We start from the raw sequence: 57671 nt of genomic DNA on the forward strand, positions 1-57671 counted from the left end.
GAGATTTGCCGCCGACTTCCTTCAGATTCCACCTCACGGAGGACACCCTTGTCTTAAGCTAATGACTACTACTGCCTTCGCCATTCGGGACTTGCACCCTATAGATAACGCCCATGCTGGGCGACACCAAAAAAGGCATACCGCCGTAAGCGATACGCCTTAACGGATGGTGAGATCATCCGTTCTCGCAAGCAGGGTTTACAACGGCTGATCCGCCGTCATAAACTCCGTAAGCGATAAAAAAGGCGCACGATTACGTTGCCGTAACCATGCGCCGTCTTACTACAAATCTAGGAGAATCTTCCATTCTCTAGAGTCGCAATAATTCATTCGCGAGAGGGTTACGTCCATGTCGATTAAATGCTCCGCCTACTGGCGGTAATGCAATATGATGATATCCGTTACGCATGTTCGTAACCCTCCTTTCCGTTTCCCAAAGTTATATTTGCAACTTTAACATCGTCCCCTAATAACTGTCAACGGGGAATGTGAAATATTTAGCAATTTTTTATTTCTTTATTTGCTCCAGCGGCTCGTGAAACCCATAGAACGTTTTTTCCCTTTTGACCGGTGCCGTCCATTTCACTGCATTAGAGATGACTCGCTGAATCTCTTTGTTGTGATAGGTAGGATAATTCTCATGCCCCGGACGGAAATAGAAAATCCGCCCCTGCCCGCGCCTGTAGGTGCAGCCGCTCCGGAACACCTCTCCCCCCTCAAACCAGCTGATGAAGATTAATTCGTCGGGTACGGGAATATCGAAGTGCTCACCGTACATTTCCTCTTCCGGCAAGTCGATATAAGGCCCGATTCCCTCTACAATCGGATGCGAAGGATCGGCAACCCACAGTCTCTCCTTCTCGTCCGCTTCTCTCCATAAGAGGTCGCAGGACGTGCCCATCAGCTTCTGGAATAGTTTGGAGTGATGTCCTGAATGCAGAACGATAAGGCCCATTCCTTCGTGTATTCGCTTATATATACGATCGACAATCGCATCGTTAAATTCTTTATGAGCGGCATGCCCCCAATAAATCAGCACATCGGTATCGTTCAACACTTCTTGCGTTAATCCATGCTCGGGCTCATTGAAGGTTGCTGTATGAATCGCAAAGCCCTCCTGCCGTATGCCGTCTGCAATAGCTCCATGAATTCCGTCCGGATAAACTTTGGCTACATCCTCCCTGCTCTTCTCCCGCAGGTACTCGTTCCATATCGTTACTTTAATCATAAGTTATCTCCCCCCATTCTTCTTGTTACTCCATCCTCAGCAGAGTCTATAATCATTTGCATGACCTGCTGATTCCGATAACCATCCATAAATGTCGGGAGCAAGGAGGAACCGCGATGATCCAAGTAATTAACAAAATCCTGGAGTAACGGTGTCATGGCCTCGCCGTCCAGGTGAATCGTTTTTTCAATCAGCGCCATATTGTCGCCTTCTCTTACCGTTAAATAAACTTCATTCGGCGTTTCCACCGAAATTCTGGCCGTTCCCCGATCGCCGTACAGCGTAATGTTGAATTGATTACGGGTACCGATTGCATTCTTATGCGTGTAGAACGTTCCCATAACGCCTCCTTCAAGCACACATTGGAATCCTGCAAAATCATCCACATCCACCTCTACAGGTTGACTGGTCTTAGGATCTATCCGCTGGTCGACGAAGGTGCTCATCATCCCGGTCACTTGCTTGAACTCCCCTACGAAAAAACGGGCAGCATCGACCATGTGAGAACCGATATCCGCCAGTACGCCTGATCCTGCCATTGCTTTGCTAAACCGCCAGGTGTACTCTTTCTCAAATAGGGGAGCATTCTCTTCTTGTAAATAGTGAGCATGGATATGTCGAATCTGCCCAAGAACGCCCTGCTCTACGAGCTGCTTTACGTATTGAAAGCAAGGCCTGTAGCGATAGGAGAAACCGATCATGCAGGGAATCGGTTTGTGCTGATATAGATCCAATAATTGCTGCGCTTCCTCCATCGTTCGAGTGAAGGGTTTCTCAGACATGATCGGTTTACCAGATTCAATGGCAGCCATTAAGATGTCATAATGATATCGATTGGAAACGCCGGAGACAACGAAATCAACTTCGGAGTCAGCTAGAATATCTTTATAGCGGGTATATCTTTTGGCTGCGGACAAATTTAACCGATTGCCCACTTGTTCGACAGCTTGCGCATTCACATCACATATAGCCGTTACCTTTGCGTTCGCCATTTTCGACAAATTGTTCATATGATATTCACCGATATCGCCTAGGCCGATAATGCCCACATTCCATTCTCTTCCGCTCATGTAGCCCTCCTAGTATAATTATGAGTTTACAATCGTCGAACATGAGTCTCTTTCTATTATTCTGCTGTTTATGATCATATTTTCCGGATATTCACCGTCTATGACACCCAGCTTGTTCATAAGCAGTTTAACGGATTGAGCCCCGAGCTCCGAGGGCTGCAAATCCATGCCCGTCAATGAAGGCGTTGCCTGATTCATCATAGAGAGATCGCCGCAAATGACAAATAACGAGAGATCCTTCGGCACGCTCAAACCCAAATCCTTGATGGCATTCATCACACTAAATGCGGTGCGATCATCGTCTGCGATAATTGCCGTTACTTGTTCCCCTAACCCGCTTAGCACATGGACTGTCTCATCATACCCATAGTTCATGTATTTGCTTGAGGTTATGGCTGGTTTATAGTGAATCATATATTCTTTCAGGTCGATCTGATGATTCGACAATGCCTCGATGAAGGCCGCTTTTCTCTCGATAGCAACAGTCATTAGCTCATTGGCATTTAGAAACATAATGTTGCGATGACCCTTGTCTATCAGATAGCCGCATATATCATGGATAATTTGATTATTATCATTGTTGACGGTTGAAGCATCTTTGACATTCGCATTAAAGATTTTGCCGACCGTAACGAATGGGATTTGGTTCAGGTGCAGCAGATCGATCCGCTCATCCTCTTGTGTTGGACCAAGTACAATCGCTCCGTCAATCGGATAACTAGCCAATGAAGGAGTTTTCACCTCCTGTGCAGGAATCATGTCGAGTAACACCCTATACCCGTAACAGGAAGCTTCCAGAATAACCCCGTTGATGAACTGAGTATGGAAAACGTTGAAAAAGAAGTTGCCATGCGGGATCGTGAGCCCAATGGCCATTGTTTTTTTGGTCACCAGGCTTCTTGCGATATGATTCGGAACATAATTTAATTGTCTGGAAACAGTCAGGACTTTGTCTGTCACTTTCTTGCTGGTAGGTCTTTTTTGGCTGAAAACATTAGATACGGTTCCTTTCGATACACCCGCAAGGCGTGCAACATCGTCGATTTTGGCCATTTGGTTATGTTACACCCTCTCGATTTTTAAGAAGCTGATCGTTCAGCCGCTCCGCCAATTCCAACAGTTCGAGCGGTTCCCCAATCGTATAATCAGGTTGCTCGCTGCTGTCTGATGACGTCTTTGGATATCTGGAGGTCCAGTTCAAGTGCACGCTGGTTATGCCAAGCTGATTCGCTCCTTTAATATCGCGAGACAGGTTGTTGCCGACCATTATAATTCGGGAACAGTCCTGTTCGGTAAGATCCATCGCTCCAATCGCTGCCTTGAACATACGTCGGCTCGGCTTGTCGGCTTTAATTTGCTCAGAATAGATAAGCGTTTCAAAATAATCGTATAACCCATTAAGAGTTAATAAATTCTTAAAGGATTGCGCGGATCCATCGGCGACGATCGCCAATCTGTAACCCCGCTCGGCAAGAGTCTTGACCATCAGGTCAGCGCCGGAGATTACATTACCCTGAATAACCGTACCTTCTTCATCGCGTATTTCCGTTCCTTCATCGATGATCGTGTCTCCGCAGTCCAGGAAAATAATCAGCTTCTTGGATTCGCTATTATGCAATAATTCCCGGTTCATTCTTTGCACCCCTCAGGTTTAGTTGTTCCGCATAATGACATGCCGCATAATGATTTTCTTCTACTTGGCGCAGCTGAGGTGCCTCTTGCAAACATTTGTCGGTCTTGTATGAACACCTTGGGTGGAAATGGCATCCGCTTGGGGGATTGGCGGGATTAGGAACCTCACCATCCAATATAATTCTATCTTTCTTCTGATCCGGATCAGGCTGGGGCACCGCTGACATGAGCGCTTCCGTATAAGGGTGTTTAGGCTGACTAAACAAAGAATCCACGGCTGCCAATTCCACAATTCTGCCTAGATGCATGACCGCAACCCGATCAGAAATGTTCTGGACGATCGATAAGTCGTGCGAAATGAAAATATACGTAATTTGAAATTGCTCCTGCAGGTCCTTTAAGAGATTAATAATCTGGGCTTGAATGGAGACGTCCAAAGCCGATACCGCTTCATCGCACACGATCAGCCTCGGCTGGGTAATAAGCGCCCGCGCGATGGCGATCCGCTGTCTTTGCCCGCCGGAGAAAGCATGAGGGTAACGTTTAAGGTAACTGACATTTAAGCCCGTTTTTTCTGCGATTGCAGCTACCTTTTCTTCCACCTCCGATTTCTTCAGCTTGAAATTGGCGATTAGCGGCTCGGAAATGATGTCGTATACGCTCATTCGCGGACTAAGCGAAGAATAAGGATCCTGAAAGATCATTTGAATATCTTTTCTTAATCTCTTGGATTCTTTGCCCTTCAGCTTTAAGAAATCAACTCTCTCTCCGCCTTCGGTATGATAGATAACCTCGCCGGATGAGGCATTCATCCCTCTCACGATACACCGCCCCAGTGTCGTTTTGCCGCAGCCCGATTCTCCGACAATGCTTAAGGTTTCACCTTCAAGGAGCTCAAATGAAATATCGCTTAACACCTGTACGGAAGAAGGCTTTGCGAACAAAGCCTTCTGAGACTTTACTTTGAAATCCTTATTCAAATTAATGATATCCAGTATAGGTTTGGACATGGCTATGCTCCTTCATGCTGATCCGAATACAGAAAACACCTGACCATATGTTTGTCGGATAACCGGGTTTTTGGTACGGCCTGCACATTGCATACGCCTTCAATCCGATCCTTGCAGCGATCGTAAAACCCGCACATAGGAGGCATATTGATGGGAATCGGCACGGAGCCTTCAATGGAGTCCAAGCGCTTGCTCTTATTACCGCCTAATCTGGGCATCGACTTGAGCAAACCCTTTGTATACGGGTGTTTAGGATGATGGAAAATTTCCTTTACAGGCGCTTGCTCAATTATTTTGCCAAGATACATGACTGCCACTTCATCGCACATTTCCGCTATGATGCCAAGGTCATGAGTGACCAGCAGAATGGCCATGCCGAACTCTTCCTGGAGCGCCTTCATTAACTCAAGCACTTGGGCCTGAATCGTCACGTCCAGCGCTGTCGTTGGCTCATCGGCGATTAATAATTCCGGATTGCAGGATAAGGCCATCGAGATCATCGCCCGCTGTCGCATGCCTCCGGAGAATTCATGGGGATATTGGTCGAATCGTTTCTCCTGATCCGATATTCCTACTTTTGCCAGCATCTCAAGTGTTATCTTCTTGGCCTCTTTCTTGTTTTTGGTGCGGTGGATCAAGATCGCTTCCATGATTTGATTTCCGATTGTATACATCGGCGAGAAGGCGGTCATGGGCTCCTGAAAGATCATGGCGATTTTACGGCCGCGTATGGAGCGAATATGCTTGCCATTCGTATCTAAGGATAACAGATTCAAGTGATTTAACGACTCTTCGGTAGAAGATTGATACATGATGGTACCTGTCGTTTCACACTCTTTCGGATTAATGCTGATAATGGCTCTGCTAGTCAGGCTTTTCCCACAGCCGGACTCGCCCACAAGCCCCAATGTTTTTCCTTTGTGAATCTCAAAGTCTACCCCATCCACCGCGTTCATTTCTCCATTATCCATCTGAATACGAATCTTAAGGTCTTGAACGGAGAGAAGGGGCTGCTGAGCTTGGGCTTCTTGTGCTGGTTGAGCCGCTTGAGCTGTCATAATATCCCCTCGCTATGGCCTCAATTTGTTGGACTATTTCTTGTAAGGATCCGCGGCATCGCGCAAGCCGTCGCCCAGAAAGTTAAAGGTTAATACGGTTATGATAACAACGCCAAGCGGGATGAGCTTCCATGGATACAAGGCGACATTCTCGATCTGTTGGGCTTCCTGAAGCAGAACGCCCCAGCTGGTAGCCGGAGAACGAATCCCTAAGCCAAGAAAGCTCATCGCCGTCTCACCGAGAATCATTCCCGGAATGGCCAAGGTCGTTGCCACTACCAAGTAGCTGATAAAACCGGGAATCAAATGCTTTAAGATAATCTTCCCGTCGCTTACGCCGGCGATCTTCGCTGCAACAACGTAATCTTCATTTTTTAACGAGATAAACTTGCCCCTCACTACCCTCGCCAAACCCGTCCACTCGATAAAAGCGAATATAATAACAATGTAGAGATACATCGTGACTACGGGTATTCGCGGCGGAATAGCTGCGGACAATGCCATCCATAAGGGAAGCGTCGGGAATGATCGAATAATTTCAATAATCCGTTGAATCACGGAATCGGGCCAGCCTCCGAAATATCCGGATATACCGCCGATAATCAATCCCAGTATAAAGCTGATTCCAACTCCAACCAGCGGGATACTGAGTGAAATCTGACTGCCAAGAAGAATTCGGGAGAATAAATCTCTTCCCAATCCATCCGTACCGAGCAAAAATATTCTTCCAGGCTGCTCTACACCGAATAAGTGAGTAGTGGTAGGAATGATTCCAAGAAATTTATAGCTTTCTCCTTTAGCGAATAGCTGCAACGAGTAACGCTTCTCTGTGTTCGGTTCGAAAATTTTACGCATCGTCTCCGGATCCCTTGTGGACTTTAATTCATAGACGAATGGTCTGATATGGAATTTCCCATCCGCGTCTACGAATCGCAAGGTCATCGGAGGTGCATTCACATACTTGCTGTCATAGCTCTGAAGGCCATAAGGAGCTAGAAACTGTGCGAAGATAGCGGCAGCATAGAGAATCCCCAATACAATCAAGCTGATCCGCGCTAGCTTATGCTTCTTGAATCTCAGATACATTAGCCGCCATTGCGAGCTGTACTGCACATCTTTATCAATAGCAGGCTTGGTCACCATAGCTTTCTGCCTTTTAAATACAGGTATCGTTCTCATAGGCTAATTACCTCTAAACTCTGTACGGATTTTTGGATCGAGCCAGGCAAGTAAAATATCGGAAACCAACGTACCCAACACCGTTAACAGAGCCATGAATAAGAGCCAGGTACCTGCTAGATACATGTCTTGTCCTAATAAAGCGTTATACATGACAGGTCCTTGAATAGGCAAGTTCAACACAATCGCGGTAATGGTCGAGCCTGTGAAGATGGAAGTCAAAGACCAACCAAAGGTGCTGACGATCGGATTTAGTGCTGCACGGGTTGGATACTTCAAGAGTATTCGGCCTTCTGACAAGCCTTTGGATCTCGCCGTGATCACATTGGGCTTATTCAGCTCATCCAGCATTTGTCCTCTCATGACTCGAATTAGATCCGCAGTACCGGCTAATCCAATGACAATAACGGGAATAACCATGTGTTTAGCCAAGTCGATCATTTTATCTACCGACCATGCAGCATTCACGTACTCGCTTGAAAATAAGCCTAGCAAAGGATCACCGAACCAAGTGTAGGAAAGGAACATCAGGATAATAGCGAGCAAGAAGTTAGGTGTAGCCATACCCAGAAAGCTTAGCCCAGAGAAGAAATAGTCCCCTGCGGAATATTGTTTGACGGCACAATAGATACCGACTGGAATCGCCACTAAGTATTGGAAAGCCATTGTCACCAGGGAGACGATCAACGTCAAACCCATGTATTGCTTAATGACGGCCGTAACAGGTTTGTTGTAATTAAAGGAAAAGCCAAAATCGCCATGCAATACTATATCCTTCATCCAAATAAAATACTGCTCGAAAACCGGTCGATCCAAGCCTAAATCTGCTCTCATCGCTGCCATGTCTTCTTGTGTCATCACTTCGCCTGCCACTGACATTTCAGCTGCATAATTGGATACATAATCACCGGGCGGAAGCTGAATGATGTAGAAGACGATAACAGATATGAAGATCACGACAGGTATAACCAATAGGATTCTTCTCAATGTGTATTGGAGCATCTCTTATCTTATCCTCTCCTTGACCATTCGGAGATACGAATGCCTGCTAGTCGTTCGGATGTACCGATAATAGGAAAGCTAATGTTCCCTATTATCGATCCATCAAAGATGCCGTTGTTATTGCTTAATGAAAAATTGCGCAGGATGAGCTGCTCCCAGCGAGCGGAATTCGTCGGCCCATATCCCGTCCTCGGGGATGTTAACGATTTTATTAGAGGCTGCGATTAAGGTCGGTGTCGAGCCTGCGTAGCCGATAACCCATTGGTTTTTCATATGAAGCTTAATGATTTCATTGCTAAACTGCGTAATTTCTTCCGCTGTTTTGGCTGCTTTCACCTTATCCCAATATTCCAGAATCATAGCGATATCGCCTTCAGGCTTAACTCCTTCTTTGCCTCCTGTCGAGACATATAAGCCATATGAACCGGACCACGGGGTAAGGACACGGAGCGGTATAAGTGCATCAGGCCGGAATGCAACATTCACAACGGAAATGTTCTCCGTGGTCGCCGGGACTTGATTGGAATACTTTAACTCCTGATGAGTCGCCTGATCCACGACCTTCAGATTGGTTTTGATACCCAAATCCTCATAATACTTCTTGAGCAGCTCCAGGAACTTCGCTGTGTCTTCGGATGATTCGATCACATTGATAGTGATGTCGGAGCCGTCCGGGAATAGTCGGAAATTATTCTTATCCCGTTTTGTTAATCCGATTTCATCCAATAGCGCATTCGCGCGCTCCGGATCATATTTCGCCCATTGGTCTGCCCAGCCCTCCTGATAACCTACGAGCCCTTCTGGAACAGCTGCTTGTGCGGGATCAGCGATTCCGTTAGTAACAATTTCAGCGATTTCTATGCGATCCACTCCAACGGAAAGCGCTTCTCTAAATCGAATGTCTTGGAACAGCTTGCGCAGGTTCGGATCTTGTATGGTTTGATTGAGTTGAATTCCCGCGCTTGACCATGTGGGTTGATCCCACGGAATCACTCGGAAATCGCCCTTCTTCTCATTTTCCTTAAGAACCGTAAAGTCCTGAGCTCCGAACGTGGAAAGGTTAAAGTCTCCTGCCAAGGTGCCCAGTACTCTCTGACTTGGATCTTGAATTTTTGTCGAGACAATCCGGTCTATATAAGGCAGCTGATTTCCTTCCGAGTCTGTTTTCCAATAATAAGGATTACGCTCCATGATGAACTGGTCACTGTCTGGATCGTTCTTAGCAACCCAAGCTCGTAGTGTCGGGATCTGCGGATAGATCCAATAATAGTAACCCGTTTCCTTAAGGAATGCTGTCGTATCCTCGAAGCCCCACTCCTTGGCAATAGCAAGCGCTTTATCCTCGCCAACAAATTCAGGTAGAATCGTTCTATGGAAATGAGCTGGGGCAAAGAACCACTTATTGTCAATGGCCACCCGCTCGAGGAATTGCACGCTTGGATATTTATGAACGACCTTAAAGGTCAAATTATCCACCTTCGTGATTTCAGCCAGCGCCTTTTCTCCTGTCACGGGATCCACCGAGTAATACGCATCATATATTTTTTTGCCGAAGGTTTCTTTCGACAGCATGTGCTCCCAATAGAAGAGAACATCGTCCGCTGTAAACGGCGCACCATCCGACCATTTCATACCTGCCCTCAGGCGGATAATGAACTCCGTGGAATCGGCATTCACTTCGTAGCTTTTGGCTACATTCGGTTCAACCTTGCTTCCGTCCTTGTTGAATCGGAAGAGCGCTTCTTCCGTTGGCTGCCCAACAGCCCATTTGTCTCCCGGTCCCGTCCACGCCATTTTCCAATCCCCGCCGAATTGTCCGATCTCTTCCACAACCGGCTCAACCATGATGTCCGCCTGTGCGGGCATACGATCTGCCAAAGCAGGCAGCGAACCCGCGGTTACAAGCTTAGCCAGCATCGGAGCTTCTTTGGAGGCCGTTTCTGTGATGGCGACTGGAGTTTCCTTGACCACTGTCGTTTCTTTGGGTTTTTCAACAACACTGGGTTCCGCCGAATTATTTGTACAACCGGCTGCAATGATAGTAAAAATGACTAATAGAACAAAAAGGAACTTCTGCTTTTTCAAGTTAACCCCTCCATTAATGTACTTGTTCATTCCAATACCGTTCATCATGTACTGCAAACCCGCAGACTCACCTCCCAAAATATTAAACCGGTTTAATAATTAGTTTAGCTTGGGTTTGTTTTCTCTGGATGAAGGGGATTGCCCGAGTTTGTTAAACCGGTTTAATATTTTAATAAGCAGAAACGGATAAACAATAATGTATACTTGAGTCATTGAAAATTATTTGTAAGCGCTTTATTAACCTATATACTAAACGAGACTTTATCAGAAATCAACCATAATCAGGAAAGAAAATTCGAAATATTTATTGCTTGTCCATTCCCTCTTTATTCACTCTAAATTAGGGTAAATAACAGATACCAGGTTTTGTGAAGGAAGAGGTGGCTAAAATGATCGTGGCGCAATGCGAAGAGCCGGATTTAAGGAAGGCGTTGTTTCAGTTTATTTTCCCCTTCTCCTTAGAGCAGGACTGCCAAGAAAAGCTGTGGGACAGTCTTCTTCAAGATGATTACATTCCTTTTCGGTTGGATGATTTAGAGCTGGAGAATAAATTTTACGGACCCGGCTGCCGCGTGTCCCACAGAGATATGGAAAGGTACTTTTTGCCGTTTACAAACCATGTCTTGTTTCCTGACAACCAGAATCCAGAAGGGTTGCGCAGACTCAGCAAGCCGTTTAAGGTCGAAGCCAGTCTCCTTAGCCGGCAGCTGCGATTTCCGTTTACGGTGTATTCCGTCGACATCTTTCTTTGTCCGTTCGATACGGGGTTTCTAACCTTGCGCGTAGAATTAAAGGACGATGAGGAAATACCTTTCAGCCAAGCTATCGAGTTCGCCGATCGGATGCGACACCTTCAGGATACGAACAAGCTGGACTTGAAAACCTATGTAGAACATGAAGGAAAAGATTATGCGGAGGTTGAGGATTTCGTATTTCAAGTGCTCACTCCTCATTTGCTGCCATATCTAGATCGTTCCCCGATGGAGAGCACGCATTTCGAGAAGCTGCCTTTTCTCATGGATGAGAGAATGTTTGTCATCGGCTTCTGTGCTTTTCCGGAGGACTTCGATATCACGATTATCCACCGCTATCGTGCTGCCCGGCTTGATGGCTTGGACCTGAACGGGAAAACGCGAATTGGCGCAAGCCATATCCCCTACATGGAAGAGTACTGTCAGCGCTATGAGTATGACCGTTGGGCACCGAATACCTATTACCTGACCGATGATACCTGCTTCATGTGCCTTACACGCGAGAAGCCTGAGACTTCAACGCGGCTTGCTAATCAAATGTACGGCGAATACTATTACGGACTTATGCTGAATTTATTTCAAAGGATCGTTCTGTTGAAGCTGTCGATTTCTTATTCGCAAGTACAATTGAAGCGCAAGCAGGAGCACACGGAGGATTTAATTCGCGATATTACTCGTTTCTCGGCCAAATATTATTTTGTCGAAATCGTCTCGCAGACGCAAGGACGCGAGATCTTCCACCAGCTTCGCGATGTTTACGGCAATGAAGAACTGTTCGTCGACGTCAAGCAAACGCTGAACGACCTGTACATGTATCAAGAAAATCGCACCTCCAAGCAATCTAGCTATCTCTTGACTATTCTCACTATATATACCGTCATTAGTGGAATATTCGGAATGAATCAAGTTATAGAAGATTTGAAGGGCGACTTCGATTGGTCTATCATACACAGCTATTCAAGCTTCCAGTGGGTCGCGCTTATCGTCACCTTTAGCGGCTTAACCGTAGCTCTTCTACTCGTCATCGGTGTCTTATGGCATTGGGGTCGAGATTTCCTGCGCAGGCAGCGACGCGAGTAAGGTGATTATCACCAGCAAGTAAAACGGCTTCGCTGTCATTTGACTCAAACCACCAATATTTTTGCTGAATTACCGCACCACTCGCAGTGTTCAGGCGGTTGCCATGCCGAGAACTCCGTCGTCTGCAAGTTGACGAGATCCGGTGCTTCTTCATATTCATCAACAAATTTATCGATTGCTAGCTCAACATGCTCAAGGCATACACAGTACATAATGATATTCCCTTCTAACGCTCTTCTTCTGCTTCTTCTTTTTCGATCAACTCGACATCTGTCGTCTTCTTTTTACCATCCCGATAATAGGTTACCCTCAACGATTCCCCGATTTTTTTGGAGCCATACAAATATTTACGAAGCTCCAACGTACTTCCGATTGCCTTCCCGTCAAGCGCAACGATAATATCGTTAAACTGCAGTCCCGCATCCAAAGAGGGTCCCACCGATTCGAGTACGATAATGCCTTCTTTAACCTCTTTGGGAATGACCGGCAAGGGTGATTCATCAACCTCTTCCCCGGAACTCTCTTCTTTGTCTCCATTATCTTGTTGCGGACTATCGAGATAAAGCCCCAAGTCTATTGAATATACACCCATATAAGGCCTCGTAACCTTGCCATCTTTCAATAAGTCATTAAGAATAGGTATGGCATCATCAATCGGGATGGCGAAGCCAATTCCCTCAACGCCCATATCCGCTACCTTCATGCTGTTAATGCCAACAAGCTTTCCGTTTAGGTCAACTAAAGCCCCGCCGCTGTTGCCTTGGTTAATTGCAGCATCGGTCTGGATGACTTCCTGTTCCCAATCATAGATTCCGTCCTGGCTAAGCGATACAGGAATAATTCGTTTCGTAGAGGATACGATGCCTTGGGTCAGTGAATCTCCGAAGCCGAGCGGATTACCGATGGCGATAACCATCTCCCCGACACGAAGCTTATTCGAATTGCCAATTTCTGCAACTGTGTCGACTCCTTTGTCATCTACCTGCAGAACGGCTAAATCTGTGACGATATCTATTCCAATAATGTTCGCTTCTTTCTTATCCCCGTTTACCAGAACGGCTTGAACCTTCACGGCATCCTGGAGAACATGCGCATTCGTAATAATATAAGCTTTACCGTCTTTTTTCTGGAAAATAACACCCGACCCCAAGCTTGCATTATAAGGTATTTCCTCTTCACCGTAGCTTTCGGCATCAGCCTGTTCATCTAACGCGTCTTCCGTCAGGTTAATGATGCTGACAACCGCAGGCCGAACCTTCTCAGAAGCCGAGATGATGCGCTCTGAAGTATCCACAAGCGCCTGTCCTCCGGTCAAGGCAGGTTTGGCTTCCGATTTAGACTCACTGCCATTGCCTGAGGCAACAAATAAAGCCGCTACGAGCATCGAACTGACAACGGAAGATATAATAGCAACTCGGAACATCGATCCCTGCTGGCGGAACCCTTTTCCCGATCCATAATCGGAACCTTTCCTATTGCGGGAGCGCCTGGATACCCGAGTAGAGTAGAAATCATCATCGAACAAGCTCATGGTCAAACACCATCCTTCTTATAGGGGAATACCGGTTCCCTCACCGCTGCGGGAATTTCTCTTAATAGTTGTTTCTACTTATTCGCCATTTATACTTGCAGATCTCAAAAATAATAGGAATGTTTATAAACGTTTTGACTAGAATAGTAATAGAATAAGAGAATAAGAGAACTCAAGCAAGTGCTTTCCCCACATAAATCGGATGTAAAGAAAGGAAGGATGCCCAAGTGAAATCAACTGCGCATGGATGGCAATACATTGAACTGGCTTCTCAGGTGTCGGATCTGAAGCATGACCATTACCGGCAACTCCTTGCCCTGAGCACTCTCATTGAATTGCTAGTTGATAAAGGCCTGCTGACCCCAGAGGAAATTCAAGAGAAAGCCGTGCAAATGGAAGCCGAGCTAGATAGACAACTTCTGTTATAAAATTCTCATTTTCCACATCTGCGTACTCTCTAAGCTTTAACAATATCCCATAATGTAGGCCTATCAGCATAAGTATCACACAATACGAATTCATCCCGTTGAAAAAAAATTCCGTTATCTTCTAATACTGTATTCACCGTTAGTTTGGCTAAATCCATCTGATTATGCTCTTGGCTCAAATGCGCCAAATAAACTCTGCGCAAGCTGCCCGACAACAAGGAGCTGAGTGCTTCCCCAGCCGCTTCGTTGGATAAATGGCCGGTATCTCCCAAGATACGCCGCTTAATGTTCCACGGGTATCGGCCCATCCTTAACATGTTAACGTCATGGTTGGACTCGAGCACCATTACGTCTGAATTCTGCAGCTGACGCATGACCTTCTCGCTCACATACCCCAAGTCCGTTGCTAGACTTAGCTTGGCTCCATCCGAGCAGAAGCAATAACCGACCGGCTCGACTGCATCATGCGAGATCGCATACGATTCCACGCGCAGGTCAGCGATTTCCATCACGCTGTCCGTCGGCATAATTTTCCGCTGTGCCTCTGGTATTTCTCCGATTGTTCGGAACATTGCCGTCCAGGTTTTCTCGTTGGCATACACAGGTAAACTATATTTACGAGCGAAAGCTCCAAGCCCTTTAATATGATCGGAATGCTCATGTGTAACGAATAAAGCATCTAAATCGTGGCCGGAAATCTCTCTCTCTTTCATTAACTCTTCTATCTTTTTGCCGCTTAAGCCGGCATCAATAAGTACAGTTGCTGTATCCGTGGTCACGACGGTTGCATTACCGGTTGATCCACTAGACAGAACAGTAAACGCAAGTCCCATAGCTGTTCCTCGTTCCTCTCCCAGACAATCCTACTGAATCCGCTTCTCTAGTATATACTTATGGATTCACAAGCGCATCGCCTTTCTCAGTCGTCACTTCGGCGCTGATCGCATTCACGTAATACACTTCTTCGCCATTTTCCAGCAAAACCCTCCACGTTGGTGTTGTAACCTGATCATCGACATCGTCGAAAATTTCCCCATGATATCCTAAGCGAATCTCCTTAATGACAGAGCCTGCCGGCAAATTCCTCTCGATCACCTTGGCTAACGCTTTGGCTGCCGGCAAAACTTGCTGTTCCTTGGCATCTCCAGAAGGCTTGATCACAATTAAGTCTTGCAAATATGCTCTGATCTTCTGCTCGCTATGGAATAGCTCCAGTTGGATATCGAACATCGGCCATTTGCCCTCCATCCTGTTAAAGACGAAGACACCATCGCGGCTGCCAAGCTGGTCCAATGTGTAGCTGCTAAGCTCCGGCACTATTCCTCCGAGCGCTTCGGTAAGCTCCTCTTCGAAATAAACGATTTGCGTCTCAGGCGATGGAGATAGCGCTATGCGATTATTAATTCCTTCTCCGGTACGTTCCTTGAAGGTATACGTCAATTCTCTCAGAAACGGCGTTTCCGTCGGGATCTTGGCATTATCATCTACTTGAATGTTCTTGTCACGCATGACCTGCTGGGTTTCGGGAGGAAGTGACGTCCACTCCACCGCAGTGTTTAAGCGTTCCCGATATTCCATCCATAGCTGGGAGCCTAGAAGCACATTCAGCATGAGAAAAGAAAAAATCAGAACGCTTTTAGCTCGTCTCCAGTCCATCCCGCACCCCCTTCCGACTCAATCTTCCATTTATTAACCGTTACTTTGTCGATGCCGGAATGGAATCAGCCACAATAATAACCTCTCCGGTCAATAGTCTAGCTGCCCATACAGGGCTCATAACTACTGTTTCCTTCCCTAGGCTCGGTCGATAAGCAGGGAAGAGAGCTTCAATGTTACGTCCGCCTAAATCTAAATTGCCAATCACATCTCGGAGCTGGTCGCCGCCGGGCAGCTGCCTTGTACTTTTGTTCTTCATTTCATTGCTTAACACAAGCAGCGAGCGATTGTAAGAGGAGACAAAACCTTGCTGTAAAGTCAGCTGCATATAGCCGAAGTTCATTGAGCTTCCAGAGACGATCGGCACTTCTCGGTAGTATTGTTGGAAACGGATGATACTCTCGGATTCCGATTCAATTTCCTTAACCAGCTGATACTTCTCATTCCAGCCCCCGTGCTGGTTAACAAAGCTTGTTGCGGCCATTACATTGTCGATGATATCGTTCTCGCCGTTCGTAGGCGCCACAGGATCGGTATAGGTCATCCAGATGCCGTCTTGCTCAACCTTCAGCCCTCTTTTGCCATCGGTATAAAACTGAGGGCCGTCCTGACGGTCTTGAATCGTCCTCGTCGTCGTCGGGTCAAAGAATAGGTTGTCCTGCATTTGCTCCGTCGTGTAACGACTGAACGGGACCTCCATCCTCAATAGACGGGAAATCGGTTTGTCGGGGATATATACATTGCCGTCCTCGGAAGAGTAAGGATCCCAATATTGACCGAAACCGACGTAACCTTCGACATCCCCGATGGTGATGTCCGCACGCTCCGATTCGTAGACGTTACTGCCGTCCGCGCTGAAGAAGAAAGTACGTACTTCATCGCTGCTTTTGCTGGAGTAAATCCAGATTCGATCGATCGAATCCCGCCAGAATAAGAAGTCATCATCGATTTTGAACACTCGTTGCAGCAATTCGAACGGGATGTCACGTCCGAATCTTAGCTCGACTCCTTTATTCTCCCGCCTAATCTGGTCCCAATCAACCGTGTTGACAAGATCCCGCTTCATTCCCTTGAATTCGCGGCCTTGCAGCTTCGTTAGAATCAAATCGTAATAAGGCAGGGTGCTCGGATAAAATACCGTATGCTTGTCATCGCCTAGATGAAGCACGAGCTGTTCCGGGAAAATGAGATTTTCGACATTCTCTTCCGTTCCGAGCGGCTCCGTCTTCACATAATCAAGCTCGGTCTTCACCTTCGCCTCCATGTAAGGCATGCTATAGGCGAGAAAATAACTTTGTACGAGACTAATCACCACGAGCAGGAAAAGCAGAACCGATTTTCCTTTCTCGATCATGCGGTTTCACTTCCTTCCGACATAATCGGCAGCAGCACCGTAACCACGGTGCCCACGTTAGCTTCGGACTCTAATGTAATAGAGCCTCCGTGAGCCCGAACAATTTCCCGGGCAATGGACAGGCCTAAGCCTGTACCGCCCATATTACGGGATCTGGCCTTGTCCACCCTGTAGAATCGTTCGAAAATACGGTTCAAGTCCTTCTTCGGAATACCGATTCCGGTGTCTTTAATGGCGATGGCCAGCTGCCTCGCTTCATTAGGCTTGGCAGAGATATCAATGGAGCCTCCGTCTAACGTATATTTGATCGCGTTGGATACGAGATTGTCTAATACTTGGTCAATTCCATCCCGATCGAGCCAAGCCGTCTTCTGCTTGTTGTCGACCTTTACCGACACCGTAATGGCCTTCTGCCGCAGCTGGAAGGAGAACCGGTCTACGACTTCCTCCAGCATCTCTGTCAGATCCGTCTTCTGTCGGCGCAGCTGATTCCGATGGGAATCAAACCGCGACAGATGGAGAAGGTCGGTAACCAGGCGAATCATCCGTTCCGTCTCGCTGCGGATAACTCCTACGAAACGATCGGCAAGCGGCGGCTCATCAAGCGCGCCATCATCGAGCGCTTCGGCATAGCTCTTAATTGTGGTAAGCGGAGTTCTAAGCTCATGAGATACATTCGCCACGAACTCCCGGCGGGATTGCTCCAGCTTCTCCATTTCCGTTACGTCTTGAAGCACCGCTATTGCCCCTGCGACACCTTTGTCCCGGCGACGGATAGGGGTGAGAGTGACGCGGAAAAATAATTCTTCTTCCTGCTCTTCTAAATCCCGGTTCAGCAGCAGCGAAGACTCTTTCCCTTGCAGGGTCTCGGCTATCGGTTCCTTCTCAATATCCAAAGCTTCGGACAGCGTCATGCCGTCCTTCAGCTCTGCGAAACCAAGCATCTCTCTGGCTCTGCGGTTAGTGATGATGACTCGACCCAACTCATCGGTAGCCAAAACACCATCGCTCATGTTAGCCAGAATCGACGAGAGCTTTTCCTTCTCTTCTTCATTGATCGACAGCGCATCACTCAAACGATCGGTCATATCGTTGAAAGCCACGCTTAGCTGGCCGATCTCATCCTTGCCGAACACGGGCACCCGCTCGTTAAACCGTCCTTCAGCTACTGCCGTCGCCTGCCTTGTGAGCGTCTTGATCGGGGAGGTAATTGTGCCTGCAAGCAAGACTCCCAGGATAGCCGTTAACCCGAGAGCAATTAGAGTCGCCGAGACGAAGATCCGGTTAATCCCTTCCATCGTCTGGTAGAGCTCTTTCATAGAAGCGACAATATATATCGCGCCTACGGTTTTACCGTTACTGATCACCGGCTTGGCAATAACCTTGTTCCGTGTGTTGTCTTCATCGATGATTTCTTCCTCGTTGTCCCGCACACCTTGCAGTGCACGGCTTACCAGCAAGGATGTGTTCTTACGTCCGATATACGACTGTTGGGAAGGGTTGGACGTTGCCAATACCTTGCCGCCCGCATCGAGCACTTGAATTTCCGCACGGCTAATCGCGGAGAAATTATCTACCAGTGCGCTTAAGTTCGCATCAGTTCCAGGTTGGGCACTCTCGTCCTTATTGTCGGAGGAGAGGTTCGGCCTGGACAAATAGGTGGTCAGCAGGTTAGCTTGCGTATTGAGGTTGTTCGTGAAGGAGGTGATCAGCGAGTTCTTCATCGTACTGATGAAATACACCCCAATCAATTGTACAGCGATCAGGATCAGCAGCAGTACCATGAGAATTAGCTTAATCTGAATGCTGCGGAACATGCGAACGCCTCTCATCCGTATTGACCGCCTGTCATCTTCGGATTACGCACCAAATAACCGAGTCCCCGTCTTGTCATAATGATCTCGGGGCGGCTAGGATCATCCTCGAGCTTCTCCCGAAGCCGGCGAATCGTTACATCCACTGTCCGAACGTCGCCGAAATATTCGAAACCCCATACCGCCTGCAGGAGATGTTCGCGCGTCATGACTTTTCCGCTGTTCCGTGCCAGGTAATGAACCAATTCGAATTCCCTATGCGTGAGATCTAGGGGGTGATTGTTCTTGTAGACTACATACATATCCGTATCTATAAATAAATTAAAGAGCTTTAAGCCTTGCCGCTCGACTTCAGCCTGTGCATCCTCGTCGCGTGACGCCTCTACTTTACGCTGACGACGAAGGTGTGCCTTCACCCTTGCCAGCAGCTCGCGCGTACCGAAGGGCTTGGTCACATAATCATCCGCACCCAGCTCCAAACCCAGCACCTTATCGATCTCATTGTCTTTGGCCGTCAGCATAATGATAGGGGTGGACAAACGTGTCCGAACCTCGCGACAGACATCCATCCCGTCTTTAATCGGCAGCATGAGGTCAAGCAGGATGAGATCAGGCACTTCTTCGAAAGCAAGCCGAACGGCTTCCTCTCCATCGAAGGCGCAGACGACCTCGTAGCCTTCTTTTTCAAGATTAAACTTTAGAATATCCGCAATCGGTCGTTCATCGTCCACGACCAGAATTTTACCCAACATGACGTCACCGCCTTCCGCTTCTCGGAAGCTATTCTATTGTTATCTTACCATAATGCAGGCCATACCCCAATGGCGTTTCGAGGTAGTTTAGAGACTGCTTTCGCGCAGAATAACAAAAAAGGCTTTCTCGGGTCTGAATTAGATCGCCGAGGAAGCCTTCCATTGATTACAAGTAGCTTGTAGGATTCTTAAGCTTGCCGTTCAAATGGATCTCAAAATGAAGATGAGTGCCTGTTGAGCGGCCGGTACTGCCCATGATTCCGATGACGTCGCCCTTTTCGACAATTTGCCCTTTTTTAACTTTTAAGCTTTTCATATGGCCATATGTGGTTTTGAATCCATTATTATGGTTAATAATAATTGCATTCCCTAATCCGCCTGACTTGTAGCCGGCGAATTCAATGACGCCTTCATCCGCGGCTAATATGCTGCTCTTACCGATCATATCGATACCGTTATGTTGACGTCCCCACCGGGCGCCCATATAACTTGTAATGCGGGCACCTAGGACTGGCCACGAGAACTTGCCTGAGCCTTCGCCGCGTATAACCTTCGTTCCTTTGAGGATCACGGTTGGCACTGCGGCTTTCAGCAGCTTCTGAGCGATAATTTCTTCTTCAACAATAGAACCATTCCGCTTAATAAAGCGGTATGTAACCTGCTGCTGTCCCTCTTTACCTTCGCTCAGCACCTTCTGCTGGCCGAGCTTCATCGAATCACTCTTCTTGTACTCGATCGGAGGCTCGATTGCCTCGACCTCCGTTACTTGCTCTATCGAATTAACATTCAGTATTGGCGGCTTGGATTCAGATAAATCCAACACGTCGCCGATTTGGAGTTTATCGTTCTTTATCCAGCTATTGTTCTTATAGATAAGTTCTTCGGAAATACTCAGCTTAGAAGCAATACAACCGATACAGTCGCCTTCCTTCACCGTGTACGTCCGTGGAATCGGTTCTCCCTCTGTAAGCTTCAAGTATAGCTCATCGGGGTCTGATAGTTGGTCGGGTTCAATATCCGATACAACTGTAGATACCTTCTCTTCGAAGCTGACCGAGGTTACCATTCGCTCAGGCTCAGAAGCCGTCTTAGCTGTCGCAGCCGTTTGAGCCTTCAAAGACAAGGATTGAACCTCTCTGCCTGATTTCTTAGGGATGCCAGCCGGAACGTATTTGTTCTTCACACGCTCCAATAGGAGCTTTGCAGCCTTCTCATCTCTAACGATACCGACTTCCTTGCCATCAATAACCAGCTTTACACCGATTGGATGAGTTTGGAGCATGTTAGATAGGCGAGTTAGCGTTGCCTCATCGTCGGTTTTCTTTTTGTAAGCCCTTACAGGCTCGTAGGTGACCTTACTTTCATTGAGCGCATAGCGTATGGGGGTATCTTCCTTTTCCAGCTGAGACGCTTTAGCTGCTAATAACTGCTGTACTTTCTGTTCACTGCTGATTTCTCCAACCGGCTTACCATCAAGGAGAACATTATAATACTCTACGCTGTGCGCTTGCACATATTTGTAACCACCGAATCCTATTGCGGCCAATGCGGCGATCCCACATGTAGTCACGATCAACGGTCGGCTATATTTGCTGAGGAAATTGCTAGGGTTAGGCTGCGTTGAATTTGTAATAATGGTCATACCTTTCAATTGCGTGAATCGAACTTGCCGGAGGATTTGACGCGCTTGCGCCATAACTTTCCGGATCCGATCCATTCCCCTGAAATCGGTCATGAGTTTCTCCTTTTCAAAAACGATGAAATTTGGTTTTCTCTGGCTAAAATCTTGACTTTTACTTTATCATAGCCCTAATAATATGAGCAACTTCTCATTTAGATTTTACATTTTGTGGAATTTGTGTAAGCTTGCATCAAAGCTCTCGTTTATGGTGCTGTAGTTTGCATTATGCGGACTGCATATTTAGTTGCGGAGGTTTGTGGCGCTGTAGTTTGCATTATGCAAACTGCATGGTTAGTTACGGAGGTTTGTGGCGCTGTAGTTTGCATTATGCGAACGGCATGGTTGGATACGAGAGTTTTTAGCGCTGTAGTTTGCGTTATGCAAACTGCATGTTTAGTTGCGGAGGTTTGTGGCGCTGTAGTTTGCATTATGCGAACTGCATGGCTGGATACGAGAGTTTTTGGCGCTGTAGTTTGCATAATGCGAGCTGCATGGCTGGATACGAGGGTTTTTAGCGCTGTAGTTTGCATTATGCGGACTGCATGGCTGGATACGAGGGTTTTTAGCGCTGTAGTTTGCATTATGCGGACTGTATGTTTAGTTACGGAGGTTTGTGGCGCTGTAGTTTGCATTATGCGAACTGCATGGCTGGATACGAGAGTTTTTGGCGCTGTAGTTTGCATTATGCAAACTGCATGTTTAGTTGCGGAGGTTTGTGGCGCTGAAGTTTGCATAATGCAAACTTCAGGGTTAGTTGTCACCTATATAGAGGTTTAAATAGCGAAAATCCGAACTTCTTTGCTCTTGCAGCAAGTAAGTTCGGTTCGATGATCGGACATCTTGAGCAACGAATAGATTCAAATGGCCTATTTCCCTCGCTGCCTTTCCGCGTAAGTAGAGAGCCCAATATTGAATTTACTCCGCCGAAAGGTTCGGATCTGCCTCCCGCTTCCCTTCAAGCAACTCTGTCATTTGCGAATATTCTTCATCAGATAAAGCGGTCTTAAGCATATCCTCTACTTGAACCAGTTCTTCCGCAGTTAATCCGCCTTGTAAGGCATCCGATAACACCTTTAACTGATCCTGCTTGAGCTTAGACACCACCATCGCGTACAAAGCCTGTCTTTCCGATTCCGTTAGCTGCTTCATTTCTATCTGACCACCAAGCACTGGAGTGCTATTATCGTCCCCGTCTTCTACTTCAGGAGCAGCACTAGCTTCCGGACCCGGTTCAGGCGATTCGCTAGGTTCTCCATTACTAGAGGTATCCGGGTCTGAATCTATGCTATCATTAGCCAAACTCTTGTCGGATGGGGGCTCAGAAGCATTCGAAGCTGGTGACTCCTGTACAATTTTATCCTCACTCTGATCATTTTGCTGCTTACTCTCTTCTTTATTCTCATTTGAGTTACTAGCTAAAGCTGCTTCCTGAGGAGCTTTCTCCGCACCCCACAGCTTGCCCCAGACTCCCGACAATGCGAACGGCTGTGTCTGCAGCGGCAAATCTAGCTGCTTAATTACCGTTTCCATATAGCTATTCACAATATAGCCCGTTGTCCAAATACACAAGAAGCTGAGCAACAAAGCCGTCGCTCCCATCCGGATGACCCAGCTTACCCATTTAAACATTTCTCTACCTCCTGCTATAAGTACTCATAGCATTAAGTATGGGCAAACCTCTCTTTAATCATTCCTATCTTCAGCTACTATGTTTGACTTAAGGACATTTTCATAGAAAAAAAACCCCGTTAGCATTCATCAGATGTGTCCCCGGGGGCGCTCCAATGCTGCATAATTGGTGTTTCATACCCGCCAGCGATATATCATTATTCATTAGGTTACGGCTTCTACCTTAGCTGGAGCACCGCCAACCATACTCGGAGTTAGATAGGTCATTACGTCAAAAAAAGCCGTTCAACGGATATTTCATCCACCGAACGGCTTTGATTTTATGAATTACATTCCGTAAATTGGAACAACCTGATTCGTCTGCTCACGGTTACGGCCGACGGAGAATATCGCGATCGGAATGCCAGTGAGCTCCGATACACGCTCTACGAATTTACGAGTATTCTCAGGCAAGTCACTCAGTGTCTTCGCGTTAGAGATATCCTCGCTCCAGCCCGGCAGCTCTTCATAAACCGCTTCGCATTCTTCCAGCAGCTTAAGGTTCGCTGGGTAGTGCTCCATCAATTCGTTACGGAACTTATAGGCCGTACAGATCTTCACTGTCTCTAATCCCGATAATACGTCTAGCGAGTTGAGCGATAAACCTGTAATTCCGCTAACACGACGAGCATGACGCACCACTACGGTATCGAACCAGCCTACGCGGCGCGGGCGTCCTGTTACCGTTCCGTACTCATGTCCCTTATCCCGAATCCATGAACCAAGCTCATCATGAAGCTCGGTTGGGAAAGGACCGTCGCCGACGCGGGTTGTATAGGCTTTGGCTACGCCAATGACTTCTCTGATCTTGGAAGGGCCTACGCCGGAACCGATACATACTCCGCCGGCAGATGGGTTGGAGCTCGTAACATAAGGATACGTTCCTTGGTCGATATCGAGCATAACGCCTTGTGCGCCTTCGAATAGAACCTTCTTGCCATCATCGATTGCATCATTTAACACAACTGAAGTATCGGTGACGAAAGGACGAAGGAATTCCGCCAGCTCCAAGTATTCCTTTATGATGCTTTGGGCGTCTAGAGGTTCACCATTATACATTTGACTGATCACTTGATTTTTATCTGCAATGATGCTGAGAGCTTTCTCCTCGAAAGCTTCCGCGACCATCAAATCTGCGATACGAATGCCGTTACGAGCGGCTTTGTCCATATAACATGGACCGATTCCCTTACGGGTTGTTCCGATTTTGTTATCGGCTTTACGATCTTCCTCAAGTGCGTCTAGCACGAGATGGTAAGGCATAATAACGTGAGCGCGATCGCTGATTTTTAGGTTATCCGTAGAAAACCCATTATCGCGGATATATTTAATTTCCTCCACCAAAGCACCAGGATTAATGACCATCCCGTTACCGATGACGCATATTTTGTTTTCGTTAAAAATCCCGGATGGAATCATCGTTAGCTTGTACTTTTTGTTCTGTATAAGAATGGTATGCCCTGCGTTATTACCACCTTGGTAACGAGCAATGACGTCGGCTTTCTCGGCTAGAAAATCTGTGATTTTCCCCTTGCCCTCGTCTCCCCATTGCGTACCTACGACAACGACTGTTGACAATGCAATCCCTCCATATCCGGAGTGTTAGTCACACCGGCATGATAATGCTGCCCGAACTCACTGCGATCAGGTAGGCTGTTGACCGAGCGTGACCTATGGTCACGAAATCAGTCACATTCCTGACGATCATCCATAACTCATAGATCGCAGGCAGCATAAACAGTGTAGCAACTTGATCCTTGGAAGTCAACGAAAAAACGAACAATTCCACAGGTGTATAAACTAATGTTCGGGATTTAGCCCAATATTCATCACTTTATGCACTTCCGGCATACGCTTCCCCATGAGATCGATCAAGACTGACGAATTTGTTGTAGTTCTTCAAGAAGACAAGCTCTACCGTGCCGACCGGACCATTCCGCTGCTTAGCGATAATAATCTCGATAATATTCTTCTTCTCCGATTCCTTATCATAATAATCATCCCGATAAAGGAACGCAACAATATCAGCATCTTGCTCAATAGATCCGGATTCCCGAAGGTCAGACATCATCGGACGTTTGTCTTGTCGCTGCTCAACGCCCCGTGAAAGCTGAGACAGTGCAATAACAGGCACTTCTAACTCCCGCGCAATCTGCTTCAAAGTACGGGATATTTCCGATACTTCCTGTTGACGATTCTCACCGGCCTTGCCTCGACCCTGAATAAGCTGAAGGTAGTCGATGAGAATCATGCCGAGCCCTTTCTCTTTCTTCAGTCGACGACACTTAGCCCTAATATCCGAAACCGTAACTCCCGGCGTGTCATCGATGTATATTTGGGCTTCGGATAAAGCGCCGATTGCCATCGATAGCTTCTCCCAATCATCACCCTTTAGTTCTCCGGTTCTCATCCGAGTCGCATCAACATTGGATTCAGCGCATATGATCCGCTGAACTAGCTGCGGCGCCGACATCTCGAGACTGAAGATTGCAACGGTCTCTGTCGATCGAACAGCCACATTCTGTGCAATGTTCAGAGCAAATGCGGTCTTTCCTACGGAAGGACGTGCCGCAACAATAATCAGGTCATTCGGCTGAAACCCGTTCGTCATCTTGTCAAGATCGATAAACCCGGAAGGTATGCCCGCTACTCCACCCTTGTTCGTATAGAGGAACTCTACCTTCTCGAATACCTCCATTAGCACGTCACGAATACTAATGAATCCATGTGCAGCGCGGCGGCTCGATATTTCCATAATTCGAGCCTCAGCATCATTTAGCAGCACTCCCACGTCGTCTTCCGTCGCATAGCCGCTGGAGACGATTTGAGTTGCCGTGCGGATCAAGCGTCGAAGAATAGATTTCTCTTCTACGATCTGTGCATAATATTCAACGTTTGCTGCTGTTGGAACGGAGTTCGCAAGCTTAGCCAAGTACATGACCCCGCCGACTTCGTCTATTTGTCCTAGATCTTGAAGACGAGCAGTTAACGTTACAAGGTCAATCGGCTCATTGTCATCGTTAAGAGCAACCATCACGTCATAAATCCGTTGATGGGAGACGCTATAGAAATCTTCAGGCTTCAATTTCTCCATAGATGTAATAAGCGCTTCTGCTTCAAGCAGGATAGCGCCTAGAACAGCTTGCTCCGCCTCAAGGTTCTGGGGCGGAATACGATCGTATAACAGTTGTTCTCCGCTTCCGCTCATCGGACTATTCCTCCACGACTTGTACGTTTAGCGTTCCCTTTACGTCGGGATATAACTTCACCGTTACTTTAGTTACGCCTAAAACACGGATTGGATCGTCCAACTCGATCTTACGTTTGTCGATTTTAATTTTATGTCCTTCTAGTGCTTCCGCGATTTGTTTGCTCGTAATGGCTCCGAATAACCGTCCGCCTTCTCCGGCTTTTGCTTTAATAATCACTGTCATTTCGGACAGCTTGGCCGCAAGAGCCTTGAACTCATCTTTCTCTTGCTCTTTCTTCTTCGCTGCGGAGGCAGCCATTTGATCTAACGATTTCTTAGCTCCTTCGGTTGCGATTTGAACAACGCCTTTAGGAAGCAAGAAGTTACGAGCATAGCCCTCCGATACTTCTTTGACTTCGCCCTTTTTTCCTTGTCCCTTAACATCCTGCAAAAAGATTACTTTCATTCGAACAACCCCTCTTCATTTTCGAGATCTTGCAATACTTGTTTTAATTTAGCTGATACTTCCATCACATTGCCTTGGATTTGAGTGGCTGCATTGGTGAAATGTCCGCCTCCGCCGAGTCTCTCCATCACGATCTGTACATTGATCTGTCCAAGTGATCTTGCGCTCACGCCAACTAGTCCGTCTGGCCGTAATCCAACTACGAATGAGGCTTTGATTCCTGTCATATTCAGCAGCGTATCGGCTGCCTGGGCGATTAGCAGCTGCGGCACCTGCTTACCGTTATCGGCTACTGCAATAGCAATGCATTCTCCATAGGTTTCAGCGTGACGGATAATTTCCGCCTTCCGGATGTATTCTTCCAAGTCCTCTTTCAGCATCCGCTGAATGAGCACCGAATCAGCGCCGTTGCGGCGAAGGAATGATGCTGCCTCGAAGGTCCGAGAACCCGTACGGAAGGCAAAGCTCTTCGTATCTACGGTGATCCCCGCTAATAAGGCGGTTGCTTCCCTTACATCTAATACAACACGCTCGTGGATATATTGCAGCAGCTCTGTTACGAGCTCGCATGTGGATGATGCGTACGGTTCCATGTATACAAGAACAGCCTCGTCGATAAATTCTTCACTGCGCCGATGATGATCGACAATAACGATTCGATCCGTCCCTTGCAGAAGCTTAGGCTCTGCCACCATTGTAGCGCGATGCGTATCCACAACTACCGCTAAAGATCTCTTGTTCATTAAACCCATGGCTTGTTCGGGCGATATGAATCTTTTGGTTAATTTCTCATCGTCTTTAAGCATATCCATCATCTTCTGAATAGCCGGATTAACGCCTTCAAGGACGATGAATGCCTCTTTGCCGTATAGCTGGGCTGCCTTCAAGACCCCAATAGCGGCTCCGACCGAATCCATATCAGGCATCTTATGTCCCATAATAATAACATTAACGCTTTCCTTCATGAGATCTCGCAAGGCGTGAGAGATGACCCGCGCTCTTACTCGTGTCCGCTTCTCAACCGCATTGCTTTTGCCTCCATAGAAGCTTTGGCGTTGTCCCATCTTCACGACGGCCTGATCACCCCCGCGTCCAAGCGCGATATCCAAGCTTCCTTGTACATTATGACCGAGCTCGATAACATTGTCCGTTCCCGATGCGAAGCCGATGCTCAGCGTCATTGGTAGCTTCTGTTCAATCGTGATCTCCCGAACGTCATCCAGCAGCTCAAATCGGGACTGCTCCAAATTTTTGAGACCTATATGATTCGTAATAATCATATAGCGATCAGAGGATAAACGACGAAGGAACAACCCATACTTAAGCGCCCATTCATTGATTTCTCCGGTTACCTTAGATAACATCAACGCGCGCTGCTGCTCATCCATCCCTTGGGCAACCTCTTCCAGGTTATCCATCATCACGATGCCAAGAGCTAATTTCTCCTCCTCATAACGCTTCTTAATGGTCCATCGATCCGTAATATCTCGAATATAGAGAACTCGTTCGTTAGCGCGAAGAATGATCTCATATACGCGTCCGCTGATGGTAACCTCAACGTTAGGTTCTTTGTCCTTAGGCGACTGCTGGAGAATAGGGAAATGGGCGGCCAAAGGCTCTCCCACGATAGATGTTCGACCGATAACTGTCGCTACGAATGCATTATGCCATTGAATCTCTTTGTCTTCATTAAAAATGATAATGCCAAACGGTAAATGGCTGATGACCTCGTTGCCCACGCTTTTGATGCGGTGAGACAACGTCAGTATATAATCGTTCAAATCCTTACGAAAAGCTCGCTCCGCGAGTATGCCGTAAACGGCAATACCTCCACCAAGCGCCAAACCTAAAAAACCGAGCAGCCATTGGTACCACGCCAAAGCAACGGTTAACATGAAGATGAGCACTAACGCCCAGACGATATGCATACCGTGCCATCGCTGCACGAGAAATTTGGGCATATCCGCTTTCGCTCCCGTCTATTTTACGAAATATTTACGCAGCGGAAAGGCTACGTCGATCAATCCAATCAGATAAAACGGGGAGAACATTAGAACGGGAATAGCAATAAGAATTGGAACGGCCCTGGGCCACTTTTTGGCGTCGGCTAGAAAGAAGAAAAATCCGACCGCTTGCACCGTGAACACAAATCGCAAAATCGGAACAAGGTTCGAAACCACGACAGACCAATATCCGCCTTCTTCTGCGGAAATGAACAGACTGGCGATGATAGCAATCAGGTAATAGAACACCAAGCTTCTTGGCACTCTCCAGGTTTTGGCTTGCGGTAATGCGGGAGCTTGAATATCCACTGTACGAAGTGCCAGCCTAGATAAGCCATGAGTGACAATCGTGAAGAGAAATGCTGACAGGAGCAGCAGCATAGGCAATACATTTACAATTGATTCGCTGAAGGCTCTCGCTGTTTCTGCCGCCCAGCCTGCAGGGAATAACTCGCCATTCTCTAGCTGCTTCAAGTTTTCCGTCAATAAGGCTGCCAACTCTGCGGAGAGATCAATATCGAATTGTACAGAGAACAGGACCAGCTCCAATAGAAGCTGCACTAATACAACGATAAAACCGACCAATATAGCCGTTCTCGCGGTCGATCCTTTCTTATACAAATGCCCCATTGCAAGCGAAGGTACGAGGAAAAAGAATGCGAGCGTCAGTACGATCGGACCATAAGCACCAGACAACAGGTAGGCGATCAGTCCGATTGCTGCAATATGTGCGGCGAAAATCTTCGGCTTTAACATCGTGTATAGAACGACAAAGGGAGTCATGATCAGAAAAGTCGTTACGACGTTCAGGGGTGTTGATAACGTAAGCAGTAACATTAACGCCGCTGCACTCCAGACCAGCGACTTCCAGCCATTATTCAACTCATTCACCTCTTGAAAATAATGCAAAAGCCCAGAAAGCTGCAAACCTTATTATATCATAAAACCAGCCCAACACGACAAACGCGGAAAAACCCGGAAACATTATACTGCGTCCGGGTTTTAGGATTCATTATGACTATTTAACTTAGCAGCAGCTAAACTTATTAAGCATCCAGCTTAAAGCCGTTTTCAGCCTTAGTTAGCTTCCAGCCATGTGTTTTCAGAGCAAATAACGGTACATATTTACGATCTCCAACTGACAGCATTTCCGTTCTGCTGCCATCTTCCCAGATCAGCTTATAACCCCGCTCCAGTATCAGCTCTCCCGTTATCGGCTTCGGAATATTCACTTCAGCAGCTTCAGCAGCGCTGGACGTAATCCTCGCATTACGCTTATGCTTGTCCCATTCAAACGTATAACCATGTGCGGCTAACGCTTCTAAGTCTACATAATTCGAGCTCCGGTATTCAATCAGAGGGATGGCCGCCCCCTCCCAAGAGAGTGTCGATACGCCTTCTTTCACCCTTAAGAATTCGCTCTTAATCGGTTGACCCACGCGAATGTTCTTGTTAATGCCTTTCTCGTCCAATGCGACTTGTCCATTAACAAGAACATATTTAATTCCCGCTGACACAATCTCCGGCTTCTCGACAGTAGACTTATCACTGATCGTATTGAAGTCGAACACGACGACATCCGCGTCCATTCCCTTAGCGATACGCCCTTTCTTTCGCAGAGCCGGGGATTGCTTCTCTAGCCGCTGTGCAGGCATAAGGGACATCTTCGCAATCGCGTCGGAAAGTGAGATTACGCCTTCCTCACGGACGTAGAGACCGACCGTTCTTGCAAACGTTCCAGAGGCTCGAGGATGGTTATTGAAGCCTGGCTCGAGAATCGCATCACTGCCGATCATAACGTAGGGAGCCTTCAGCGAATCAATAACATCCTGCTTCGGAATCGCATAGGCAACAGCCAGCTTGCCCTGTTGCTGATACTTCCGGAAGGATTCGGATGTTAGACGCTCATTCGTCCCGGCAATCTGAAGATCCTCGTAAGAGATGCGGAATCGCTCCTGCCAACCCTCGTCGAAACGTGCGGAATTCAGATAGGTTCCCCAGTAATCGTAGGGATAGATACAGGAAGTGATATCAAGTCCCTCCGCAATCGCATCCGCTACCAGCTGCAGCGACTGCGTCATCGAGAATGTCCCGCCTGTACTATTGATATGATCGATATGAACTGCCGCGCCCGAAGCACGAGCGTAACCTATCAGTTCGTTGATCGCATCAATATTCGTACCCGGCTCTTCCATGTCCGAATATCTAGCGTGGAAATAAACAGGAACATTATATTCCTTCGCCAGCTTCATGAGCGGAAGAATTTCTTTGTCATTCACGCCCGGGACATATTCTAAGCTGAACGAAATGCCTAGTGCTCCATTATTCAGGGCCTTCTCGGCCTGGTCAACCAAGGTTTGCGTTTGTGCTGGTTTAGCCGTGTCGTAACGACTTAGCTTAAACTGATTACGTGCTTGAGTGTAGAAGAAGGAAGCTCCGAAGTGAACCGGCGTTTTGTTGCGAACATAATACGGATACCACTTCTCAGGACTTGTTGTGCCGCCATGCATGGCGATGTTAGTCGTTACCCCATCCGCGATCTTATTCCATACCCCAACCGGATTCGGATCATAAGATAGATTATCGATAAATCCCGGAGATACCACGAGTCCCGCTGCATCTATTTCCCTTTTTCCAGTTACCTTCTGATCGGTTACAAGAGCGATCTTGCCCCCTTGTATAGCTACATTAAGCCCATCCCGATCCAGCTTCGTCTCAGGGTTAATGACCCGACCGTTTGAGATGACCACATCATAGATTTTGCTTAATTCGGAAGCTGTAGGCACATCTAAGACAGGTTTAACTGTAGCGGATGGTTCATTTGATGGCTCTTTACTGCCTTCAGAGGTAGAGCTTGGGCTAGCCGGTGAAGAAGATGACGAATTCCGCTCACCTATCCCGTCGCCGAACAAATTATTAACAGCCCATATTCCCCCGGCAATAATCACGATACACAGCAGCAACATCAAAGGAAATAAAATGCGGTTACGCGAATTCTTCTGGCGGTATGTCATCCGGTCCTCCGAGGGTGTCCAATATTTCCCTACGCTTCCCTTTTCAACTCTTTTTCATCCATATTAAAAGGAAGAAGCAGCTTCTTACAATAATCAATAATGTCACTGCGTCGCACAATACCAATAAATCGATTCATATCGTCAACAACCGGGACGAAATTCTGTGTCTTAGCTAGAGAGATCAAGTCCTCCATATTCGCATCAATGCGTACCGCAAGATTATTCATTCTTAACGGAACATCACATAAAGATACTCGATGAAGCTGATCGAATGAGAGCTCTGGATGACTCTTTAGGTACCACAGCAGATCACCTTCCGTTACCGTGGATTTATATTCACCAGACTCGCTAATTACCGGTACAGCTGAATAACGATGGCGTTCCATTCGTTCTAACGTTTGACGCAATGTGGCCTCTTCATTCACACAAATAACATCTTGTTTAGGCAATAAGAAAAATGCGATATTCATATTTAGGGTTTCCTCCTCCGTCACAGCGAAAGAACCGCGGCCTTTAGCCACGGCACTTCTATTATAACATGCAGAGCTTTCTACTCACCATTATGATGTTTTGTCTACTGTTTGTTAAGCTGCTTCTTTCGGTTGCTGAGTTGATTGATCCGCACTAGGATCTTGTGGAACTTGCAGCTGCTCAACAGGTGTTTCGGGATTTAGCCAAGCTGCTATCGTTACACGTACAGCCGTTAAATCCTCTTCATCCGCAACGAAATACCATAAGTTATTTGAACCTGTACGCTTACCTTCACCCTTAAGCGTATAGCTTTTAATTTCTTGGCCATTTTGCAAAAAATTCTTAGCGAGCCCGCTCATCGACTCTAGTCGAAGATCCGTAGTAAAGTTGTCTCCAACGATATCTAGAATATCTGGAATCTTGGTCCATTGCTTCATAGAGGAGGATTTGCTCATTAAAGCTTCAAGAAACACGCGATTGCGTTCCGTACGGGACACATCACCGCCAGCATCCTCACGATAACGAACATAATTAAGTGCATCTACTCCGTCATAACTATCCTGGTTCGCTTTTACTACAAATTTCTCGTGATCCGCATCATCGTTCACAATATCCTTGCCAATAGGAAGTACGATTCCACCCAAAGTATCAACAACTTTTACAAAACCTTGGAAGTCGATTGATGCATAATGATCAACTTTAGAATCAAGCAGCGCCTCCACACTATTAACGGCCATCTCCGGTCCACCGTAAGCATATGCGTGCGCGATTTTGTCCTTCGTATCCTTACCCACAATATCCGCATACGTATCACGGGGAATAGACAGCATAAGAACCTTGCCATCCAGAGGACGAACGACTGTATAGATTAATGTATCCGATCGGCCGCGTTCTTCTGCTCGCGCATCTACTCCCATAAGAAGCATGCTGAAAGGATTTCTCACTTGCGGCACTTCTTCATTTTCCGTACGATTCTTCAGAGGAACATAGGAATCCTCGAAGCTCGCCTTTACCTTGTCTGACAATAATATGTCATAGCCGAAAGCAGACAATGCACCTCGGTTTGCATACGCCACTCCGGCAGCTATGACAATTAGCATGATAGAACTAATTATAATCATTTTTAAACGACGATTGTTACGCATAGTTTATCTCTTCCTCTCTTTACTCTCTCCTGGTTCAGTTTATTTATCTGAAAGCCCATTAAGTTCCGGACCCCTAATATACGATATAAAAGCTAAGATAGTTACAATTGACACCCCATTTCCTTATTAAACTATTCTCATTTATTCAACACTTGCGTGAAAATGAAAAACGCTGCCGGAGATCCGGCAGCGAATTAGGATTAAACCATAACTGCAGATTTACAAATGTTGTCGATTATGACATCAAGCGCTGTGGATAGGTCTATTTCATAGGGAGCTTTCAGCTTCTCTCCCTGTTCGTTTTGTAGCACCCTTACGACGGGCCTGGACGGAATGGCCAGGTTTTGCCGACAAACCACTCCTCTTTCCCTCGTGCTCAACTTGACGCTTAGTCCGACCGGATAAATGGCTACTTTGTTTCGAAATAAGGTTACTTTCTTAATATCGTATAGACTTCCGGCATTCGCATACAGAATTTCCAAGGCGTGGTGAGGTGCGATCGAGTTGCGATAAGCCCGCGGATGGGTCATCGCGTCGTAGGAATCGAGCATGCCGATCCAGCGTGCATAGTCATGGATTTGCTTATCTTTGAGGTTATAAGGATATCCGCTGCCGTCGATACGTTCGTGGTGCTGCAGCGCGCAAGTTGCAGCCAATAGTGGAAGGCCTGTATTGTCCTTTAGCATGCGGAAACCGATTTCCGTATGCTTCTTTATCTCTGCATATTCATTCTGTGTAAGCTTGGAACTGCTTAATAATAGTTTGGATGGGATTTGAATGTTACCTATATCGTGAAGCAGAGCACCAAGGCCCAATTCAATCAATTCATTCCGGGAATAGCCCTGCAGCATGGCTAGCTTAGTAGAATAAATGCATACATTGATGGCATTCTGGCAAAAATACTGCTCCAAGCTTGTTGCAGGAACTATATTCATTGTCGTTAATGAAACGAGATTTCGATTATCATCACTTAAATCTTCAATTACTTTCATTATTCCTTTGAATAACATCCGGGTAATGTCTGACATCTGATCCGAATTGCCGAATGAAGTGGTTGCACTGAACTTCGTGAAGACCCTCGACAACGTCATGCGAAGCTGGGTGCGCGTCTCTTCCCGGATCGACTCTTCGATTGGAATATCTTCAGTCTCGGCATCCTCAATATACAAGTAATCTATTCCCATACGAGTCAATTTTTTTATCATAAATTGAGTTAGCTCAACATGATAACCGAGCATAACTTGGCCGCTCTCGGAAAGAACCGCCTTGCCCAGACGCATTCCGGGAAGACACTGGGCTATTGGAACAATAATCACAACTAATTCCCTTCCCTCAATGATAGACTTGTCCTACAAATATTGACGACCATTTCAGTATAAGGACAACAATTCAAATAATCTGTTGGATAATGTCATACAAAAAAATATATTTCTAGGGATTGCAACATGTATGCACGACGACAAAAAAAGGCTGCAGCAGGTTTCCAACTTGCAACCTGTCACAGCCCACGGCCCCCATTGGAAGCGGCCCCTCGGTTATTACACTCATCATACTCCGGCACTCATCCGGTAACTTCCGTTAAAAGACTCGGCTGAGCAATAGCTCTCTAGTTAGCCCACATCCAATACCCTACTTTCTCCCTATGAACACTTCAGCCCAGTTCCACGGTAATCGAATTTAGTCGAATTAAAGTACCTTTCTATCCATCTCTATGTTTCACATTAGCTCATAGCTCACAGGTTACCAGAATCAAAAAGAAAAGCACCCCGAAGGGTGCCTGGAATACTACTCCGTTGTGTATGGCAGCAATGCCATTTGGCGGGAGCGTTTGATCGCTACCGTTAACATGCGTTGGTACTTCGCTTTTGTTCCTGTTACGCGACGTGGCAAGATTTTGCCGCGCTCGCTGATGAACTTACGAAGCAGGTCCAATTCTTTGTAATCAACGTGAGTTATTTTATTCACCGTGAAGTAGCAAACCTTCTTGCGTTTGTTACGTCCGCCACGGCGGAATTTACGGGGCTCGCGTTGCTCGCCACGATCTCCACCGCGATCTCCGCCGCCGCCACCGCCGCCTGTACGACTGTGCGCTGGGCGCTCTTCACGTGCTTGAGGTTGAGAAGTTGTTTGTTCACTCATTTGTTATCCGTCCTTTCCAGTTAAAATGGCAAATCATCGTCCGATATATCAATCGGTCGCCCGTCATCCGCGAAGGGGTCGCTATTATTGCTTTTACCGCTGTTGCCAGAGCCAGAGCTGCGATTACCGCCTCCGTACCCGCTTCCGCCTGCAGTTCCAGAGCCGCCTGACTCGTCTCTTCCTTGACCGCCGCCCTCTCGGTTGGCTGATTCCAAGAATCTAACGTTGTCTGCGATGACCTCCGTTACATACACACGGCGTCCTTCGTTGTTCTCGTAGTTACGCACCTGGATGCGTCCTTCTACGGCGGCCAAACGGCCTTTACGAAGATAATTGGCACACGTCTCAGCGAGCTGTCTCCACGTTACGATTGGGATAAAATCCGCTTCGCGCTCTTCTTTACTGCCAGAGAACTGACGGTCTACCGCAAGTGTAAACTGAGTAACAGCAACGCCTGCCGGCGTGTAACGCAATTCGGGATCCTTGGTCAAACGACCTATGAGAATAACTCGGTTCAACATTGCGGGTTCCCTCCACTAACATGACATAAAAGCTTGCGGCGGATATCCGCCTGGTGTCGTGCGGTCTTACGCGACTTCTCTGACAATGATATGACGGATAATTTCATCCGTAATCTTCAGAACGCGTTCCAACTCCGTCACAACTGCTGGCGAAGAAGTGAAGTGGACCAACACATACGTCCCATCGCGGTGTTTGTTGATCTCGTAAGCTAAACGACGTTTACCCATAATGTCGTGCTTCACGATCTCTCCGCCGTTCACGATGATGCCCTGGAATTTCTCCACGACAGCTTGAACGGATTCTTGTTCCACGTCCGGACGGATAATGTACATCAACTCGTAGTTGCGCATCTTCCGTTACCTCCTTTAGGTCTTTGGCCCCCCACTTTGTATACCGGTGAGCTTGTCATTCGGCAGGGGAGCAAGGAGTATGCATTCAATCGCATACCTGAATACTTTATCACAACAGTCCGAATACCGCAAGGAATTTCACGTCACACTAACACTCAGGACAGGGGGTGACAGACAATGGGTGAGCAAACCGAATTTGAACCGGGACAACGGGCTCCGAATGACGGAGAATATATGGAGATCGGAGAAGATTCTTTCCATATGGGCATCAACAATCCTGCTCATGTCGAAATGCGCAAAGGTCAGCAATTTCCCGAGACATCCAATCAAAATCGCAAATGGAAAAAGGTTAAACGGCAGCGTCAGAATTAATTAGCGATCGGTTGTGTATATTGTCAGCCCATTTGAGTCATTCTATATTTCGGCGACGATAATAGAGAGGTGTGGTTCCGTTGAACGAATTTGGGCAACAACCGCTGAAAGAAACGAACCAATCGGAGTAGGAAGCGAGGCGTTGTGCTAAAGACACTTGTCTGTAACACAAACAACTGCGAATGCAGACCGTAACCGAAGCGCTGAGTTGTACTCAGCAACGTCATGGCAACGATCTTGAACTCATTACACGTCGCCCGAAGAACCCTGCGAAGGGTTCTTCGTTGTTCTATTCGATATCATTTGATTTGATCGCGATTTGAAGCAATAGCTTCGTCTCCGGATCGTCCAATCGGAGGCCCAGCTCGTTCTTGATTCGATCGAGCCGGTAGTTGATCGTGTTATAGTGAAGAAACATCCGCTCCGCTGTCTCCTTCGCGTTGCAATTGCATTCGAAGTATGTCCTAAGCGTGTTCAGCAGTGCACTTTGCTGTTTGCGGTCCAGCTCGAGCAGCGGGTCTAAGTATAGCCGCTTGTACTCTTCCATCTCCTCGGTTCCTTGCAGCCGATACAGCAGCAAATAAACCCCAAGCTCATTATATTGCAGAGTTTCCCCCTTCAACTGGCAGACGCGTCTAATTTCCGCCGTGCGTTTCGCATCGCGATAGCTGCCCCCGACTTCGCCATAGCCGCTTGCCACTCTGCCAAGGCATAGCGATCCCCGCCTCTCATGCAGCATCGGTCTGATGAACGACCCCGCATGGTTAATCAGTTGATGCTGCTTGGAATGCCGTGCGTTCGAGCCAGCCTCCTCCCCCCGCAATGTAAACAAAGCTACAAGCTCCCCTTCAAGCACAGTCCACTTCACTTCGCTCTTGAGGGAATCGCTCTCCCAATTGAGCCGCTTCGCCAGCTCCTGAAGCGCTTTGACATCCGGCTTCTGCTCCCAGAACGACACAATTCCGGCTATATATGCCGAAGCTTCCGCAAGAGGCCATCCGCAAGCTTCCGCACGCAGCCGTAAATCGACGCCAGATGAAATTCGACCAGCCAGCCAGTCCTGCAGAAACTGATCGAAGTATTTCACTTCAATATTTTTTCTAGCTTGCATGTTGCTTATTTCAAACCCGAGCAACCGCCCCGCCCAATTAATCGTAAGCGTATCGACAGTCCCATAATCGGTTGTGTATTCGAGAAATAATAGCAGGTAGGAACGCACTTGCCCATCAGGCACCGCCGCCACATGAACGCGGATGCTTCGATCCCCTATCTGCAGTACATTGGTCTCCAGTAATTGATCGGTACGGATTTTGCCCCATTCCGACTCTTCAATAAGCTCGCATAGCGGTTCCGCATCGATAGACACTGTTCTCTGGTTATGCGGATCAAGCAGAATGACCGGATTACGAACCATTACCTGCAGATGATTAAGAAATACAGGCAGCCCGTCTCCGTGCAGCAGCACGTGAGACAGGCGTTGAACCCTTCCTTGGAGAACCGTCAGATCTTTCGATTCAGAGACAAGCACCCGTTCCATCACTTCACGAACAACGTCGGAGAATGTAGTGCTCGGCGGAAGCTCAATCAGAGGTATGCCATGCCGGTTGGCCGCATCGATGGCGGCCTTCGGTACTTCATCGAAAAACCGTTTGGTCTTAACGCCAAGAGCGGCGACACCTTTGTGCGCCAATTGCTCGATGAGCGTCACGAGCACTCCCGGATCATCCTTGAACGGATAACCCGTTGTCATAAGAAGCTCTCCTGGCCGAACCCAATCGACGACGTCAGGCACCTCCATCACGTTGATTCTGCTTATGAGTCCGTCCAAGCCCGCACTGCCGCCAAGAAGAATGGCATCCTTTAAATGGGGGACATCGAACAATGATTTTACCGTAAATCCTTCTCTGACCGGATCATCCATTTCTCTCTCCCTTTCCCTGTGACGGCAAGCACTGTATGCATTTCTTATTGTTGTATGGCTTCAATCAGCGGTAGAGTAAGCGACGTCCAACCAAAGATACCGCCCTGCTGCCGCACCATGTGAATAGCTGCAAGTTGATCGACCGGATCAAACGCAGCCGTCGCATCCTCCAGCACGAGACAACGATACCCGCGATCATTTGCCTCACGCAGCGTTGTATGGACGCATACATGAGTCGTAACTCCACAGATCAGAAGCGACTCCATGTTGTTTTGTTCTAACAGGTGTTCAAGATTCGTCTTGTAGAACGCGCCTTTGCCCGGCTTATCGATAACAATCTCATTCTCTAACGGGGTAAGCTCGGGAACGATCTCATGACCGGTCTCGCCGCGAATAAGTATACGCCCCATCGGACCGGCATCGCCGATTCCCGCTCCTTGCTTCTTGCTTCGTTCCAGCTTAGCAGGCGGACAATCGGACAAATCCGGCAGATGACCTTCCCGCGTATGAACAACCAGAATTCCGGCATCCCGAGCTGCTTGAAGCAGCTGCTGGATGACCGGAATGATCGCGCGCGTCAATGTGATGTCATTGCCAAGCTTCTCGCCGAATCCACCCGGCGAGCAGAAATCATTCTGCATATCGATTATGATAAGCGCCGTGCGTGTCGGGCTGAAATCGAACGCATAAGGAAGAGCTTCCTTCACAACGTTCACCGAAATCGCCTTCTTCCTTCTATTGTCCTTGCAGCTTTCGTTCAGTCGGAACCGGAACCAGCGTCGTTTCGAAGAACCGATTCTGCGGCACTTTCTCCTCGACAGGCAGGAAAATACTAATTTGCTCCGTTGGCGCCGTGTCGTCGTTTACAACTGAATGGACCACTCCCGCCGGAACGTGGAAAGTATCCCCAGCTTTATAAGGCTTCCATTCCCCGTTACAGAGCAACCGAACTTTACCTGCCGTAATATGAATGATCTCCGCCACATCATGATAATGAGGAAGAACGGCGCCGCCGACGCCGATCTTCTCCCACAATACCGAGCTGGCTCGTATACCCATCGTGTCGGCTTCAGCAGCCGACACGATTTCACGATGATAGAGGGCAATGTGATTGGGCATGAGCGACCATTCCAGCTCATCCGCCATTTTCACTGATGTTCGTACTTCCGTCATGATCCGTTGACCCTCCCTGCGTATTGTCGCACCGGCTTGGGATACCCTTCCGATGTTCCATCCTTTTCATTTCGTCTTATTGCGGAATGCTGCCAATAACGCCCTCTACCAAGTAGTCCGAGCCTTCCAATTGCTCGACGGCCGGTGTCTCTCCTTCGTTAATGCGCACAGTACCCGCTTGATCCTTCACCGGACCGGCGAATGGCAGCAATGTTCCCTTCAGCAGCTCATCCTTTTTACCTTGCACGAATTGTACGACATCAGCTGGAACATTAGCACCGAACGAGCCTATTTGCACGATATCGTCAGCGAGTGTACCGCGGAACTTACCATCATATTTGCTGCCTTTGAAGCTGCCTTCTTGTGCTGTTTTAACCATATCTACGAACAGATCCGGCCAGTTCCATACAGAACCGGTGATCCATCCATTCGGAGCGAGGGAAGAAGCATCCGCATGGTAACCTACCGTCATAATCCCGCGGCGCTCTGCAGTGTCGATAACAGTCTTCATGCAATCTTGGTGCAGGCTGAGTACGTCTACGCCTCCATCAATAAGCGAGTTCGTTGCATTCGCTTGCTGACCCGGGTCACACCAGCTGCCCGTGAATACGACTGATGTTGTAACATCTGGATTCACCGATTGGGCGCCAAGGGTAAAGGCGTTGACGTTGAGCAGTACTTGCGGAATTGGAACGGATACGATGTAGCCAAGCTTGCCGGATTTGGACATTTTACCCGCTGCTATACCGGCTAAGTACACGGGCTCCCAGATCGTACCGAAATAGGTGCCGAGATTGTTCGCCGTCTTCAATCCGCCTTGATGGTAGAACACGACGTCCGGATGACGCTTTGCCACGTTAAGCGCTGGCTCCAAGTGTCCATATGAGGTCGGGAAAATAATTTGGGCGCCATCTTTAATCATTTGCTCCATAACACGTTCTGCTTCAGCCGTTTCAGGTACGTTCTCCGCACGAAGAACCTTTAAATCCGGATTGGCCTCCTCAACTGCCACACTTCCAAGATACGCGGCTTGGTTGTACCCGTAGTCGTCTTTTGTTCCAACGAAGATAAAGCCGACTGCGCTTCCTCCAGTTCCCATTGTGCTGTTGTTCTCTGTGCTTACCGGCTCTGGACTATTCGCTGAGCTGTTCGAGTTGTTGCCTGGCTGACTGCAGCCGGTAATAAGCATAATCATAGCTAAAGTTCCTAGGACGAGACTGCTTGCTTTCCTTTTCATTCTTTTTTTCATGATGATATTCCCTCCACTTTTTTATCTATTTTGTTTGTTGCATAAATCCATCGTTACGTTCCGGCATTCACTCGCTGCCTTCCCCCGCGAATACCCTGCCTAAAGCCTCCGGTGTCTGACTCTGCTTTCTTCGCTCAACGATGAGTAATGCGATTAATGTCAGAAGATACGGAACCATGAACAGGAAGAACGGAGAAATGGCGAGCCCTTGCTGCTGCACGGTCAACTGGAGCGCCTGAGCGGCTCCGAACAAGTAGGCTCCTAGCATTGCTCTTGCCGGTTTCCAGGAAGCGAAGATGACAAGCGCGACAGCGACAACACCTCTGCCGGCAGTCATATTTTCAACCCAGCTGTGCGTATAAGCGACGGACAATTGCGCGCCGCCCAATCCTGCTAGAAATCCGCCGGCCAATACCGCCAAGTACCGGACAAGCTTCGGGTTAATACCGCTGGAGAACAATACTTCCTCCCGCTCCCCGGCCGTTCGCAGCATAATGCCGATCCGGGTACGGAAGATAACAACCCATAGAAGGGGTACAAGCAAGATAGACAAGTAGGTCAGAGGATCATGGTTAAACAAGATCGGTCCAAGAAAAGGAATGTCGGATAACACCGGGATAGCAACGGGATTAAACCCGACAATCTGCTGGCTAACGAATTCTCGACCGAAGAAAGCTGTAACACCCATCCCGAAAAACATAATGGTAAGTCCGGTTGCCAGTTGGTTGGCGCCGCAGCTCAGTACGAGAAACGCGTGAATCGAGGCGATCAACAAGCCGCACAGCCCGCCCGCCAGCGCGCCAAGCCAAGGACTTCCGCTCCATACCGTCACCGCGAAGCCTCCCAATGCGCCGCCTAACATCGATCCTTCAGTACCCAGATTGATAACTCCCGCCCGCTCCGATACAAGCTCTCCTTGACTCGCCAGCATAACAGATGTTCCGGACCGAATCGCTCCAGTCAATATATCCGCGATCATCGTTTCGCCCACCTTCCGCTGCCGAGTATGAAGAACAGGACTAACGCCATCAGAATGTTAACGGACGAAGACGGCAAGCCCGAACTAATCTCCAGCGTGTTACCCGCGACACTGATCATCCCAAGCAGAAATGCCGTAACGATCAACCGTAACGGATGATTCCATGCCATCATCGCCGCGAGGAAGCCTAAATATCCGAAGTTCGCGCCGGTTGATGCCCGAAGCCGTCCCTCAATGCCGGCAATTTCGATCATCCCCGCAATACCTGCCAGCATCCCTGCGGCAATAAGTACCCAGAAATACATTTTGTTAAGGTTTAAGCCCGCACGTTGAGCAGCCAATCGGTTGCTGCCTAACACTCTGATACGGAAACCGAGCCGCGTCTTCGATAAGACGAACCAGACGAGCACCGCAAGCACCAAAGCAGCTATGAAGCCGATGTGCAGCCGAGTTCCATTCACGATTGGAAGTCGAAGCGACGAAGAAATTTCCGGTGAAAAAGGCCAGTTAAACGACTTTGTGTCCTTCAGCATGCCGTGTACGAAGAAACCAACAGTGAATGTGGCAACATAGTTTAGCAGCACACTCGTAATCGTCTCATTTAGACGCCCTTTGACCTTCAATACAGCGACTAACCCGGCCCATACCGCTCCACCTAACGCACCAGCAAGCATCATCAGAGGGATTCCAAGCCATGCAGGGAATTGTCCTAAATAAAATACGGCAAACCAGGTGGCGAACAATGCTCCGATGGCCAGCTGTCCCTCACCGCCGACATTTACCAAGCCCGCTTTGGCAGGAAGCGCCGCTGCCAAACCTGTCAGCACGAATGGTGTTGCTTTAAGCAGCACTTCACCGAACCCGTACAAATCACCGAACGTAGACTCTATCATCGATACGTACAAGTTTACGGGGTTAACCCCATAGCAGAGCAGAAACAATCCATACACGATGAATGGGGAAATCATAATTAATGCTTGTTTACCCCAAGGCTTAATCCGGCCTAGAAAGGAATAACTTCCGGCTGACAACGCGATCGTAGCCGCTTGTTGTTTCACGCAGATTCTCCTTTCAACATGCGATAACCGATTTGGGTAACATCAGTTTCAGAAGGAAGGTACGGTCCGATGAGCCGCTTCCCAGAGAGAACGACCAGTTGATCAGACAGCTTGAACAATTCATCTAAATCCTCTGAGAATAAAATAATAGCCGTGCCTTGTTCAGCCAACTCAATTAAATGCTGCTGGATCGTACGAGTCGTACCGATATCCAGACCTCGACTCGGATAGCTAACGATCAATATTTCCGGTTTGCGAATGAGTGCCCGAGTGAGCACCATACGTTGCACATTCCCTCCGGACAACGTATCGGCTCTTCTATCGCCTTCTGCCAAGGCAAGTGCAATCGCCTCAGGGCTGTTATCCAGCTCGCCCCGGATATGCTTCCAATCGATGCCTGCACCTTTGTGTTCAAGAGCAATCCCGTCAAGCACCATATGCTCCATAATGCTGAAGCCGGGAATAACCGATTCCCTAATCGGATCTTCCGAAACAAAGCTGACTCCCGCTTCCATGAAAGCCTTAGTGCCATCTTTCATATCCACCCCGTTGATCGTTAATGTACCGGCTGTCAGCTTACGTAACCCGAAAAGCACCTCAGCCAGCTCGCGTTGTCCGCTGCCCGATATCCCCGCAACTCCGACAATTTGACCTTTGGGCAACGTTAGTTGCAGCTCGCTTAATATTGATTCACCATGGTCTCCGCTGATGGTACCACCCGTAATTTGCATGGCGGCTTCCACTTCTCGATTACTCTTTGAGTTTGGTTTAATAACTGGCCTCAATGTCTTATCCCCCATCATGGCGGAAATAAGAGTATCACTCACGAGCCCCTCCTCACGCTTTGCTGTATATGTGATTTGTCCGCTTCGAAGTACGCTGACTTGATCCGCACAGGCAAGGACTTCGTTAATTTTGTGTGTGATAAGCAGAATGCCGTAGCCATTCTTGCGTAGCAGATCCAACATCCTCAGAAACGATTCCACTTCTTGAGGAACCAGTACGCTTGTCGGTTCGTCAAAAATAATGATTCGCGTTCCTGACGCCAGCAGCACCTTTACGATTTCGAGTCGTTGCCGCTGCCCAAGATCGAGCTCCCAGACGTAAGCATCGGGATTTAGCGCCAGCCCGTATTTCGCCGAAGTGTCAACAATTTGTTGACGAAGCTTCTTCCTATTAAAGCGCCAGCCTGTTTCAACTGCCAGGGCGATATTATCAAGAACGGTTAGCGCGGGTACAACTCGAAAATCTTGAAATACCATCCCGATGCCCCTTGCCCGCGCTTTCGTCGGAGGATGAAGGGAAACCCGTTCGCCTTCCATGTACACTTCGCCCTCATCCGGCTCGTATACGCCATACAGCATTTTCATGAGCGTGCTTTTACCCGCTCCGTTTTCTCCTAGAATGGCATGAATTGTGCCGGGAGTGACCTCCAAATCAATGCTTCGGTTGGCGATCAATGATCCGAATCGTTTAGTGAGTCCTTTGGCTTTGAGGAGATACGGAACTTGACCGTTATCAGTTTCCATCACGACCCACCCCTTTTAATGTTATGTAATATAACACTAATGATCTGTTTCCTCTTATAAACCGATTATATACCACTTTAATGTTATTATCTTTATACTAATCGCACAAAATATTGGACTGTATTTTATTAACCGTTAATAAAGATTACATAAACATAACATATGTATTCCGCAAGAAGGACCGGGGGTGTGCCGGTTCTTTTTTGTTGCAGCTGGTGCCAAGCCGGTGCCGTGTTAAGAAAGCCTACTGCCTCTGATTGAAGTACTGTACGCTTTCAATGTTTCTTATCAATAAACGAAAGCGGTTGTCCCGGTATAACTTCCGGTACAACCGCTTCTTAAACTCTAAGGATCTCATGGTAAATTATCTTCGTCTAAACTTGGAGCTTTTTCTTTCGATCAAGGTGGGTTCCATCATAATATTTACTAAACTGGAGGGCATCTCTTGATTGATACGGTTCAGGAGTATTTCAAAACTAGTCCTTACCATTTCCCCAATCGGTTGATGAATGCTTGAAATCTCCATGATTTTCGCCAGATACGTATCGTCAAAACCAATGATGCTAACGTCTTCGGGAACCCGAATTTGTCTTTGCTGCGCGGCTCTCATGAATTCAAGGGCCATGATGTCATTTTCCGCGAAAAGACATGTAAATTCCAGCTTTTCCGACTCATCCAGATATTTTTCGATATATCTGCGAATCATAAAGTTGTTATTGGAAGATTCAACCAGCAGGAAGTTGTTTGGATCAAACGTAAAGCCGTTTTCTTGCAAAACACTTTCTAAACCGTAAAATTTTTCGTCGTCTCGTATCGATCCAATGTATCCAAATGTCTTGTGTCCTGAATGAATGAAGCTTTCGCCGGCCAATTTGCCTGCTTGAAAATGATTGATTCCGACACTGTCGAGCATTTTTTTATTATTGGTTATCACAACGGTGGGGATATCCAGTTTTGAAATCCTCTCAAGGTTAAAGTCACTTGAAGGCACTATGATGATCCCATCTACCTGCCGGGAAACAAAGTTTTGTATATTCTCCCATTCCGTCACCGGATTGTATTTGGAGTTGTGTAACAGAATATTGTATCCGTTCTTCCTCGCTTCAAGCTCCAGCGAATCAATGATCTCCACAAAATAAGGATTGTAGATCTCCCTTGTGCACATGCCAATAATGTTCGTGCTGCTTCTTTTCAACGTTTGAGCCGCTTTATTCGGAACATAGCCAACCTCTTCAATCACTTTCATAACGGCATTTACGATTTCTTCGCTGACTCCTCTATGGCCATTAAGGACCCGGGATACGGTCGGTTGGGACACTTTCGCCTTTTTGGCTATTTCCTTCATCGTCATTTTTGCCATCGGAATGAACTCCTTTCAGAGTTACTATATCATAAAACCATGCGCAATTTAATATATTCTGAATACGATTTTATCATTTGAGAATATTCCTATATAATTTAGAAATCGTATTCCAAATTTTTGAATAAAAACCCTAGAAAATCAGTGGAATTTTAAACTTAAACCTCCAGTTTAGTGTTGACAACTGAACAATAAGGGTGATATTCTTACGTTGTAAGTGCTTTCAGCTTATGAATACGTATTCACAAGTATTCTAGAATAGGAGCAAAATTATACTTTAGGGGGCGACAAATGGAATATAAACTAGTTTTATCGGGAGAGGCGCAAGACATATCCTGAAGACGGAATCTTGCTTAACGCCTACTTTGTAATTTATAGAATGTGGAGGGATTCCCGCTAATGAATACGAACCTGAAGAATGAAAATGCGGGGTTAAAGCGCAGGAGTTTTATAATAAGGTTTCCCAGTAAGAATCCCGATGTCAAGCATTACTGGATTATGCTTATTCCGGTTTTTATTTGGTTAGCTATGTTTCAAATCACTCCGATGTTTGGAATTGTGATTGCATTTCAGGATTTCAACCCGGGAAAAGGGTTCTGGCATTCGGAATTTGTTGGTCTTGACCATTTCCGATATATGTTTGAGTTGAATGATACCAAAGTTGCTTTGCGGAATTCATTGATCATTGCTTTCGGCAAAATCATTGGCAATTTGTTCGTTCCGTTAGTATTCGCTTTGCTGCTGAATGAGCTAAGGCAAAAATACTTAGTAAGGCCTATTCAAACGGTCGTATACCTGCCTTATTTCTTGTCCTGGGTTATTTTGTCCGGCATTACATTGCAAATCTTTTCGTTTTATGGTCCGGTAAACAACGTGTTGGGACTCATGGGCTTTGAGCCGGTCCTGTTATTTCAAAATGCGGATTTTTTCAGAGCTTTCATTATCGGATCGGATGTTATGAAGAACTTCGGCTTCAATTCAATCATCTATTTGGCCGCCTTAACCGGCATTGACCACACGCTCTATGAGGCGGCAGTGGTGGACGGGGCAGGGCGCTGGAGAAAAATGTGGCATATCACTTTGCCGGGCATTCGCAGCACCGTCGCACTTCTGGCCATATTGTCACTCGGAAGCATACTGGAGGCAGGCTTCGACCAGGTTTACAACTTGTACAACCCGTTCGTGTACAGTACCGGAGATATTATTGATACTTATGTTTTCCGTGCAGGGTTGCAGGGGTTGGATTTCAGTTTTGGCACAGCGGTCGGTTTATTGAAATCGGTCATCAGCTTTATTCTCATTACGACAGGATACTGGCTGGCGAGGAAGCTTTTGGGCTACCGAGTCTTCTAAGTTTGGAGGGAGCAAAGTGATCGAGGATCGTTCATTGGGATCAAGAGCGTTTGATGTTATTAATTTGATCATTCTCATTAGCTTGACGCTGGCGTGTTTGTTGCCGCTCTGGTATACATTGATGCTTTCGTTAAGTGCAAAAGAAGCCGTGCAAGCGGGAATCGTATCTTTATATCCGGTTGGCTTCAATTTCTATTCGTTTGACGCGATTTTGTCGGATACCAAATTTTTTAGATCGTTTTGGGTGTCCACAGAACGAGTCGTTCTTGGAGCGGCGTTTACTTTGCTAGTGTTGTCGCTGGGTGCGTACCCGATGTCCAGAACAAACAAGCAATTTCCGGGACGCAATTTACTGATGTGGGTATTCGTCTTCTGCTTGTTGTTTAACGGCGGTCTGATTCCTTGGTATATCACCATGAGGAACTACGACCTGCTGGACAGCGTCTGGGGCTTGGTATTATGCGGCGGAGTTCCGATATTCAACCTGATTCTGATTATGAACTTCATCAAGAATCTGCCGGAAGAGCTGGAAGAGGCGGCGAGAATCGACGGGGCGGGTCCGTGGAGATTCCTGTATCAGGTATTGCTCCCGCTGCTGAAGCCCGTATTGGCGACCGTCATTTTGTTCACGATAGTCGCGCATTGGAACGATTTCTTTCAAGGGCTGGTCCTGTCCAGGCAAGAGAAAAATTATCCGTTGCAAACCTATATTCAACAGTTGGTCGCGACGAGCCAAGAAAATCTGGCGAACTTGTCTCTCGAAGAACTCGACCGGGCTACGAAGTTGAACAACGATTCCTTGAATGCGGCCAAGATTTTTGTGGCGATCATTCCGGTGATGCTGATCTATCCGTACTTGCAGAGATTTTTTGTAAAAGGAATTACGCTTGGATCCGTGAAGGGCTAACCCGCGTATCCATAACCTTGTTGTCTAAGGAGAACATCCTTTGACATAAAAAAAAAGTAAAGGGGAACGTACGAATGAAGGAATCAAGTATCATCAGAAAAGTGAGCGTAACAGCCTTGTCCCTGGCTATTTGCGCTTCCTTGCTCGCGGGGTGTGCCGGTAAAGGCGATAGCACCCAGTCTTCTGCCAGCTCGCCTGCGGCTTCATCTTCTGCCAGTCAGCCTGCGGCTTCTGAGGAGCCGAAAGCGGATCCATTTGGCAAACAGCCCGAGCTGACCGTTCTTACGAGGGGAACATGGTCGAACGCGGATGCGAAATACCCCGACGGCCAATCCATGGAAGACAATGCGTACACAAGAAAGCTTGAGTCAGATTACAACATTAAGATCGAAAATGCTTTCGTCGCTGCCGATTATCCGAAGCAAGTGGATTTGGCGATCGCAAGCGGGACTATCCCGGACTACTTGACGAATCTGACTTATCCCCAGTACAGAGCGATTGTCAAAGCAGGCCTCGCCATGGACATCTCCGAGGTTTGGGAGAAGTACGCAAGCCCGAATGTGAAACGAGTATACGACTCCAACAAGGAATTGTTCGACAGCATGGTCAAGGTAGACGGTAAGATGTATGGCATTCCTGGCTCCAAACCGCTTGTGGATTTCTTGCCTGTCATGTGGGTTCGTCAAGATTGGCTGGATAAACTGGGGCTCAAGGCGCCTACGAACCTGGACGAGCTTGCAGCCGTGGCGAAAGCGTTCGTCGAGCAAGATCCTGACGGCAACAGCAAAGCGGATACGGTGGGCCTTGTGGGTCCAAAGAAAGATGGAAGACTGTACCAAGATATGGATGACCAGAACTTCGGCCTGCACTTTGATCCCATATTCTCAGCCTTCAACGCTTTCCCCGGCTTTTGGGTGAAGGACAGCAACGGCGAAGCGGTTTACGGTTCGATTCTGCTCGAAACAAAGGCGGCCCTTCAGAAGTTGGCCGAGATGTACAAGCAAGGGCTGATTACCAAGGGCATGTTAACGTCTAATACAGAGGAACTGATTTCTAATAACAAAGCGGGGTTGTTCTTCGGTACTTGGTGGAACCCTTTCACTGAGATCGGAAACAGCTGGAGAAACGACAATAACGCCAACTGGCAGGCTTATATTATGCCTTCCGGATCCGATGGTATTGCCGTGGCGAAAGGCGGCAACGCAGCCCAACAATTTGCGGTCATCAGCAAGGACGCCAAAAACCCGGAAGCCATTATTAAAATGCTGAACATTAAAACAGAGAGCCTGGATAAATTCGTTTCCAAGGAAGAGCGGGCAATTTTATCGGATTATCCATACCCGTTCTACCTGACGTTCTCGCTCGCGGACGGTCCTGCCTTAATCTTGCAGGGAGCGATTGACTATCTGAATGGCAAGGGTACGCTCGACGAGCACCACGCTAGATTTGACAGCTACGATCCTGGCGCGAACCCGATATTCGACAAGATGATCGATTACAAAACCAAGCCGGTAGACAATTGGAATCTCTCGGGTTGGGATTTCTCCGGGGACAAGGCGAATGATTTCGGATTGGTTTATTCCTTTGGCGTCGGCCTGAAGCCTTATGTGAGTGGAAAGTTCAAATGGCTCAATACGTTGACTTATGTAAAAACCGAAACGATGGATAGACGATGGGCCAATTTGAAGAAACTCGAATATGAAACGTTCTCCAAAATCATTATTGGCCAACCGATCGACGCCTTTGATTCATTTGTAGAACAGTGGAAAAAAGAAGGCGGCGACCAAGTCACGAAAGAAATTCAAAGCGTGGTAAAACAGTGAGAGCAATATAGCTAAACAAATGAGTTCTGTCTTTGACAGAACTCATTGTTTACCTGCAATAAGGATGGAAAGGGAGAGAAGATTTTGTCTATGTCTACTATGAAAGTTGAGAAGTACCGCCCCAAGTTTCATTTTTCTCCTGCGGCGGAATGGATGAATGACCCGAATGGGCTGGTTTATTTTAATGGGGAATATCATCTTTTCCATCAATACCATCCGTACGGAACGGAAATGGGATCTATGCATTGGGGACATGCGGTAAGCAGGGATCTCATGACATGGGAACAACTCCCCGTAGCGCTTGCGCCCGATGAGAATGGCATGATTTTTTCAGGCAGCGCTGTGGTGGATTGGAACGACACAACGGGTTTTTTCGGCGGAAAGCCTGGTCTAATAGCAATTTTTACTCACCATAATGATTCTGAGTTGACACAAAAGCAAACCCAAAGTATTGCATATAGCGAAGATTGTGGAAGGAGCTGGATCAAATACGAGGGTAATCCGGTTATCTCTTCCGACAACTATCACGATTTTCGGGATCCGAAGGTTTTCTGGCATGAAGAAACGAAGCAATGGGTGATGGTTCTCGCTTGCGGCCAAACGGTTTGCCTTTACCATTCGCCCAATTTAATAGATTGGAGCTTTAGCAGCGAATTCGGTGAAGGAATCGGTTCCCATGACGGCGTCTGGGAATGTCCTGATTTGTTCGCGTTGCACGTTGATGGGGATAGAACGAAACGGAAATGGGTCTTGCTTGTAAGCATTGGAAACGAGCCTGAATTCCATGAAGGTTCAAGAACCCAGTACTTTACCGGGCATTTCGACGGTCGTACCTTCGTACCTGATGGAGCTTCTCAAACGATTCGCTGGCTTGATTATGGCAGGGATAATTATGCAGGCGTATGTTGGTCGGACATACCGGAAGAAGACGGACGCCGAATCTATATCGGCTGGATGAGCAATTGGAAATATGCGAATAAGACTCCTACCGAAGGCTGGAGGGGCGCCATGACGATTCCAAGAGAGCTTACGCTGGAATTAAGGAATGGCGAGACAGTATTGATTCAACGTCCTGTGTTGGAACTGGAAAGGATCAGAACTCCACTTCTAGAGGTGGAAGGGGAAGCTGTAAACGAGCTCAATTTGTTATTGAAGGACCAACAACTGGAAACGTATGAGATTGTAGCCGAATTTGAGCTTGCCCAGGGCATTGACTCCTTTGGATTTAATTTAAGAACCTCGGAACAGGAAGAAACAGTGGCGGGTTATTCCGTGATGGATTCGGCAGTATTTGTAGACCGCACTCGTTCGGGAGTCGTTGATTTTCATGAGCATTTCGCCGGCAAACATCAAGCTATCTTGCCGTCGAATCCGCAGTGTCTACAACTGCGTCTTATTGTAGATCGCTCATCAGTGGAATTATTTGCGAACGACGGTCTTATCGTGATTACAGATTTGATTTACCCGTCCTCATCCTCATTAGGATTATCTTTTTTTTGCAATGGGAAGAACGAGATACCCTATAAAGTAAAAATGTATAAATTGTAGTTGTTCTGGTTCTATAGCGTGATCGGTGAATTTGCGTGCGTTATCGGACGCTCTCCGTGTAATGCGGAGGGTAGTTTTTCGGCTACTCCTGGAAGCGTATACAAACGCTTTGAAGGGAGGTGAAGCACAATGATGGCAGTTAATAAGGGTAAGATCAGGTTCGATTTGAACACCGGCTATCCACCGTAATGCATCGACGACTACTTGGAAGCGCATACAATCGCTTCGACGTAATGATTCATTGAAAAAAATTGTATATTACAAGGAGGAACGAGCATGGACAAATTAAAAAAATCTTTGCTTCTAGTGACTATTATGTGTATGTGCTTCGCTGTCACACCATCCATGGCGGCACCGCCGTCAAAAAATAATGGAAGTCCAGTGCAAGTTTGGCTGACAAACCCAGGAGTTAACAAGTGGCTTTCTAAGGAAGGCGATGTGTATTTCTCAACAAAGCAATCGACTAACCCGCTTACGATCAAGGTCGACCATAACGTCAAATATCAACAAATGGATGGTTATGGGGCGGCGATGACCGACTCTTCCGCTTGGCTGATCTGGAATAAGCTGACTACTGCTAATCGGTATACTTTGATGAAAAATCTGTTTGATCCCACGACAGGTATCGGCATGAGCTTAATCCGCAATCCGATGGGCGCCACGGATGTAACTGTAGGCGGGAATTACTCCTATGACGACATGTCAGCGGGACAAACGGATCCGACGCTGGCCAACTTCTCGATCCAGCATGATGTGCCGTACATCATTCCGGCATTGCAGCAGGCTCTCTCGCTTAACCCGTCTATCAAAATCATGGCTAACACATGGAGCCCGCCAGGTTGGATGAAGACCTCCGATAATATGATAGGAGGTACTCTTAAGGACGAGTACTATACTGTCCTCGCCAACTATTTTGCAAAGTTCATCCAAGCTTACAGTACTTACGGTGTGCCAATAACCTATGTTTCGCCGCAAAATGAACCCATGGGCGCTCCCCCCTGGCCCGGCATGTTCCTGCACAATCACCAGCAAATCAAGTTGATTGGGGAGATGGGCAAGGCGTTTGCGGCTAACAATATTTCCTCGAAGATTTTAGTTTGGGATCACAACTGGGATGTGCCCTCGTTGCCCGAGACGATTTTTAACGATCCCACTGCCTCCCAGTACGCCTTTGGAACGGGATGGCACATCTATAGCGGCACCCCAGTTCACCAAACTCTAGTCCACAACGACTATCCAAGTAAAAAAGCCTTCATCACAGAAGCCACTGGGGGTACTTGGCAAAGCAGTAAATCGGTAGGGTTTCATGATGCACTCAATACTTGGATTATTAATGGTACGCGTAACTGGGCAAATGGAGTCATGCTATGGAACATTGCTCTCGACGAAAATATGGGTCCGCTTAACAGCGACACGGATGGTATACCTATGATGCGCGGATTGGTTACCATTAATCAGTCTACCGGAGCGGTAACCTACAATGAGGACTATTACGCAGTCGGTCATGCCAGCAAGTTTGTAAAGCCCGGAGCCTATCGAATTTACTCGAATAGCTTTGGGAAAGGAAGCATAGAGAATGTTGCGTTCCAGAACCCGGATGGATCGAAGGTCTTGATTGTGTATAACTCAGGGACCACCTCGCAGACCTTCACCGTTGCAGACGGAACGGAAGCGTTCGACTACAGCTTGGGACAAAACGCTGGCGTCACATTTACGTGGTCGGGACCGACGCAGAACGGCAGCACCCCTGCAGCGGGTAATGTCAAGGATCCGACACATGACTTTACGTTCCAGACGACATATGGTCCGGTTACGATGACGTACGATCCGGCAATACTGCCCTTCCAGAATGCCATCCGTACCGGAAATAGCTCCCTCACGCATTCCCTTCCGATTGGAGCTTCTATCCAGACAGGAGGAACGGCGCTGAGCCGTACCGGGTGGACCGTCACGGCTTCGTCGAGTGCGGCTGGGGATGATCCCATGAGAACGATCGACGGCGATCTCAGCACAAGGTGGAGCAACGGAAGTGGGATGAAGAACGGCGACTATATCCAGCTCAATTTGGGGAGCTCTCAGAGCTTCAATCAAATCACAGTGGATACTGGACCAAACAGTTCCTACGACTACGTTATGAAATATCAGGTATATGTTTCAAGTGACGGCGTCAATTGGGGCAGCGCGCTTGCAACCGGCAGTGGACACATTGGGAAGATGACCATCACGCTGCCAACCACCCAGACGGCGCAGTACGTTCGCTTCGTCAATACCGGTACAGGCGGTTTCTGGTGGTCCATCGGTGAAATCAATGTGTACTCTGCGAGTGGAACTGGTTCGATCGCAGCTCCGACAGAGGTATCAAACGGGCTCGCGCTGCAGAAATGGACAAGCAATGATGGGAAGGAAGTTACCGTAGTTTACAATGGAACCACTACCAGCCAGAGTTTCCCGGTAGGCGCGTATACCTATGCGCTCCCAAGCGGGACTTCAGCGATGTTCACAACTGCGAGTTTGTCAGGCTTGCCTACACCAGTCTTCAGCAGTATGACGCCGACTTCAGGCATACCGGGCTATACGGCTACGATTAGCGGCTCTGGTTTCGGTAACACACAGGGCTTTGGCACAGTGTTATTCGGATCAATCCATGCCAACATAACCAGCTGGTCGGATACAACTATCAATCTTAAGGTTCCGCATGGACTTCCATCGGGGACGATTCCGGTTTCTGTGTTTGGAACCAGCGGAGTATATGCAGGCGCAACTTCGTTCACCGTCACAGGTCTAGGTACTGCGTTATCGCGGACGGGGTGGATCGCAACGGCTTCTCATACAAGTCCGTGGGGCGATGTGCCCGCTAACATGCTGGATGGCAATGTAAGCTCTCGATGGAGCTCCGGAGCAGGGCAGTCCAGAGGTATGTGGATTCAAGTGGACATGGGGTCTGCGCAGACTTTCAACAAGATTGTGTTGGATTCCAGTGGCAGTAACGGTGACCAATTGCGAAAAGGAGACGTGCACGTATCTAGCGATGGAATCAACTGGACCAAGGCTGCTACTATATCAGATAACGGCCAATTAGTCCAACTGGCAACCTTCTCGGCGCGGACAGCGCGCTACATCAAGGTCACCAGTACTGGCACTGTGGGTAACTGGTGGTCAGTCCATGAGTTAAACGTATACACCGACTAAGCTATGTAATGAGCGAACTAAGTGGGACGTAACACCATGTGGAACGTTATGTATCGATCCTGACAATATTCTATTCAGTGTAACAAAACCATCGTCCAACCTGGGCGATGGTTTTGTTTGTCGGCGTACCAGAGGCACGCCACAACCAAAAGGAGACCGTCCAGCAGACGGCCCCCGATAATCAATTATTTCACTGCTCTCCAACCTCCGAAAGGAGTAACATCCTCCGCATCAGATACCGCATAGGCTTCGCATACAAACCCAGGCACCTCCGTTCCATCCTGCAGCTCAACCTTACCCATGCCGAGCGGTCCTGGTATGTTAGCTGTAAATGCCCCGAAAGTTTCCAAAGGCATCTCCCACACTTCTAGATCGATCTTACTGCCGCCATCCATTTGTTTAATCAAACCCGGCTTTGTCGGTTGAGTAGGCAGTTTATACATCGAATACTTTGCTGCTGTTTTGTCCTCGCGCAGAAATCTTGCGCCGTATTGGAGCATTTGGTTCTCCAGCTGCAGGCCACGCATATGCAAGCCACACACCGCCACGAGGGTATGTTTAGGGGATGGGGTTATCGTGTCTAGCGGGATTGCGCTCCCAAACCGCTCTGCTGTGCCAATCGCATAACCTTCATTAGCGGCAACCGCGAATATCGTAATGCCGAATGGCACGTTCTCTGCTGCAGTCTCCGAGGGTACAGCCACTGCACACAAGTCAAGCAAGTTGCAATGATTTGTATAAATTCCCATATCCGTATTCGTCTTAATGGGATCATTGCGCACTTGCTCCCGCGTCCATGTTCCTCCGGACGTCGGCATGACGAGAACGGCATCCTTCAGCAGCTTATTAGTCTCCAGTCTGATTGCCTGCAAGGTATGCATCGCCTTAAACACTGAAGCTCCATCGTATTTCGATTCCAGCCCTGAACGCAATATTTGTTCCGTTATTGGCAAAGCGCTGTCTGGGTGAGCGTCGATGAAGCTGCCTAGACCTGCCCACCTCTCTTCTATGAACGGCCCGCCATACAACAAATTAGCCGCTTGATGGAATGGTTGTGTATCAACATATTGAATCGGTATGTTTAATAGCTCCAAACGCTCAACCGTCAACTTCCACGCTTGTTCATATTCCACAGCGTATGGCCCAAAGAAATAAAGAGGTTCCTTCGGAAGTAACAAATGGCTAGGAGCAGCCGTTATTGGCGGATAGGCAGTTAACGACCACGGATCCGAATCATCCAAGCCACGTACGATCCGATCGACTTCAAGTGCTTCATCCAGGCTGGTCGTGAAAACCGTAATGCAATCGATACTTGCGCAGGCAGGCACAACCCCTTTGGTCGGCCACGCACCAAGTCTGGGTTTAAAGCCAACGAGACCATTTAATGCAGCTGGAACACGGCCGGAGCCTGCTGTATCGGTGCCTAGAGAGAAAGCTGCATGCCTGCGTGCTACTGCCACTGCCGAACCCGAGCTGGAGCCTCCGCTAATCAATTCACCCTTTAGCGCATTGTGAGTTTCGCCATAAGGACTCCTTGTTCCAACTAATCCTGTCGCAAACTGATCTAGGTTTGTTTTGCCTACCGGAATCGCTCCAGCCGCAATCAGCCTGGCAACGACCGTCGCATGCTCCTTCGGCAAATATTGATAATCTGGACAACCCGCCGTTGTGGGCACTCCCGCCCAATCAATGTTATCTTTTATCCCAAATGGAATGCCCCATAAAGGCGCGTCAGCTATGTTCAACTGAGAAAGTCGGTCCAGATAGGGTTTTATCCTTTCCATTCGCGGCGGTGTAATCCAAATATTCATTGCCGCATCTTCTTCAGCACGCCGTATGATGCTCCATATTATTTCTTCGGGTGTAATCTTGCCATTCAGATAAGCCTGACGTAAATGTTTAATGGACAATGTCCCTGCTTGAAGCTGCTTTATCAACGCGATCATCTGCCTTTCTACTCCGCTTGCACTTGTTGCTGCGCAAGAATGGTTAACTTATTGGTTGTTTACACGCTTACGGTTAACCTCCTAAGCACCTCTGCAACCTTAACTGAATCGGACACGCTGCCGAATACGCCCCCTTGCATCGTTACCATGTTCAAAGCAGCCAAATGGTTATCAGAATCCGTCGCCCCCGTACAGTCCTCTAGTATCAAGCACTCGTAACCGCGATCGTTCGCTTCACGCATCGTCGTATGCACGCACACATCAGTCGTAATACCCGTTAGAATCAAGTTTCGAATACCTTTGGTCCGAAGAATGAGGTCCAAATCTGTCGCATAGAAGCTGCCTTTGCCCGGCTTATCAATAATGACCTCATCTGGCAACGGGGCCAATTCCTCGATTATTTGCCAGCCAGGTTCGCCGCGAACGAGAATTCTGCCCATTGGACCTGCCGATCCAATCTCAGCACCAATTTGCTTGCTGCGCCATCTTTTATTCGCCGGTAAATCGGTCAAGTCAGGACGATGTCCTTCTCTTGTATGAATAATTGTAAAGCCAGGAATCTTCCGGGTTACAGTTAGTAAATCCTTAATTGGATCAATGGCGCGACGAGTCAAGGATAGCTCATAACCCATCCGATCAACGTATCCGCCATTGCCGCAAAAGTCGATTTGCATATCGATGATAATAAGGGCGGTATTATCGGCTCTTAGCTCACCATCGAAAGGGAACGCATATGGGTTTGCTTCAATAAACATTATTTTCACTCCCATAATGTTATATTTGTGTTATTTACATTAAGCATCTTGTTATATTATATAACACATATATATGGGAGTCATTGTAAGCGATCCATATAATAATTGGATATTTATTATCATTCGCACACAATCGACCGTTTTTTACCCTGCATTTGTTTACATTAGCTTTTTTATACAACAAAAAACCTCCCACAATTCATGTAGAAGGTTAATTAGTTATGTATCA

The 57671-nt window shown here is 47.6% G+C and carries 48 protein-coding genes and 1 pseudogene; 8 read left to right on the plus strand and 41 right to left on the minus strand.

The genetic code is table 11. The features are described from left to right. Positions 1–508: 508 nt before the first annotated feature. From ACESLK_RS14860 to ACESLK_RS14900, 9 genes are all read right to left on the minus strand, one after another. The gene (locus ACESLK_RS14860; protein WP_373230315.1) at positions 509–1228 is read right to left on the minus strand and encodes a ThuA domain-containing protein; all 720 of its coding nucleotides are present in this window, start codon (positions 1226–1228) and stop codon (positions 509–511) included. Beyond that, positions 1225–2298, minus strand: a complete 1074-nt coding sequence (locus ACESLK_RS14865; protein ID WP_373230316.1) for a Gfo/Idh/MocA family protein — start codon at positions 2296–2298, stop codon at positions 1225–1227. Before ACESLK_RS14865 ends, ACESLK_RS14860 begins: the two co-directional genes overlap by 4 nt. An 18-nt stretch (positions 2299–2316) precedes the next feature. Continuing rightward, positions 2317–3351: a LacI family DNA-binding transcriptional regulator gene (locus ACESLK_RS14870; RefSeq protein WP_373230317.1), complete on the minus strand. Its 1035-nt coding sequence runs from the start codon at positions 3349–3351 to the stop codon at positions 2317–2319. Positions 3352–3355: 4 nt separating this feature from the next. After that, positions 3356–3931 carry an HAD family hydrolase gene (locus ACESLK_RS14875; protein WP_373230318.1) on the minus strand — a complete coding sequence of 192 codons (576 nt, stop codon included), beginning with the start codon at positions 3929–3931 and terminating at the stop codon, positions 3356–3358. Further along, the gene (locus ACESLK_RS14880; RefSeq protein WP_373230319.1) at positions 3909–4940 is read right to left on the minus strand and encodes an ABC transporter ATP-binding protein; all 1032 of its coding nucleotides are present in this window, start codon (positions 4938–4940) and stop codon (positions 3909–3911) included. The genes ACESLK_RS14875 and ACESLK_RS14880 overlap by 23 nt, the downstream gene beginning before the upstream one ends. Before the next feature lie 2 nt (positions 4941–4942). Next, the gene (locus tag ACESLK_RS14885) at positions 4943–5998 is read right to left on the minus strand and encodes an ABC transporter ATP-binding protein (RefSeq protein WP_373230321.1); all 1056 of its coding nucleotides are present in this window, start codon (positions 5996–5998) and stop codon (positions 4943–4945) included. Between the two features lie 33 nt (positions 5999–6031). Further along, on the minus strand, positions 6032–7177 hold the full coding sequence (locus tag ACESLK_RS14890; RefSeq protein WP_373230322.1) for an ABC transporter permease: 1146 nt from the start codon (positions 7175–7177) through the stop codon (positions 6032–6034). Between the two features lie 3 nt (positions 7178–7180). After that, positions 7181–8179: an ABC transporter permease gene (locus ACESLK_RS14895; RefSeq protein WP_373230323.1), complete on the minus strand. Its 999-nt coding sequence runs from the start codon at positions 8177–8179 to the stop codon at positions 7181–7183. A gap of 117 nt (positions 8180–8296) precedes the next feature. Continuing rightward, positions 8297–10264 (minus strand): ABC transporter substrate-binding protein, encoded by a 1968-nt coding sequence (locus ACESLK_RS14900; protein WP_373230324.1) that lies wholly within the window; start codon positions 10262–10264, stop codon positions 8297–8299. A gap of 389 nt (positions 10265–10653) precedes the next feature. Here ACESLK_RS14900 and ACESLK_RS14905 point away from each other — a divergent pair, with 389 nt between their 5' ends. Then, positions 10654–12096 (plus strand): hypothetical protein, encoded by a 1443-nt coding sequence (locus ACESLK_RS14905; RefSeq protein WP_373230326.1) that lies wholly within the window; start codon positions 10654–10656, stop codon positions 12094–12096. A gap of 44 nt (positions 12097–12140) precedes the next feature. Here the strand turns inward: ACESLK_RS14905 and ACESLK_RS14910 are convergent, their stop codons facing one another. Continuing rightward, the gene (locus tag ACESLK_RS14910) at positions 12141–12308 is read right to left on the minus strand and encodes a CxxH/CxxC protein (RefSeq protein ID WP_373230327.1); all 168 of its coding nucleotides are present in this window, start codon (positions 12306–12308) and stop codon (positions 12141–12143) included. Positions 12309–12322: 14 nt separating this feature from the next. Beyond that, positions 12323–13627: a S1C family serine protease gene (locus ACESLK_RS14915; protein ID WP_373230328.1), complete on the minus strand. Its 1305-nt coding sequence runs from the start codon at positions 13625–13627 to the stop codon at positions 12323–12325. A 227-nt stretch (positions 13628–13854) separates the two neighbouring features. On the opposite strand from ACESLK_RS14915, the gene ACESLK_RS14920 reads away from it, so the two are divergent. Beyond that, on the plus strand, positions 13855–14055 hold the full coding sequence (locus tag ACESLK_RS14920; RefSeq protein ID WP_373230329.1) for a hypothetical protein: 201 nt from the start codon (positions 13855–13857) through the stop codon (positions 14053–14055). Positions 14056–14084: 29 nt separating this feature from the next. Here the strand turns inward: ACESLK_RS14920 and ACESLK_RS14925 are convergent, their stop codons facing one another. The 20 genes and pseudogenes from ACESLK_RS14925 to rpsF all read right to left on the minus strand — a co-directional run bounded on the left by ACESLK_RS14925 (position 14085) and on the right by rpsF (position 36280). Continuing rightward, positions 14085–14888 carry an MBL fold metallo-hydrolase gene (locus ACESLK_RS14925; RefSeq protein ID WP_373230330.1) on the minus strand — a complete coding sequence of 268 codons (804 nt, stop codon included), beginning with the start codon at positions 14886–14888 and terminating at the stop codon, positions 14085–14087. Positions 14889–14946: 58 nt separating this feature from the next. Next, on the minus strand, positions 14947–15711 hold the full coding sequence (yycI, locus tag ACESLK_RS14930) for a two-component system regulatory protein YycI (protein WP_373230331.1): 765 nt from the start codon (positions 15709–15711) through the stop codon (positions 14947–14949). 40 nt (positions 15712–15751) lie between these two features. Further along, the gene (locus tag ACESLK_RS14935) at positions 15752–17065 is read right to left on the minus strand and encodes a YycH family regulatory protein (RefSeq protein ID WP_373230332.1); all 1314 of its coding nucleotides are present in this window, start codon (positions 17063–17065) and stop codon (positions 15752–15754) included. After that, positions 17062–18897, minus strand: a complete 1836-nt coding sequence (gene walK / locus ACESLK_RS14940) for a cell wall metabolism sensor histidine kinase WalK (RefSeq protein ID WP_373230333.1) — start codon at positions 18895–18897, stop codon at positions 17062–17064. Before walK ends, ACESLK_RS14935 begins: the two co-directional genes overlap by 4 nt. Next, positions 18894–19631: a response regulator YycF gene (gene yycF / locus ACESLK_RS14945; RefSeq protein WP_373230334.1), complete on the minus strand. Its 738-nt coding sequence runs from the start codon at positions 19629–19631 to the stop codon at positions 18894–18896. Before yycF ends, walK begins: the two co-directional genes overlap by 4 nt. Before the next feature lie 166 nt (positions 19632–19797). After that, entirely contained in the window at positions 19798–21366 is a 1569-nt protein-coding gene (locus ACESLK_RS14950; protein ID WP_373230335.1) for a LysM peptidoglycan-binding domain-containing M23 family metallopeptidase, read from the minus strand. Positions 21367–22227: 861 nt separating this feature from the next. Next, positions 22228–22941 carry an ICP22 family protein gene (locus ACESLK_RS14955; protein ID WP_373230336.1) on the minus strand — a complete coding sequence of 238 codons (714 nt, stop codon included), beginning with the start codon at positions 22939–22941 and terminating at the stop codon, positions 22228–22230. Between the two features lie 327 nt (positions 22942–23268). Further along, positions 23269–24558 carry an adenylosuccinate synthase gene (locus ACESLK_RS14960; protein ID WP_373230337.1) on the minus strand — a complete coding sequence of 430 codons (1290 nt, stop codon included), beginning with the start codon at positions 24556–24558 and terminating at the stop codon, positions 23269–23271. A 28-nt stretch (positions 24559–24586) separates the two neighbouring features. After that, complete coding sequence (locus ACESLK_RS14965; RefSeq protein WP_373230338.1) at positions 24587–24769, minus strand: hypothetical protein; 183 nt, start codon at positions 24767–24769, stop codon at positions 24587–24589. 45 nt (positions 24770–24814) lie between these two features. Next, on the minus strand, positions 24815–26188 hold the full coding sequence (gene dnaB / locus ACESLK_RS14970) for a replicative DNA helicase (protein ID WP_373230339.1): 1374 nt from the start codon (positions 26186–26188) through the stop codon (positions 24815–24817). A 4-nt stretch (positions 26189–26192) separates the two neighbouring features. Beyond that, complete coding sequence (rplI, locus tag ACESLK_RS14975; protein ID WP_373230340.1) at positions 26193–26636, minus strand: 50S ribosomal protein L9; 444 nt, start codon at positions 26634–26636, stop codon at positions 26193–26195. Further along, positions 26633–28597 (minus strand): DHH family phosphoesterase, encoded by a 1965-nt coding sequence (locus tag ACESLK_RS14980; protein ID WP_373230341.1) that lies wholly within the window; start codon positions 28595–28597, stop codon positions 26633–26635. Before ACESLK_RS14980 ends, rplI begins: the two co-directional genes overlap by 4 nt. Before the next feature lie 18 nt (positions 28598–28615). Continuing rightward, positions 28616–29530 carry a DUF2232 domain-containing protein gene (locus tag ACESLK_RS14985; protein ID WP_373230342.1) on the minus strand — a complete coding sequence of 305 codons (915 nt, stop codon included), beginning with the start codon at positions 29528–29530 and terminating at the stop codon, positions 28616–28618. Between the two features lie 155 nt (positions 29531–29685). Then, positions 29686–31653 carry an amidohydrolase family protein gene (locus ACESLK_RS14990; protein ID WP_373230343.1) on the minus strand — a complete coding sequence of 656 codons (1968 nt, stop codon included), beginning with the start codon at positions 31651–31653 and terminating at the stop codon, positions 29686–29688. 29 nt (positions 31654–31682) lie between these two features. Beyond that, complete coding sequence (locus tag ACESLK_RS14995) at positions 31683–32123, minus strand: CBS domain-containing protein (RefSeq protein ID WP_373230345.1); 441 nt, start codon at positions 32121–32123, stop codon at positions 31683–31685. Positions 32124–32237: 114 nt separating this feature from the next. Continuing rightward, the gene (locus ACESLK_RS15000) at positions 32238–33269 is read right to left on the minus strand and encodes an LCP family protein (protein WP_373230347.1); all 1032 of its coding nucleotides are present in this window, start codon (positions 33267–33269) and stop codon (positions 32238–32240) included. A gap of 200 nt (positions 33270–33469) precedes the next feature. Then, complete coding sequence (locus ACESLK_RS15005; protein WP_373230348.1) at positions 33470–34549, minus strand: HD-GYP domain-containing protein; 1080 nt, start codon at positions 34547–34549, stop codon at positions 33470–33472. Between the two features lie 505 nt (positions 34550–35054). Further along, positions 35055–35288 (minus strand): annotated as a pseudogene (gene rpsR / locus ACESLK_RS15010) (30S ribosomal protein S18); the annotation flags it as partial. Positions 35289–35428: 140 nt separating this feature from the next. Next, on the minus strand, positions 35429–35929 hold the full coding sequence (gene ssb, locus ACESLK_RS15015) for a single-stranded DNA-binding protein (RefSeq protein ID WP_373230349.1): 501 nt from the start codon (positions 35927–35929) through the stop codon (positions 35429–35431). 66 nt (positions 35930–35995) lie between these two features. Continuing rightward, complete coding sequence (gene rpsF / locus ACESLK_RS15020) at positions 35996–36280, minus strand: 30S ribosomal protein S6 (RefSeq protein WP_373230350.1); 285 nt, start codon at positions 36278–36280, stop codon at positions 35996–35998. 177 nt (positions 36281–36457) lie between these two features. Between rpsF and ACESLK_RS15025 the strand changes: the two genes are divergently transcribed. After that, complete coding sequence (locus ACESLK_RS15025; protein WP_373230351.1) at positions 36458–36652, plus strand: YjzC family protein; 195 nt, start codon at positions 36458–36460, stop codon at positions 36650–36652. A gap of 289 nt (positions 36653–36941) precedes the next feature. Here ACESLK_RS15025 and ACESLK_RS15030 read toward each other — a convergent pair whose 3' ends face one another. The 8 genes from ACESLK_RS15030 to ACESLK_RS15065 form a co-directional block, all read right to left on the minus strand. Further along, complete coding sequence (locus ACESLK_RS15030) at positions 36942–38573, minus strand: PucR family transcriptional regulator (protein ID WP_373230352.1); 1632 nt, start codon at positions 38571–38573, stop codon at positions 36942–36944. Positions 38574–38617: 44 nt separating this feature from the next. Next, positions 38618–39289 (minus strand): cysteine hydrolase family protein, encoded by a 672-nt coding sequence (locus ACESLK_RS15035; protein ID WP_373230353.1) that lies wholly within the window; start codon positions 39287–39289, stop codon positions 38618–38620. Positions 39290–39308: 19 nt separating this feature from the next. Then, positions 39309–39746, minus strand: a complete 438-nt coding sequence (locus ACESLK_RS15040) for a cupin domain-containing protein (protein ID WP_373230354.1) — start codon at positions 39744–39746, stop codon at positions 39309–39311. A gap of 76 nt (positions 39747–39822) precedes the next feature. Continuing rightward, positions 39823–40995 carry a BMP family ABC transporter substrate-binding protein gene (locus tag ACESLK_RS15045; RefSeq protein WP_373230355.1) on the minus strand — a complete coding sequence of 391 codons (1173 nt, stop codon included), beginning with the start codon at positions 40993–40995 and terminating at the stop codon, positions 39823–39825. 67 nt (positions 40996–41062) lie between these two features. After that, entirely contained in the window at positions 41063–41974 is a 912-nt protein-coding gene (locus ACESLK_RS15050) for an ABC transporter permease (RefSeq protein WP_373230356.1), read from the minus strand. Next, a complete protein-coding gene (locus ACESLK_RS15055; RefSeq protein WP_373230357.1) occupies positions 41971–43032 on the minus strand; it encodes an ABC transporter permease in 1062 nt (353 codons plus the stop codon). Before ACESLK_RS15055 ends, ACESLK_RS15050 begins: the two co-directional genes overlap by 4 nt. Further along, positions 43029–44561, minus strand: a complete 1533-nt coding sequence (locus ACESLK_RS15060) for an ABC transporter ATP-binding protein (protein ID WP_373230358.1) — start codon at positions 44559–44561, stop codon at positions 43029–43031. Before ACESLK_RS15060 ends, ACESLK_RS15055 begins: the two co-directional genes overlap by 4 nt. 364 nt (positions 44562–44925) lie before the next feature. Continuing rightward, positions 44926–45921 (minus strand): LacI family DNA-binding transcriptional regulator, encoded by a 996-nt coding sequence (locus tag ACESLK_RS15065; protein WP_373230359.1) that lies wholly within the window; start codon positions 45919–45921, stop codon positions 44926–44928. A gap of 498 nt (positions 45922–46419) precedes the next feature. Here ACESLK_RS15065 and ACESLK_RS15070 point away from each other — a divergent pair, with 498 nt between their 5' ends. The 5 genes from ACESLK_RS15070 (at position 46420) to ACESLK_RS15090 (ending at position 54741) form a co-directional block, all read left to right on the plus strand. Continuing rightward, positions 46420–47274 (plus strand): ABC transporter permease, encoded by an 855-nt coding sequence (locus ACESLK_RS15070; protein ID WP_373230422.1) that lies wholly within the window; start codon positions 46420–46422, stop codon positions 47272–47274. 16 nt (positions 47275–47290) lie between these two features. Beyond that, entirely contained in the window at positions 47291–48181 is an 891-nt protein-coding gene (locus tag ACESLK_RS15075; protein ID WP_373230360.1) for a carbohydrate ABC transporter permease, read from the plus strand. Between the two features lie 74 nt (positions 48182–48255). Further along, positions 48256–50004 (plus strand): type 2 periplasmic-binding domain-containing protein, encoded by a 1749-nt coding sequence (locus ACESLK_RS15080; protein WP_373230361.1) that lies wholly within the window; start codon positions 48256–48258, stop codon positions 50002–50004. Positions 50005–50094: 90 nt separating this feature from the next. After that, the gene (locus ACESLK_RS15085) at positions 50095–51552 is read left to right on the plus strand and encodes a glycoside hydrolase family 32 protein (protein WP_373230363.1); all 1458 of its coding nucleotides are present in this window, start codon (positions 50095–50097) and stop codon (positions 51550–51552) included. A 276-nt stretch (positions 51553–51828) separates the two neighbouring features. Then, on the plus strand, positions 51829–54741 hold the full coding sequence (locus ACESLK_RS15090) for a discoidin domain-containing protein (RefSeq protein ID WP_373230364.1): 2913 nt from the start codon (positions 51829–51831) through the stop codon (positions 54739–54741). Between the two features lie 185 nt (positions 54742–54926). Here the strand turns inward: ACESLK_RS15090 and atzF are convergent, their stop codons facing one another. Beyond that, entirely contained in the window at positions 54927–56687 is a 1761-nt protein-coding gene (gene atzF, locus ACESLK_RS15095; RefSeq protein WP_373230365.1) for an allophanate hydrolase, read from the minus strand. Between the two features lie 59 nt (positions 56688–56746). After that, positions 56747–57442 (minus strand): biuret amidohydrolase, encoded by a 696-nt coding sequence (gene biuH / locus ACESLK_RS15100; RefSeq protein WP_373230366.1) that lies wholly within the window; start codon positions 57440–57442, stop codon positions 56747–56749. Positions 57443–57671 lie beyond the last annotated feature (229 nt).

This window comes from Cohnella sp., assembly GCF_041640265.1.
In the GTDB taxonomy this organism is placed as follows: domain Bacteria; phylum Bacillota; class Bacilli; order Paenibacillales; family Paenibacillaceae; genus Cohnella.

Coding starts and splice junctions, on each gene's coding strand:
- yycI (WP_373230331.1), bottom strand. CDS start 15,711: ATGGACTGGAGACGAGCTAAAAGCGTTCTGATTTTTTCTTTTCTCATG.
- ACESLK_RS15050 (WP_373230356.1), bottom strand. CDS start 41,974: ATGATCGCGGATATATTGACTGGAGCGATTCGGTCCGGAACATCTGTT.
- ACESLK_RS14890 (WP_373230322.1), bottom strand. CDS start 7,177: ATGAGAACGATACCTGTATTTAAAAGGCAGAAAGCTATGGTGACCAAG.
- ACESLK_RS14860 (WP_373230315.1), bottom strand. CDS start 1,228: ATGATTAAAGTAACGATATGGAACGAGTACCTGCGGGAGAAGAGCAGG.
- ACESLK_RS15040 (WP_373230354.1), bottom strand. CDS start 39,746: ATGACGGAAGTACGAACATCAGTGAAAATGGCGGATGAGCTGGAATGG.
- ACESLK_RS14950 (WP_373230335.1), bottom strand. CDS start 21,366: ATGACCGATTTCAGGGGAATGGATCGGATCCGGAAAGTTATGGCGCAA.
- ssb (WP_373230349.1), bottom strand. CDS start 35,929: ATGTTGAACCGAGTTATTCTCATAGGTCGTTTGACCAAGGATCCCGAA.
- ACESLK_RS15070 (WP_373230422.1), top strand. CDS start 46,420: ATGCTTATTCCGGTTTTTATTTGGTTAGCTATGTTTCAAATCACTCCG.
- rpsF (WP_373230350.1), bottom strand. CDS start 36,280: ATGCGCAACTACGAGTTGATGTACATTATCCGTCCGGACGTGGAACAA.
- ACESLK_RS15065 (WP_373230359.1), bottom strand. CDS start 45,921: ATGGCAAAAATGACGATGAAGGAAATAGCCAAAAAGGCGAAAGTGTCC.
- ACESLK_RS15045 (WP_373230355.1), bottom strand. CDS start 40,995: ATGAAAAAAAGAATGAAAAGGAAAGCAAGCAGTCTCGTCCTAGGAACT.
- ACESLK_RS14865 (WP_373230316.1), bottom strand. CDS start 2,298: ATGAGCGGAAGAGAATGGAATGTGGGCATTATCGGCCTAGGCGATATC.
- yycF (WP_373230334.1), bottom strand. CDS start 19,631: ATGTTGGGTAAAATTCTGGTCGTGGACGATGAACGACCGATTGCGGAT.
- rplI (WP_373230340.1), bottom strand. CDS start 26,636: ATGAAAGTAATCTTTTTGCAGGATGTTAAGGGACAAGGAAAAAAGGGC.
- ACESLK_RS14925 (WP_373230330.1), bottom strand. CDS start 14,888: ATGGGACTTGCGTTTACTGTTCTGTCTAGTGGATCAACCGGTAATGCA.
- biuH (WP_373230366.1), bottom strand. CDS start 57,442: ATGTTTATTGAAGCAAACCCATATGCGTTCCCTTTCGATGGTGAGCTA.
- ACESLK_RS14935 (WP_373230332.1), bottom strand. CDS start 17,065: ATGATCGAGAAAGGAAAATCGGTTCTGCTTTTCCTGCTCGTGGTGATT.
- ACESLK_RS14880 (WP_373230319.1), bottom strand. CDS start 4,940: ATGTCCAAACCTATACTGGATATCATTAATTTGAATAAGGATTTCAAA.
- ACESLK_RS14990 (WP_373230343.1), bottom strand. CDS start 31,653: ATGACATACCGCCAGAAGAATTCGCGTAACCGCATTTTATTTCCTTTG.
- ACESLK_RS15005 (WP_373230348.1), bottom strand. CDS start 34,549: ATGCGTCTGGGCAAGGCGGTTCTTTCCGAGAGCGGCCAAGTTATGCTC.
- walK (WP_373230333.1), bottom strand. CDS start 18,897: ATGAGAGGCGTTCGCATGTTCCGCAGCATTCAGATTAAGCTAATTCTC.
- ACESLK_RS15060 (WP_373230358.1), bottom strand. CDS start 44,561: ATGGAAACTGATAACGGTCAAGTTCCGTATCTCCTCAAAGCCAAAGGA.
- ACESLK_RS15080 (WP_373230361.1), top strand. CDS start 48,256: ATGAAGGAATCAAGTATCATCAGAAAAGTGAGCGTAACAGCCTTGTCC.
- ACESLK_RS14875 (WP_373230318.1), bottom strand. CDS start 3,931: ATGAACCGGGAATTATTGCATAATAGCGAATCCAAGAAGCTGATTATT.
- ACESLK_RS14915 (WP_373230328.1), bottom strand. CDS start 13,627: ATGAGCTTGTTCGATGATGATTTCTACTCTACTCGGGTATCCAGGCGC.
- ACESLK_RS15025 (WP_373230351.1), top strand. CDS start 36,458: ATGGGTGAGCAAACCGAATTTGAACCGGGACAACGGGCTCCGAATGAC.
- ACESLK_RS14885 (WP_373230321.1), bottom strand. CDS start 5,998: ATGACAGCTCAAGCGGCTCAACCAGCACAAGAAGCCCAAGCTCAGCAG.
- ACESLK_RS14870 (WP_373230317.1), bottom strand. CDS start 3,351: ATGGCCAAAATCGACGATGTTGCACGCCTTGCGGGTGTATCGAAAGGA.
- atzF (WP_373230365.1), bottom strand. CDS start 56,687: ATGATCGCGTTGATAAAGCAGCTTCAAGCAGGGACATTGTCCATTAAA.
- ACESLK_RS14905 (WP_373230326.1), top strand. CDS start 10,654: ATGATCGTGGCGCAATGCGAAGAGCCGGATTTAAGGAAGGCGTTGTTT.
- ACESLK_RS15000 (WP_373230347.1), bottom strand. CDS start 33,269: ATGCGTAACAATCGTCGTTTAAAAATGATTATAATTAGTTCTATCATG.
- dnaB (WP_373230339.1), bottom strand. CDS start 26,188: ATGAGCGGAAGCGGAGAACAACTGTTATACGATCGTATTCCGCCCCAG.
- ACESLK_RS15030 (WP_373230352.1), bottom strand. CDS start 38,573: ATGGATGATCCGGTCAGAGAAGGATTTACGGTAAAATCATTGTTCGAT.
- ACESLK_RS14955 (WP_373230336.1), bottom strand. CDS start 22,941: ATGTTTAAATGGGTAAGCTGGGTCATCCGGATGGGAGCGACGGCTTTG.
- ACESLK_RS14910 (WP_373230327.1), bottom strand. CDS start 12,308: ATGTACTGTGTATGCCTTGAGCATGTTGAGCTAGCAATCGATAAATTT.
- ACESLK_RS14995 (WP_373230345.1), bottom strand. CDS start 32,123: ATGAATATCGCATTTTTCTTATTGCCTAAACAAGATGTTATTTGTGTG.
- ACESLK_RS14980 (WP_373230341.1), bottom strand. CDS start 28,597: ATGCCCAAATTTCTCGTGCAGCGATGGCACGGTATGCATATCGTCTGG.
- ACESLK_RS14895 (WP_373230323.1), bottom strand. CDS start 8,179: ATGCTCCAATACACATTGAGAAGAATCCTATTGGTTATACCTGTCGTG.
- ACESLK_RS15090 (WP_373230364.1), top strand. CDS start 51,829: ATGGACAAATTAAAAAAATCTTTGCTTCTAGTGACTATTATGTGTATG.
- ACESLK_RS15085 (WP_373230363.1), top strand. CDS start 50,095: ATGTCTACTATGAAAGTTGAGAAGTACCGCCCCAAGTTTCATTTTTCT.